The sequence below is a fragment of the Streptomyces sp. NPDC041814 genome, assembly GCF_055590565.1.
On sequence record NZ_JBVJAM010000012.1, the window covers coordinates 197057 to 254727 of the forward strand.

The window sequence follows — 57671 nt, forward strand, 5'->3', positions numbered from 1 at the left end:
GTGTGGCCGACCTGGAGGCGTTCGCAGCGGCGTGGCAGCGCGTCGTGGACTCGGTTCAGGCATTGCGTGTCGGGGTCGTGTGGGAGGGGGTTGCCGAGCCGGTGCGTGTGGTGCGCCGGTCGGTGACCCTGCCGACCGAGACGCTCGACTGGCGCGGTGCTCCGGATCCGGACGCCCGGTGGGACGCACTCGTGGCCACCGACCGGGAACGCGGCCTGGACCTGCACCAGGTGCCGCTGGCCCGGCTCACCCTCGCCCGCGTGGACGACGAGCGGGTGCGCGTCCTGTTCACCTTCCACCACGTCCTGCTCGACGGGTGGAGTCTGTCCCGGGTCCTCTCCCTCGTCCTGGACCACCACACCGCGCACCAGCACGGCACCCGGCCCCCCGCCCTCAACGGCGGCCGGCTGGCCGACCAGGCGCGCTGGCTCCGGCGCCAGGACGTCCGGGCCGCCGAGGAGTACTGGCGGGGGTCCCTGGCAGGCTTCGAGGAACCGGTGCGGCTGCCCGTGGACCGCCCCGTCGAGCACTCCCGCCACACCCGCTCGTCGGAGCGGGTCGATGTCACCCTCACCCCCGGACTCACCGCCGAGTTGCAGGCGTTCGCGCGCCGGAACCGGCTGACGGTCAACGCGGTGGTCCAGGGTGTCTGGGCGCTCATGCTCGCCGGGCGCAGCGGCCGCGAGGACGTGGTGTTCGGCGCGACCACGTCCGGGCGGCCCACCGACCTGCCCGGTGCCGAGGACATGATCGGCCTGTTCATCAACTCCCTGCCGGTACGCGTCCGCCTCGACCCGGACCGCCCGGTCATCGACTGGCTGCGTGCCCTCCAGGAGGACCAGGTCCGGGCCCGCCGCTACGACTACCTGCCCCTGACCCGCGTACAGGCCCTCAGCGACCTCGACCCCGAGCAGCGGCTCTTCGACAGCCTCGTCGTCTTCGCCAACTACCCCGTCGACACCGACGCGGCCGCCGCCCAAGGGCTGGCCGTCAGCGACATCAGCGCCGTCGAGGCCACCAACTACCCCCTCAACCTGGCCGCCTACACGGGCGACAGCCTCACCCTGTCCCTGCTCTACGACCCGGAGGTCTTCGACCGGGGCACCGTGCGGGCGCTCCGTGACGACCTGCTCCTCCACGCCACCGCCGTCGTCCACGCCGCCCCCGGGGACACCCTCGGCCACCTCGCCCTGGTCGCCCCCGACGAGCACCGCCGCCTCCTCGAAGAATGGGGCAGCGGCGCACCCGGCGACGGCGGCACCACCCTCACGGCCGTCTTCGCGGACCAGGTGGCCCGGGTGCCCGGGCGGACCGCGCTCAGCGTCGACGGCCGGGACATCAGCTACGCCGAACTCGACGCACGCGCCAACCGCCTCGCACACCGGCTGGTCGACGCCGGGGTCCGCCCCGACACCCGCGTGGGTGTCTGCCTCGGGCGGCGGGCCGAGCTGTTCGTGACCCTGCTGGCGGTCCTCAAGGCCGGCGGCGGCTATGTGCCGCTCGACCCCACCTACCCGGCCGACCGCCTCGCGTTCATGGTCACCGACTCCGGCGCGGACCTCGTCGTCACCGACCACGAGTGCGTCACCGCCCTGCCGGCCACCGACGCCCGGCTGCTGCTCCTGGACGACGCCGAGGAGGCCGCCGCCCTCGCCTCCCGGCCCGCGACCGCGCCCGAGGTGACGGTCCACCCGGACAACCTGGCCCACGTCATCTACACCTCCGGCTCCACCGGCCGCCCCAAGGGTGCCGTCCTCCCGCACCGGGGCGTGCTGCGCATGGCGCGCGACCCGAAGCTCGCCCTCACCGACCAGGACGTCGTCGGCCAGCTCGCCACCGTCTCCTTCGACGCCGGGACCCTGGAGATCTGGAGCGCCTGGCTCAACGGCGCGGCCCTCGCCGTCAGCCCCTCCCGCTCCATGTCCGCCGTCGAACTCGGCAAGTTCCTGCAGGGCGCCGGAGTCTCCGCGGTCTGGATCACGGCCGGCCTGTTCCACGAGATCGTGGACACCGACATCCAGGTCCTGGCCGGACTGCGGCTCCTCATGTCCGGCGGCGACACCCTCTCCCCGGCCCACTGCCGCAAGGTCGTCACCGAACTGCCCGGCGTCCGCATGATCAACGGCTACGGGCCCACCGAAGGCACCGTCTTCACCACCCTGTTCGTGGTCAACGGCAACTACGGCGGAAACGGTCCGATGCCCATCGGCACGCCCATCGCCGGCACCCGGCTCCGGGTCCTCGACCACGCGCTGCGCCCCGTGCCGGCCGGTGTGCCCGGGGAGCTGTACGTCTGCGGCGACGGCCTCGGACGCGGCTACGTGAACCGGCCCGGCATCACCGCGACACGGTTCGTCGCCGACCCGTTCGGTGCCCCCGGCGAGCGGATGTACCGCACCGGAGACCTCGTGCGCTGGCTGCCCGACGGCAACCTCGACTTCGTCTCGCGCACCGACTTCCAGGTCAAGATCCGCGGCCTGCGCGTCGAACTCGGTGAGATCGAGGCCGCCCTGACGGCCCATCCTGAGGTGGCCCAGGCCCTGGTGCTGGCCCGCGAGGACCAGCCCGGCAGCAAGCGGCTCGTCGCCTACGTCGTACCCGTCGCCGACGACCGCGCCCCGTCCCCGCGGGAGCTGAAGGAATCCGTCGGCGGCACCCTGCCCGCCTACATGGTGCCCTCGGCCGTGGTCGTCCTGCCCGTCTTCCCCCTCAACCCCAACGGCAAGGTCGACCGCCGTGCCCTGCCGTCGCCGGAGGAGGCCCAGGGCGACCGCCCGGAAGCCGTGGCCCCCCGCACCCCCGCCGAGGAACTGCTCGCCGGGATCTGGGGCGACGTGCTGGGCGTCGAGAAGTTCGGCGTCGAGGACAACTTCTTCGACCTCGGCGGCGACTCGATCCGCAGCATCCAGGTCATCTCCCGCATCCGGGAACTCTTCGTCATCGACCTGCCCGCCCGGGCCCTGTTCGACAACCCCACCGTCGCCGACCTGGCGACGGCCATCGAGGCACAGGTCATCGCCGAGGCCGAGGGCACCGCCACCGGACCGACCGGCTGACCCCCGCGTCCCACCCCGTTCCCCGCCCGCCGGGCGACACCCGGCAGGCCCCATCGCACTTCGCAAACCCCGTGGAGGAGAACCCATGGACGCGGCGGCATCCCGCGAGAGCTGGCTGGAGTCCCTGCCCGAGCACGTGCGGGACACCCTGCGCGCACGTCTCGCAGGCGGCACCGCGCACACACCCGGCGGCCGGATCGAACCCGGGGAGCGGACCGACAGGCCACCCCTGTCGTACGCGCAGCAGCGTCTCTGGTTCCTCGACGAGTTCGACCCCGGAAGCGCCGAGTACAACTCCTGCCTCTCGCTGCGCCTCACCGGCGGCCTCGACGTCGCCGCCCTCGCGGCGGCCCTGTCCGCCCTGGTCGCCCGGCACGAGTCGCTGCGCACGACCTTCGACGCCGTCGACGGTGAGGGCTACCAGGTCATCGGAGAGCCGTTCGCCGTACCGGTGCCCGTGGTGCCGATACCCGGGCCCGCCGACGACGAACGGGACGTCATCCTCGCCAACCTGCTGCGGGCCGAGGCCGCGCGCCCCTTCGACCTGCGCACCGGCCCCCTGCTGCGGGCCATGCTCGTCCGGCTGGCCGCCGAGGAACACGTCCTCGCGATCACGATGCACCACATCATCACGGACGGCTGGTCCATGGGCGTACTCGGCCGCGAGCTCGCCGCCCTCTACGACCGGGCCGCCACCACCGGCGCGTACGACCCCGGCCTGCTGCTCGCCGACAGCGCACTGCCGCCACTGCCCGTGCAGTACGCCGACTTCGCCGCCTGGCAGCGCACCACCCTCACCGGCCCCGCGCTGGAGCGCCGCCTCGCCCACTGGACGTCGAAGCTCGACGGCATCGTCCCGCTGGAGCTCCCCACCGACCGCCCCCGGCCCGCCGTCCGCACCTCCGCGGGCGCCCAGCACCTCTTCACGCTGCCCGCCGACACCACCCGCCGGCTCGCCGAGGTGGCCCGCGCCCACAACGCCACCCTGTTCATGGCGGTCACCGCGCTCAGCCAGCTCGCCCTGTCCCGCTGGACCGGGCAGACCGACATCGCCGTCGGCACCACCGTGTCCGGACGCGACCGGGCCGAGACCGAAGGGCTCATCGGCTTCTTCGTCAACACCCTCGTCCTCCGTACCGAGGTGGAGGAACCCCTCCCCTTCGGACGGTTCCTCGACGGGGTGCGCGAAACGGTGCTGGAGGCCTTCGCCCACGCCGACGTGCCGTTCGAACGGGTCGTGGACGCCGTGGTCACCGAACGGGACCTCAGCCGCCCGCCCCTCGCCCAGGCCATGGTCTCCCTCCAGAACACCCCCGCCGAACCGATGGCCCTGCATGGCCTGCTGTCGGAGGAATACATCTTCGAACGCGACCAGGCGCTGTGCGACATCGACATCGACTTCTGGGAACGGGACGACACCCTCCTCGGAGCCGTCCAGTACAACTCCGACCTGTTCGACGCCGCCACCGTCGAACGGCTCTGCCACCACATCGGCGTCCTCGCCGACCGCCTCACCCGGGACCCCGACCGCCCCATGGCCGAGGTGTCCATGCTCACCGACGAGGAGCACGAGCTGGCCGTACGCGGCTGGAGCGGCGCCGCCCACCCGCTGCCCGCCACGACCCTGCCCCAGGTCTTCGCCGAACAGGCCGCCCGCACCCCCGGCGAGGTGGCGCTCGTCTGCGGCACCACCGCCCTCACCTTCGCCCAGCTGGAGGAGCGCGCCAACCGGCTCGCCCACCACCTCGCCGCACGCTCCATCGGCGCCGAGGACCTCGTCGCGCTCGCCCTGCCTCGTACCGAGGACATGGTCATCGGCATCCTCGCGGTCCTCAAGGCGGGCGCCGCCTACCTGCCGATCGACCTCGACCTGCCCGCCGACCGCATCGCCTTCATGATCGAGGACGCGGCGCCCGCCCTCGCCCTGGTCCACCCGGACGCCACGGCCGACCGCGCCGAGGCGTTCACCCGGGTCCAGGTCCTCGACCTCGCCGCCCCGGAGACCCGCGACCTCCTCGCCGCCCGTCCGGCCCACGCCCCCACCGACGCCGACCGGGTGCGCCCGCTGCGCCCCGCCAACCCGGCGCACCTCATCTACACCTCCGGCTCCACCGGACTGCCCAAGGGCGTGCTCACCGACCACGCCGGACTGCTCAACCTCTACCGCAACCACCTGAAGCGGTTCATCGAGCCCGAGGCCGAGGCCGCCGGCGGACGCCGCTTCCGGGCCGCGCTCACCGCGGTCTTCTCCTTCGACACCTCGTGGGAGGGGTTGCTGTGGATGATCGCCGGGCACGAACTCCACGTCCTGGACGACGAGACACGCCGCGACCCCGAGGCGATCGTCGCCCACGTCCACAAGGAGCGCATCGACCTCCTCGACCTCACCCCCACGTACGCCGAGCAGGTCGTCGCCGCCGGGCTCCTCACCGGTGACCACCCCCCGGCCGTGCTGATGCTCGGCGGCGAAGGCGTCGGCGAGACCCTGTGGCGCACCCTCCGCGAGACCGGGGACACCACTACCGGCTACAACTTCTACGGCCCCACCGAGGCCGCCGTGGACACCCTGTGGTGCCGCCTCGACCTCAGCGAACGGCCCGTGATCGGCCGACCCGTGGACAACACCGGCGTGTACGTCCTGGACCGGCTGCTGCGGCCCGTGCCCGCCGGGGTCCCCGGCGAACTGCACCTCGCCGGACCCCAGCTGGCGCGCGGCTACCTCAACCGGGCCGCGCTGACCGCCGAACGCTTCGTCGCCGACCCCTTCGGACCGCCCGGCACCCGCATGTACCGCACCGGCGACCTCGTCCGCCGCACCGCCGACGGCACCGTCGAATACCTGGGCCGCACCGACGACCAGGTCAAGATCCGCGGATTCCGCATCGAGCTCGGCGAGGTCGAGTCCGCGCTCGCCGCCCACCCGGACGTCGCCCAGGCCGTCGCCGTCGCCCGCGAGGGCCGCACCGGCGGCAAGCAGCTCGTCGGCTACGTCGTGCCCAGGCCCGGCGCCACCGCCCCCGGCACCGCCGAACTCCGCGAACTGCTGGCCCGCAGCCTCCCGGACTTCATGGTGCCGACCGCCGTGGTGGCCCTGGACGCCCTGCCCACCACCAGCAGCCGCAAGGTCGACCGCAAGGCCCTCCCGGCACCGGACCCCGCCGCCTTCGCCGCCGCCGCCACCCGGGTGCTGCCCCGCACCGCGGTCGAAGAGGTGCTCGCCGGCATCTGGACCCAGGTCCTCGGACTCGACGCCGTCGGTGTCACCGACAACTTCTTCGAGCTGGGCGGCAACTCGATCCTGAGCATCCAGGTGATCTCCCGGGTCCGGAAGACCTTCGGCATCGAGCTCTCCGCGCGCGCCCTCTTCGACCGGCCCACCATCGCCGGCCTCGCCCACGCCGTCGCCGAGGGCCGGGCCGCCGCGCACACCGGCCGCATCGTCCCGGCCGGCCGCGACCGGCGGCTCCCGCTCTCCTTCGCCCAGGCCCGGCTCTGGTTCCTGGACGAGTTCGAACCCGGGAACGCCGCCTACAACGCCGGCGGCGTGCTGCGCCTGAGCGGCGAGCTGAACACCGGCGCCCTCTCCGCCGCCCTGTCCGCCCTCGTCCTGCGCCACGAGGTCCTGCGCACCACCTTCGACGTCATCGACGGCGAAGCCGTACAGGTCATCGGCGACCCGTACGAGGTACGGCTGCGCGTGGCCGTCGTCAGCGGCGACGACGAGGCGGAGCGCGACGCACGGCTCGACACGCTGCTCCGCGAGGAGATCGCGGTCCCCTTCGACCTCCGGCGCGGGCCCCTGCTGCGCACCCTCCTGGCCCGGCTCGGCCCCGACGAGCACGTACTCGCCGTGACCCTGCATCACATCGTCACCGACGGCTGGTCCATGGGCGTCGTCGCCCGGGAACTCGGCGCGCTGTACGGCGCGGCCCGCGACACCGGCGCCCGCGACGCCCGTGACGTGCTGGAACACGCCGGACTGGACCCGCTGCCCGTGCAGTACGCCGACTACGCGGTCTGGCAGCGCGAACAGCTCGCCGAGGCCGAGCTCGAACGCCAGCTCGCCCACTGGCGGGAACGCCTCGCCGGCGCACCCCCGCTGGAGCTGCCCACCGACCGGCCCCGCCCCGCCGTACGCGGCTACGCCGGTGCCCTGCACTCCTTCCGGCTGTCGCCCGGGGCCACCGCCGCCCTGACCGGCGCCGCCCGCACCCAGGGCGCGTCCTTGTTCATGGCGGTCACGGCGCTGACCCGGCTGGTGCTCGCCCGCTGGTCCGGGCAGCGCGACATCGTGCTGGGCGCCCTCGGCTCCGGACGCGACCGGGCCGAGACGGAAGGGCTGATCGGCTTCTTCGTCAACACGCTCGTCCTGCGCGGCGACGTCGACGAGTCCGCCACCTTCGGGCAGTCGCTCCGCGCGGTGCGCGAAACGGTGCTGGAGGCCTTCGCCCACGCCGACGTGCCGTTCGAACGGGTCGTGGACGCCGTGGTCACCGAACGGGACCTCAGCCGGCCCCCGCTCGTACAGGCGCTGATCGCCTTCCAGAACACCCCCGACGAACCGCTGGTCCTGCCCGGGCTGCGGCTCTCCGCCCAGCCCCTGACCCGGGACTACTCGCTCTTCGACCTCACCTTCAACTTCTGGGAGGAGGACGACGTTCTGTGCGGCTCGGTGGAATACAGCACCGAACTGTTCGAGGAGAGCACCGTACGACGGCTCGTCGGCCACCTGTCGACGCTGGCCGAAGCGCTCGGCGGCGCCGACGCCGACGGCCCGCTGTCCCGGCTGCCCATGCTCACCCCGGCCGAGCGCGAGCAGGCCGAACGCGACCTCACCGGCGGAGCGCACCCCGTACGCCCGGCCACCGCGGTGGAACGCTTCGAGCAGCAGGCGGCCCGCACCCCGGACGCGCTCGCCGTGGCCGGAGAAGGCGGCCGGCTCACGTACGCCGAGCTGAACGCGCGCGCCAACCGGCTCGCCCGCCACCTGGTGGCCCGGGGCGTCGGCCCCGAGGACGTGGTCGCCGTCTCCCTGCCCAGGTCGGCCGACCTCATCACCGCCCTGTACGCGGTGCACAAGGCCGGGGCCGCCTACCTGCCGATCGACCCGGCGTACCCCGCCGAACGCGTCGCCACCCTGCTCGCCGACGCCCGCCCCGTCCACCTGCTCACGCACAGCGAGCAGCCCGGCCGGGACGTCACCGCCACGGCGCTCGACGCCCCCGCCACCCACACCCGGCTGGCCGCGCTGCCCGGCACCGACCTCCGCGACGAGGACCGCAACGCACCCCCGCACAGCGGGAACGCCGCGTACGTCATCTACACCTCGGGCTCCACCGGCCGCCCCAAGGGTGTCGTCGTCTCCCAGCACAACCTCACCCACTACCTGGAATGGTGCGAGGGCAACTACCCCGGCCTCGCGGGCGGCGCCGTCCTGCACTCGTCCATCTCCTTCGACCTCACCGTCACCACCCTCTTCGCCCCCCTCGCCGTCGGCGGCACGGTCCACATCGGCGCCCTGGACGACACCGGCCCCGCTCCCTGGACCGGCCGCCCGGCCCCCACCTTCATCAAGGCCACCCCCAGCCACCTCCCGCTGCTGGAATCCCTCACCGACGACGTGCTCGCCACCGGAGACCTCGTCGTCGGCGGCGAGCAGCTGCGCGGCGAGACCCTGGCGGCCTGGCGCTCCCGCCACCCCGGGGCCCGCGTGGTCAACGAATACGGCCCCACCGAGGCGACCGTCGGCTGCGTGGTGCACACCGTGGAGCCCACGGACCCCGACACCCCGGGCCCCGTCCCCATCGGCACCCCGGCGTGGAACACCCGCGCCCATGTCCTCGACGGCCACCTGCGCCCCGTCCCGGCCGGGGTCCCCGGCGAGCTGTACCTCTCCGGCGAACAGCTCGCCCGCGGCTACCTGCGCCGCCCCGGGCTGACCGCCGACCGCTTCGTCGCCGACCCGTTCGGCGAGCCGGGCACCCGCATGTACCGCACCGGCGACCTGGTGCGCCGCCGGGCCGACGGGACGCTGGAATACCTCGGCCGTACCGACGACCAGGTCAAGATCCGGGCCCACCGCATCGAGCTCGGCGAGGTGGAGGCGGCGCTCGCCGGCTGCCCCGGCGTCGGCCAGGTCTGCGTGGTCGCCGCCGACGGCCCCTCCGGGAAGCGGCTGGTCGGCTACGCGGCCCCGCGCCCCGAGGGCCCCGCCTGCGACGAGGAGGCGCTGCGCGCCCACGCGGCCCGGATGCTCCCCGAATACATGAGGCCGTCCGCCTTCGTCGTCCTGGACGTGCTGCCGCTGACCGTCAACGGCAAGGTCGACCGGGCCGCGCTCCCGGACCCCGACGCCGCCCGGGCCCCGCAGCTGTCCTGGACGCCGCCCCGCACCGCGACCGAGCGGATCGTCGCCGACGCCTTCGCCGAACTCCTGGGCCTGGAACAGGTCTCCGTCGAGGACAACTTCTTCGAGCTGGGCGGCGACTCCATCCTCAGCATCCAGCTCATCGCCCGCTGCCGCCGCGCCGGAGTCACCTTCACCTCCAAGGACGTCTTCCGCAGCGGCTCGGTGCGGGCCCTGGCCGCCCTGGTCGACGGCGCCGCCCCGGCCGGGGAGACCCCGTCGGCCAGGGCGGACACGGCCGACGACACCGGTCCGGTGCCCCTCTCGCCCATCCAGCAGTGGTTCTTCGACTCCTACGGCGACGCCCCGCACTACAACATGTCCGTCCGCCTCACCCTCGCCCCCGGCACCGACCTCGACACCGCGGCCGACGCGGCTCAGGCCGTACTCGCCCACCACACCGCCCTGCGGCTGCGGTTCGGCACGCAGGACGGGCAGCGCCGGCAGCGCCTCGCGCCGGAGAGCGAGACGGTACGCGTACAGCGCGAGGACCTGCGCGCGGTGGACCCGGAGCGGTGGGAGGACACCGTCACCGGGCACCTGGCCCGGGCCCAGGAGTCCCTGGACCTGGAACGGGGCCCGGTCGCCCGCTGCCTCCTCCTCGACGGGGGCGAGCACAACGCCCCGACGCTGCTCCTGGTGATGCACCACCTCGTCGTGGACGCGGTCTCGCTGCGCATTCTCGTGGACGATTTCGTCACCGCCTGCGAACTGCGCGCGGAGGGCCGGGACATTCAACTCGATCCGGTCGTCACGTCGTTCCCGGAATGGATCTCGGAATTGTCCGAACGGGCCGCCGAAGGCGCCTGGGAAGAGGAAATTCCGTACTGGCGCGAGCTGGTGTCCCGTGAATTCCCCGCAATACCTCTGGATGGGTCCGGAGACAATCTGGTAGCGTCCGAGGCGGAATACGCGGTGGAACTCGAAGAGAGCGAAACCGAATCCGTTCTCCGTACCCTCCCGGGGCGACACCGGGTCAGGACCGAGGAAATCCTCCTCACCGCGCTGGGCGCGGCGGTCCGGTCCTGGGCCGGCCCCGGCGGCCTCACCCTCGACCTGGAGGGCCACGGCCGCGACGAGGCCGTCGGCACGACGGACCTGTCGCGCACCGTCGGCTGGTTCACCGTGCTCCACCCGCTCCACCTCGACGTCCCGGCCGAGGGCGACGCGCGGAGCAGGCTGCGCGCCGTGGCCCGCCAGGTGCGCGCGGTCCCCGGCAGCGGCGTCGGCTACGGCGTGCTGCGCCACCTGCGGGGCGTCGCGGACCTGGTCCCCGCCGCCCCGCCCCGGATCCTCTTCAACTACCTCGGCCGGTTCGACGCCGACGACCGCACCACGGGCCTCGTCCGGTCGGTCGCCGCGGCGGACCACCAGCACAGCGGCTCCCTGCCGCGCCCCCACCTGCTCGACGTCACGGCGGCCGTGACGGACGGCCGCCTCCGCATCGCCGTGCGGTACTCGCGCGACCTGCACGACGCGGACACCATCGCCCGCTTCGCCGCCGACCTGACGGCGGAACTGCGCGCACTGATCGCCGGCCGCTGACCCGCAAGACCCGCCGCCCACCCGTCGGACACCCCGTCGGACACCCCTGAGGAGAGGCCCCATGACGAACCCCTTCGAGAACGACGAAGCCACCTACCGCGTACTGGTCAACGCCGAGGGCCAGCACTCCCTGTGGCCCGACTTCGCCGACGTGCCGGCCGGCTGGGAAGCCGTCTTCGGCGCGGCCCCCCGGCAGGAGTGCCTGGACTACGTCAACGAGCACTGGACGGACATGCGGCCCAAGAGCCTCATCGCGGCCATGGGCGCCTGACCACCCCACCCCACCCCGACCCCGGAGACGAAAGGCAGGACGGCGATGAACGGGCCCGCGCCCGCGCCGCCCGCCGTGCTCGGCGACTGCCGAGGACGGCTGGACGGCACCTCACTGACCGCGCTCGCGGTCTACGAACCCGAGACCGGTGACCTGGACGCGCAGCGCTGGGCCACCGAACACCGCAACCGGCTGATGGAGGTCCTCGCCGTCCACGGCGCCGTTCTCGTCCGGCGCGCCGCGTACGACGCCGCGACGCTGAACGCCGTGGCCGAGGCCGTCGGCGGCGAACTGCTCACCTACACCGAGCGGTCCACCCCGCGCAGCAAGGTCAGCGGCAACGTGTACACCTCCACCGAATACCCGGCGAACCAGACGATCGTCCAGCACAACGAGAGCGCCTACTCCGCCGGTTACCCCAGGTGGCTGTTCTTCGCCTCCGTCGTGCCCGCCGAGACCGGCGGCGAGACACCGCTCGCGGACAGCAGGTCCGTGGTGGACGAACTCCCCGCCGGCCTGGTGGCCCGCTTCCGGGAGAAGGGCATCGTCTACACCCGAGCCTTCCGCGAGGGCATGGGCCTGACCTGGCAGGAGTCCTTCCAGACCGAGGACCGGCAGCAGGTCGAGGCGTACTGCCGCACGAACGGCATCGAGTACACCTGGACCGACGACGACGGGCTGCGCACCCGGCACCACAGGCCCGCCCTGGTCACCGACCCGGTCAGCGGCCGGGAGAGCTGGTTCAACCAGGCCCACCTCTTCCACACCTCGAACCTCCCGCCCGCCACCCGCGAAGCGCTCGGCGAGATGTTCGCCGAGGAGGACATGCCGCGGTCCGCCTACTACGGCGACGGAACACCCATCGCCGACGAGGACATGGACCTGGTCCGCGCCGCCCTCGACAAGTGCGTCCACGCCTTCCCGTGGGAACGCGGCGACCTGCTCATGGTCAACAACCTGCTCGTCTCGCACGGCCGCAGGCCCTACACCGGGCAGCGCCAGACCCTGGTCGCCATGGCAGGCAAGGGAGGCGACGCGCTGTGAGCACCGAGCACCCCGCCCCGGCGGGCGAGAACGAGGAAGTGGCCCGGGTCCGCGAGTACTACCGCCTGGTGGACGCCTCCGACGTGCCCGGACTGGTCGGCCTCTTCGCCGAGGAGGCCGTCTACCGCCGCCCCGGCTACCCGCCGATCGAGGGTCACGCCGGACTGGAGTCCTTCTACCTCGGCGAGCGCGTCATCGAGCGCGGCCGGCACACCCTGGACACCGTGGTCGCCGACGGCCGCAAGGTCGCCGTCACCGGCGCCTTCGAGGGCGACCTCAAGGACGGCCGCCACGTGACGCTGGAGTTCGCCGACGTGTTCGTCCTCGACATGGACCGGCGCTTCGTCCGCCGGGACACCTACTTCCACACCCCGCTGGTCTGAACCGCGCCGCGACCGCGGCCCCACGACCCGCCACTGAGGAGTCCGTTGTGAAACTCGTCAGGAAACCGGCAGCCCGGCCGCTGCCGGCCGACGAACGGGCACGGCGCACCGCAGCGCCCGCCTTCGGCACGGTGCTGACCGAGCACATGGTGTCCGCCCGCCACGACACCGCACGCGGCTGGCACGACGCCCAGCTGGAACCGTACGCACCTCTGTCGCTCGACCCCGCCACCGTGGGGCTGCACTACGCGCAGGTGGTGTTCGAAGGGCTCAAGGCGTTCCGGACGGAGGACGGCGGCCTCGCCGTCTTCCGCCCCGAGGACCACGCCCGCCGGCTGCGCGAGTCGTCCCGCCGGCTGATGGTGCCCGAACTGCCCGAGGACCTCTTCCTCGCCGGTGTGGACGCCCTCGTGGCCCAGGACCAGGCATGGCTGCCCGACGACCCCGACATGAGCCTGTACTTGCGCCCGGTGGTCTTCGCCAGCGAGGCGACCCTCGCGCTGCGCTCCGCCCGGGAGTTCCGCTATCTGCTGCTGGCCTGCGTCACCGAGGGCTACTTCGGGCGCGCGCAGCGGCCGGTACGGGTCTGGGTCACCGAGGAGTTCAGCCGCGCCGCCCCCGGCGGCACCGGAGCCGCCAAGTGCGCCGGCAACTACGCGGCCGGACTGCTCGCCCAGGAGGCCGCCCGCGCCCACGGCTGCGACCAGGTCGTCTGGCTGGACGCGGCCGAGCACCGCTGGGTCGAGGAGATGGGCGGCATGAACCTGTTCTTCGTGTACGGCACGGGGGACGACGCCCGCCTGGTCACCCCGCCGCTCGGCGGGACCATCCTGCCGGGCGTCACCCGCGACAGCGTCGTGCGGCTCGCCTCGGACCTCGGCCTGCCCGTCACCGAGGCGGCGGTGAGCCTGGAGGAGTGGCGCAAGGGCTGCGAGGCCGGCGAGATCACCGAGGTGTTCGCCTGCGGCACGGCCGCCCGCGTCAGCCCGGTCAACGAGGTGTGCACCGCGGACACGTCCTGGGTCGTCGGCGACGGCACCATGGGCACGGTGACGGCACGCCTCTCGCGCGAGCTGTTCGCCGTCCAGCGCGGAGCCGTACCCGACCACCGCGGCTGGCTGCGCCCGGTCCCCGGCACCGCCCCGGTGGGTGCGGCGTGACCGGCCCCGGACTCTCCACCGGCACCTCCCTGTACGAACGGCTGCTCGGGCTGCTCGACACCTCCGGGGTCCGTTACGAGGTGCTGGCGCACCCGGCCGAGGGCCGCACGGACCGGGCGAGCCGGCTGCGCGGCCACCCCCTGCCCGCCGCCGCGAAGTCCATGGTCGTCACGGTCTCCGGCAACAACCGCCCCGACAGCCACGTCATCGCCGTCGTCCCCGGCGACCGGCGGGTGGACCTCGCCCGGGTGGCCCGGCTGTGCGGCGGACGCAAGGCCCGCTTCACCGGCCGCGCCCAGGCCGAGGAACTGGCCGGCAGCGTCAGCGGCAGCATCATCCCCCTCTCCCTGAACGGGAACCTCGACGTGCTCGCCGACCCGGCCCTGCTGCGCGAACCCGTCCTCTACTTCAACGCCGCCCGCCTCGACCTCTCCGTCGCCCTGCGCGCCGAGGACTACCGCGCGCTGGCGGACCCCACCGTCGCGCCGATCACCGAATAGCGGCTCACCGGGCACCGCGCGGTCCCGTACCACCCCTGTCAGAAGCACCACCTCATGAACGGCTCTCAGCGGAGGAATTCCTGTGCTCTCCAAAGTTGTCATTGTCGGCGGCGGAACATCGGGCTGGATGACGGCCGCATATCTGCGCACCGCGCTCGGCGACGGCATCGATGTCACGGTGGTCGAATCCAAGCGCATCAAGACCATCGGGGTCGGCGAGGCGACATTCAGCACCGTGCGCCACTTCTTCGAATACCTCGGGCTGTCCGAGAACGAGTGGATGCCCAAGTGCAACGCCACCTACAAACTCGGCATCAGGTTCGAGAACTGGCGGGAGAAGGGCCACTACTTCTACCACCCCTTCGAGCGGCTCCGGGTGGTCGACGGCTTCCCGCTCACCGACTGGTGGCTCCAGCAGAAGCCCAGCGACCGCTTCGACCAGGACGTCTTCCTGATGTCCGCGATCTGCGACGCCCAGCGCTCCCCGCGCTACATGGACGGCAAGCTCTTCGAGCAGGACTTCGTGGAGCGGAGCGAGGGCGGCCCGGAGCGCAGCACACTCTCCGAGCAGGACACGCAGTTCCCGTACGCCTACCAGTTCGACGCCTCGCTGCTCGCCGACTTCCTCACCGAATTCTCCACCGAGCGCGGTGCCCAGCACATCGAGGACGACGTGCTCGACGTCGTACGCGACGAGCGCGGCTGGATCAGCCACCTCCGCACGCGCGAGCACGGCGACGTCCACGGCGACCTGTTCATCGACTGCACCGGCTTCCGCGGGCTGCTGCTCAACCAGGCGCTGGACGAGCCGTTCATCTCGTACCAGGACACGCTGCCCAACGACCGGGCCGTCGCCCTGCGCGTGCCGGCGGACATGGAGGCCAGGGGCCTGCGGCCGTGCACGACCGCCACCGCCCAGGACGCCGGCTGGATCTGGACGATCCCGCTCTTCGGGCGCATCGGGACCGGCTACGTGTACTCCGGCGACTACACCACGCCCGAGGAGGCCGAGCGCACCCTCCGCGAGTTCGTCGGCCCCGGCGCGGAGGACGTGGAGGCCAACCACATCCGGATGCGGATCGGCCGCAGCCGCAACTCCTGGGTGAACAACTGCGTCGCCATCGGCCTGTCCAGCGGCTTCGTCGAACCGCTGGAGTCCACCGGCATCTTCTTCATCCAGCACGGCATCGAGGAACTGGTCAAGCACTTCCCGGACGCCACCTGGGACCCGCGGCTGCGCGACACGTACAACCGCGCCGTCGCCGATGTGAAGGACGGCGTACGGGAGTTCCTCGTCCTGCACTACCGGTGCGCCGCGCGCAACGACAACGCCTACTGGCGCGATGCCAAGACCCGCGAGCTGCCCGACGGCCTGGCCGCCCGCTTGGAGGAGTGGCAGGCCAAGCTCCCCACCGAGAACACCATCTACCCGCGCTACCACGGATTCGAGTCGTACTCGTACCTGTCCATGCTGCTCGGCCTCGGCGGCGTCGACCTCAAGCCCTCGGGGGCCGTCGCCCTGATGGACGGCGCCCGCGCGGCCAAGGAGATGCAGCTCATCAAGGACCAGGCACGCGATCTCGTACGGCGCCTGCCCAGCCAGTACGAGTACCTCGCCCAGATGCACTGACCGGCCCGCGACGAGGACGCGGACGGGCCCCGGCGGCGGGCGCGTACCGCGGGCGCACCGCCGCGTCCTCACCGCGCGACCCGGCCGGACCACCCCACCCACCAGCCGAACGGGACCGCCCATGACCTCCCTGTCCTCCAGCGTCCGGCCCGGCACGCCCATGGCCTTCCGGTCCCTCATGGCCGGTTTCCCGACCGGCGTCAGCGTCATCACCGCGCTGGACGAGCACGACCGGCCCTGGGGCATGACGTGTTCCGCACTGTGCAGCGTGACCGTGGAGCCCCCCACCCTCGCCGTCGGGATGCGCGGCGAGAGCCCGACCCTGGCCGCCGCCCTCCAGCGCGGCCGGTTCACCGTCAACCTCCTGCACGCCGAGGCCCGCGACAGCGCCGAGCTGTTCGCCTCCGGCGACCCCGACCGCTTCGACGCCGTCGACTGGTCCCTTCCCGAGGGCGCCGGCGGCCCCCACCTGACCCGGGCCGCGCACGCCGTCGCGGACTGCCGCATCGTGCACTCCGTACGGATCGGGGGCCAGCACATGGTCTTCGGCGAGGTCTTCCGCATCACCGAACTCGCCGAACCGCGGCCCCTGCTGTACGGGCTGCGCACCTACGGCTCCTGGCCCGTCGACTGAAGCCCGCGCCCGCACCGCGACCCGGCGCCGCCCCGTACACCTACCACCGTCTGGAGCGACATGACCGCGGCCACCGCGCCCGCAAGCAGGACCGCCCGACCCCGGCGCTATCTGATGTGCCGGCCCAGCGCGTTCGACGTCACCTACGCCATCAACCCCTGGATGGACCCCGGCAAACCGGTCGACACCGCGCTCGCGGTGACCCAGTGGGAGCGGCTGCGCTCCCTCTACCTCGACCTCGGGCACACGGTCGAGCTCATCGACCCCGTCCCGGGCCTGCCCGACATGGTCTACGCGGCCAACGGCGCCACCGTCGTCGACGGCAAGGTGCTCGGCGCCCGCTTCCGCAACACCGAACGCGTGCCCGAGGGCCCCGCCTATCTCGACTGGTTCCGGGCGAACGGCTACCGCGACTGCCACGACCCCCGCTACGTCAACGAGGGCGAGGGCGACTTCCTGGTCACCGACAGCTTCGTCCTCGCCGGCCACGGCTTCCGCAGCTCCCGCGACGCCCACACCGAGGCGCAGGAGTTCTTCGGCCGTCCGGTCGTCGGGCTCCGGCTGGTGGACCCCGCGTACTACCACCTCGACACCGCGCTGGCCGTGCTCGACGGCGACGAGGTCATGTACAACCCGGCCGCGTTCTCGCCGGGCAGCCTGGAGGTGCTGCGGCGGCTGTTCCCCGACGCCGTCCTCGCCTCCCCGGCCGACGCGGCGGTCTTCGGGCTGAACGCGGTGAGCGACGGGCGCCATGTCGTACTCCCCGAATCCGCCACCGGGCTGATCCAGCAGCTCGGGGAGCGGGGCTTCGAGCCGATGGGCGTAGACCTGTCCGAACTCCTCAAGGGCGGCGGCAGCGTGAAGTGCTGCACCCTCGAACTCCGCGACTGACGGCCGGACCGGCCCCGATCCGGAAGCGCCGTGCGGGCCTCTCCTCCGCACGGCGCTTTCCGTTCCCCATGGAAGAACAAAGGAAAGGCACAGCGCTCATGGACACCAGCGAACCAGGAAGAACGGGAAGCGCGGGAAGAGAAGGAGAACAGGAACGCGAACGGGCGGACCGGGGAGTGCAGCGCCCCAGCCTGATGCCGGCCGCCAAGTACCTCCCCTACCGGCCCGTCGGCCTCGCCGACCGCACGTGGCCGGACCGGGTGGCCCGCACGGCGCCGCTGTGGTGCAGCGTCGACCTGCGCGACGGCAACCAGGCACTCATCGACCCCATGGACGTCGGCCGCAAGCGCAAGATGTTCGACCTCCTCGTGTCGATGGGCTTCAAGGAGATCGAGGTCGGCTACCCGACGGCCTCCCGCGACGACCACGACTTCGTCCGGCACCTCATCGAGGACGACGCCATACCGGACGACGTGGTCGTCCAGGTGATGGCGCCCATCCGCCAGGACTTCATCGACCGCACCGTGCACTGCCTGCGCGGCGCGCGCCGCGCGGTCCTCCAGGTGTTCAACCCCACCTCCGAGGTGCAGCGCCGGCTGGTGCTGCGGGCCGACCGCGACGAGGTGCGCGCCCTCGCCCTGAACGGCGCCGAACAGGCCCTGCGGCTCCAGGACTCCCTGCCCGGCACCGAGCTGTACCTCCAGTACGCCCCCGAGTCCTACACCCAGACCGAACCCGGCTACGCCCTGGACCTGTGCAACACCGTCCTCGACTTCTGGGCGCCCCGGGCCCGGTCCACGCTGCGGATCAACCTCCCCGCCACGGTCGAGGTCTTCCCGCCCCAGGAGTTCGCCGACCGCATCGAGTACATGCACCGCAACCTCGCCCACCGCGACCGCGTCCTGCTCTCCGTCCACCCGCACAACGACCGGGGGAGCGGGGTCGCGGCGGCGGAACTGGCGGTGCTCGCGGGCGCCGACCGGGTGGAGGGCACGCTCTTCGGCAACGGCGAACGCACCGGCAACGTCTGCCTGGTCACGCTTGCCATGAACCTGCTCACCCAGGGCGTCGATCCGATGCTCGACCTCCGCGAGATCGACCGGGTGCGCCGCATCGCCGAGGACTGCACCCACATGCCCGTCTCCCCGCGCCACCCCTGGGCCGGCGACTTCGTGTACACCTCCTTCGCGGGCACGCACCAGGACGCCATCAGCAAGGGCCTGCGGGCCAGGCAGGAGGCCGGCGACGACCACACCGCCGTCTGGGATGTGCCGTACCTGCCGGTCGACCCGAGGGACATCGGGCGCGACTACCAGGCCCTCATCCGCGTCAACACTCAGTCCGGCAAGGGCGGCATCGCCCACCTGCTGCGCCGCGAACGCGGCCTGGACCTGCCCAGGCGCCTGCAGATCGACTTCGCCGCCGTGATGCAGCGCGTGTGCGAGCGGGCCGGCGGCGAGGTCTCGGCCCACGGCCTGTGGCTGGTCTTCGAGGAGACGTACGCCCTGCCCGGGCTGGGCGTGGACCCGGACTGGGCCCCCGGGCCGGTGGAGGACGGGTCCGGCGACTGGGCCGAGTGGGCCCGTACCGCCGTCGCCACCGCACCGGTCGAGGCCGCCGTCGGGGACTTCGCGGTGGCCCGCGCCGGCCGGGGCGGCGAGCAGCACGCCGCGTACTGCGAGCTCACCACCGGCGACCGCGCCGTCTGGGGCGTCGGCATCGACGCGAGCCCTGCCGAAGCGGCCCGCCGGGCCCTGCGCGCCGCCGTCCAGCGGGCCCGCACCGGCCCGCGCGCGGCGCCCGCCCGCCCGGCGGCCCGCCAGGCCGCCGTGCCGGCCGCGGGCTGAACCCCGCGCGCCGACCCGCCGCGGGATTCCGGCCGAGTCGCAGTCGGCCGGAAGCCCGCGGCGGAGCCATGCCCCCATGAGGTGCCCGCTCGTCCGAGTCATCCGTACAGCGCGTACGCGGCGAAGCCGACGGCCAGGACGCCCATCACGGTGCGCGGGACGCGGGCCATGCCCGTCCAGGGGCGCTCGAACCGGCGGACCGCCAGCGTGACCAGGACCAGCACCGCCGCGAACACCGGCAGCCACAGCAGCCGGGCCGCGATCCACCCCACCGTGTCCGGCGCGCCGATCAGCCCCGGCACGGCCCCGGTCCGCGAGGCCGGCAGGGCCACCGCGAGCATCGCCGACTGGTGCCAGCACAGCACGGTCATCGCACACAGGTTCACCCCCACCGTCACCGCCCAGAGCCCGGGCCGGGCCAGCACCCGGGCCAGCCGCGCGCGGATCAGGACCGCCCCGCCGCACTGGGCGGCGGCCAGCGCCAGCACCAGCAGGGACGGCGGATGGGAGTTGGTGCGCCCCTGACCGGGGACACCGACCATGCTGGCCGGGTACCCGAACACGGTCAGCAGCGCCGCGAACACCACGCACCCGCCGACGAGCAGCCCCAGCGCCCGCCGCCGGTCCAGCCTCCCCCCGGCCCAGACGATGCCCAGCTGGTACGCGAAGAGCCAGCCCGGCACCACGGTGAGCAGCCCGATCCAGCCGGGCAGCGACCCCGACCAGGGCCCGTACCGCAGGAAGTCCACCACCGCCACCGCCGCGAACAGCGCACCCGCCGACCACAGCCCGAACCGCCGCGCCGCGCGCACGCACACCGGTGTGAGGGCGGTGAGCAGCACGTACACCCCGACGAACCACAGCGGCTGGATGACCAGCGTCACCGCACTGCGCAGCGTGCCCGCCGGGAACCCGGCCGCCCGCAGCACCAGCAGCAGCACCGCCCAGACCGCGGTGACCGCCACCACCGGCCGGCCCAGCCGCGCCACCCGGCGGCCCAGCCACACCCGGTCGCCCACCCCGCGCTCCCGGGCCCGGTTCCGGGACAGCACCGCGGCATGCCCGCCGACCAGGAAGAAGATGCCGAGCATCTGAAGGACCCAGCTGACCGGCGCCAGGCCGCCGAACGCCGCGAGCGGACTGGAGTTGCGCAGCGCGCCCGCCGCGTCCAGGGTGAACCCGCCGAGCAGCCAGTGGCCGAGCGGGACCGCGGTCAGCGCCAGCGCGCGCAGCCCGTCGAGGGCCCGGTCGCGGCGTTCCGGAGTGCGCTCCTCCACGGAACGCACCACACGGCGCACCCCGGTCAGCACGGCGTCGCGGAGCGGCCGAGCGCGATGGCGGAGAACGCCCCCAACGCGTCGCTGCCCGGGTCGAAGTAGCCGCCGTGGTCACGGACCCGGGCGGCGCAGAAACGACGGGCGCCGAAGTCCGGATCGACCGGGTCGGTGCCGTGGCCGAGGCCGAGGAAGTTCACCCCGGCCACCGTGCGCACCCAGTCCGAGGGCGCCCGGGCGGCCCACACCGCGGCATCGGTGCCCAGATCCGCCACCGAACCGGCCCGCACCCCGGGGGAGCCGAACAGGACCAGGTCCGCAATCGTGTCGCGGCCCGCCCGGGGCGCGGCCAGCCCGCACACCACGGAGCCGTAGCTGTGGCACAGCACCGCCGGCACGGGGGCGCCGATGGCGGCGAGCCCTGCCAGGAAGCGCTCCAGGCGCGGGGCCCCGGCCTCGGCGAGCCGGTCCGTCGCCGCGTCCACGCCGAGCCCGACGGGCGTGGTGTAACCCACCCAGACGACGACGGCCACCGGTGTGCCGGGCGCGTCGGAGCGCATCCGCTCGTACAGCGACCGGGCCCGCCCGGACCAGCCGACGTGCGGACCGGCCTCCTCACCGTCGTAGAACATCAGGTCCGCGTCCGAGCCGGGGACCACGACGGCCACGTGCCGGGCCCGGTCCAGGTCCCCGAAGACCTCGGCGACCTGGCCCCGGCCGCGCGGGTCGAAGGCGAGGATGCGGCGGCCCCCGGCCAGCAGGCGGCGGACCCGGCCGGCCCGCTCCGCCGCGTGGTCGCGCCCCCTGGCGGGCAGCGAGGCGTCGGCGGAGCGCGCGAGCTGAGCGGCGTACTCCGCCCGCAGCGCACGCTCGTTGGCCCGGTAGCGCACCTCGGCCGGTACCCCGTCCAGGTTGCCGACCGTCAGCGGGTGACGCCGCACCAGCAGCTCCCGCTCCCGCGCATCGAGCCGGGCGAAGAACCCCGCGACGCGGGACGGGGCAGCCGTGGCCGGGTCGGGTAACGACAGGCCCAGCACATGGTCCGCGCGCCATGCCGCCGCACCCGGTGCCGGGCCGGTGACCGCGATCTGCTCGACACCGGCGGTCCAGCTGCCCGCCCCGAGCACCGCGACGGCGCTCAGCACGAGAGAGATCCCGGTCCGCTTCCAGCGTGCCGTACGCGTCATTTTCGGCCCCCACCCCACGGCATTTCTCCCTCTTGCAGCACATCGTGCCGCCGGGCGTCGGGAAACACAGTGAGGGCAGAACCCCGACCGGGGTGACACAGAATGAACGCCGAGGCTACGGCGAGCTGTACCGGCCCTCTGTGGGACGCCATTTGAGCAGCGATTTTCATGCTCCGCTAAATGGTCTCGCCGTCCATTCGCGCCGATGTGAAGGTAAGGAAAATTTCGAGATCCGGTGCGGAGGCGGAATGATTCCGGCAACGAAGCCGAAAACGATGGCCGAAAAACTATGGGAAAGTCATGTCGTGCACCAGGGGGACGACGAACCCGATCTGCTGTACGTCGATTTGCACCTGACGCACGAGGCGACTTCGCCTCAGGCGTTCGACGGCCTCCGCCTCGCCGGGCGTGCCCTGCGCCGGCCCGACCTCACCCTGGCCCTGGAAGACCACAACGTACCGACCGACTCCTACCGGCTCGACGACCCGGTCAGCCGGACACAGCTGGAGACCCTGCGCGCCAACTGCGAACGCCACGACGTCGAGCTGTACCGCGCGGGCCACGACCGGCAGGGCATCGTGCACGTCGTCGGGCCCCAACTCGGCCTGGTCCAGCCGGGGATGACCGTCGTCTGCGGGGACAGCCACACCTCGACGCACGGCGCGCTCGGCGCCCTCGCCTTCGGCGTCGGCACCAGCGACGTCGAGCACGTCTTCGCTACCCAGTGCCTCGCCATCGACCGGCCCCGCACGATGGCCGCCGAATTCACCGGGCGGCTCCCGGCCGGCGTCGGGGCGAAGGACCTGGCCCTGGCGCTCATCGGCGCGATCGGCACCAACGGCGGCGAGGGCCACCTCGTGGAATACCGGGGCGACGTCGTACGCGCCCTGTCCATGGAAGCCCGCATGACGCTGTGCAACATGACCATCGAGGCGGGCGCCCGGGCCGGGATGATCGCCCCGGACGACACCACCCTCGCCTACCTCGCCGGCCGGCCCCACGCCCCGTCTGGCGCCCGGTGGGACCGGGCGGAGGCGCACTGGCGCTCCCTGCGCACCGACGACGGCGCGGTCTTCGACCGCACGGTGACCGTGGACGTGTCCGGCCTGACCCCCCTGGTGACCTGGGGCACGAACCCGAGCCAGGTCGCCCCGCTCGGCGGGGTGGTCCCCGACCCGGAGGCGATGGCCGACCCGGCGGAGCGTCAGGCGGCCCTGCGCGCGCTGGAGTACATGGACCTGAAGCCCGGAACACGGCTGCGGGACGTGCCCCTCGACGTGGTCTTCCTGGGCTCGTGCACCAACGGCCGGATCGAGGACCTGCGCGCCGCCGCCGACGTGCTCCAGGGCCGTTCCGTCGCCTCCGGGACCCGGCTGCTGGTGGTGCCGGGCTCGGTGCAGGTGCGCCGCCAGGCCGAATCGGAGGGGCTGCACGAGGTGTTCCTGGGCGCGGGCGCCGAGTGGCGGCTCCCCGGCTGCTCGATGTGCCTGGGCATGAACGCCGACCGGCTCCGCAACGGGGAGCGCTGCGCCTCCACGTCCAACCGCAACTACGAGGGCCGGCAGGGGGCGAACGCCCGCACCCACCTGGTGTCGCCCGAAGTGGCCGCGGCCTCCGCCGTCGCGGGCCGCCTCGCCGCACCGTCCGACCTCGGCTGACCCCGGCCGGCATCGCACAGGAGGATTCGTGGAACCGTTCATCGTGCACGTCGGCCGCGCCGTGGCGCTGCGCCGGGACAATATCGACACCGACCAGATCGTGCCGGGCGAGTTCTGTAAGCGGGTGACGAAGACCGGTTACGAGGACGCGCTCTTCGCCCGATGGCGCGAGCAACCCGGCTTCGTGCTCGACCGGCCGGAGCACCGGGGCAGCAGCATATTGCTGGCCGGTCGCGATTTCGGTATAGGCAGCTCACGGGAACATGCCGTCTGGGCGCTGCGGGACGGCGGTTTCAAGGTCGTCGTGGCGACCGGATTCGGAGATATTTTCCGGCGTAATGCAACCAATAACGGACTGCTTCTCGTAGATCTTCCGGAATCGGCCGTGCGGTCCCTCATGGAGCTGGCCGAAAAAGACACCGGGCTCGCCGTCACCGTGGACCTGGCGCGGTGCCGGATCGCGGCGGCCGGCCGGGACTGGCCATTCGCTATCGAACCGCGAGCGCGGCGGCGCATGCTGGCCGGTGAGGACCCGATCGCGGCGACCCTGCGGCACGTCGACCGCATCGCGTCCTACGAGCGCGGGCGGGCCGACTGGCTTCCGGCGCTCGGCGGGTACGGGGCGGTGCGGGAGTGACCGCGCGCGGACGATAGGACCGCTGAACCTGTCGGGGTACAGCAGGCTGTACCCCGACAGTGTCGTGGTCGGTACTGTGCTCGGCCGGAAGCGGGTGCAGGATTAAGGACAGTAATGACCGCAAATATCAAAGGTCCTTCGCGGGGGAGGGGTTAGTTGTGCGGCGCGTTCATCTCACAGCGGATGCTCTGTCGAGAGTCAGCGTGCTTCCGGAGGGGAGCCTCAGAAGAGAAACACTTTTCGCGCTGGAAATGCTGAGTTTAGGCGCGGGTGGTTCCGCGTTCAAGTTATGGCGGCGCCGCCTGGGTGGTTCGGAAGATGTCAAGGAACTCATCAGGCTGGCGCGGAGCGTACGACCTCTGACCGATATCGGGCAGCTCGTGATGCAGGACGAGGACCCGGAATCCGGCGCCGCCACCGACGTCCTGCGGAACCAGTCCCAGATCGCCCGCGACTTCGAACGGTTCTGCCGGGTCGCGGTGCTCCCGTACTGGGAGGGCATCAGCCGCCGGCTCAGCGCGGACCGGACCGCGCGGGGCCAGATCATGCTGAGCCACGGCATCGGACGCATGCTGGCCACCCTCCACCCGGCCGTCCACTGGAAGCCGCCGCTGCTGGAGGTCCCGGGGCGCGGCCACGACGTGGGATCCGCCACCACGCTCATCCTGGCCCCTTCGGTCTTCCTCGCCGGGCGCCCGCCCATCCTCACCGGACTGGGAGCGGAAAGCGGCCGGCTGATCCTCTCGTACCCCGTCCCGATCGACCCGAAGTGGGCGAACTCCCTCTGGCAGGCGTCCGAGGGCGTCGGCGGCGCGCTCAGCGCCCTCATGGGCCGCACCCGGGCCGCGGTCCTCCTCGCCCTGACCCGCAGCGGCAGCACCACCGAGATCAGCGAACGCGCGGGCGTCTCCTCGGCGACCGTCAGCCAGCACACCTCCGTCCTGCGCACCGCCGGGCTCATCACCACCGTCCGCACCGCGAACAGCGTCCAGCACGCGCTCACCCCGCTGGGAGACGCCCTGATCCACGAGCGCCTGGTCGGCCAGGAGCCGGACGACCAGCACCTCTCCCTCCTCCTGCTCGCCGACCGGGCCGGCTGACCCGGTCGAGCCGGCCGCCGCCGCGCACCGCCTCGCATGGTGTGCGTATTTCCGCTGGGGCTAAAAGGCATGGTCCACGCAGCCTCCACCGAGCAGGATGCTGCACGTCAGGGCCGGACGGGCACACCGGCCCGGCCGGCCGCCCGGCCCCGACCGGGTGCCCGGTCATGCCCTGCCAGGGGCACGACCGGGCCGCGCGTGCCGCCACCCCCGGTGCTCCCCGCGGCCCGCGCCGTCGAGCCGCCGATCGCGGAACGATCGCCACCGCCCCGCCCGCGCACGCCGCATCCGCACGCCCCGCACCGGCACAACGGTGCCGGGCGCGCGGGCGTGCGCGCCGCGGGGCGGCATCCCAGAGAGGAAGGCCCGTGGACGGCCTCTCGTACATCCCCGCCGTAGCGACGCTCGCGCTGATCGTCCCCGCGGCCCTGCTCGGCCGCCGGCTGGCACGGCTGCTGCGCCAGCCCGAGATCGTCGGCGAGATCATGGCCTCCCTGCTGCTCGGCTGGGTCCTGGCCGCCCAACTCGACTGGCGGCCACACGACTTCACCGGCTGGTCCCTGCTGGAGAAGGCCGGCCACCTCGCACTCGCCCTGTTCCTCGTGGGCGCCGTCCACGAGATCCGCTCCGGAACCGGGCAACTGCGCGGCCGCACCGTCGCGTTCACCGCGGCCGGCTCCGCGCTGCTCCCGCTGGGCTGCGGCGCGCTACTGGCCGTCTGGGTGCTCCGCCACGGCGGCCCGCAACTCCGCGGTGACGCCCCCACCAGCGCGTTGGTGCTCATGCTCGGCGTCTCCCTGGCCGTGACCGCCGTACCGGTCCTGGCCGGCATCCTGGCGGACCGGGAGCTCATGCACACCCCCGTCGGCCGGCTCTCCATGGCCGTCGCCGTCTCCATCGACGCGATCACCTGGATGCTGCTCGCCGTCGCCGTGAGCCTCGCCGCGGGCGGCGGCAAGGCCGACCCGTACACCGCCTTCGCCGTCGGCCTGCTCCTCGCCTGGGCCGTACGCCGGGCCGGCGGCACGGCATCCGCCCGCGCCTGGGCCGCCCGCGTGCCCCGCACCGTGCCCCTCGCGCTGACCGCGACGGCGGCGGTCGCCGCGGTCCTCGTCACCGAACGGCTCGGGCTGACCGATGTCCTCGGCGCCCTGCTGATCGCCCTCGCCCTGCCGTCCGACGACGGCCGGGGCGCCTGGACCGGCGCCGCCCGCACCGTCGGCGGCTGGGGCCGGGCCGTCCTGCCGCTGCTCTTCACGGTGACCGGGATGTCCCTCGGCGCGGCCCCGCTCGGCGACTTCTCCTGGCAGGCCGTCGTCCTCGCCCTGGCCCTCGCGGTCGGCGCCAAACTGACCGGCAGCTACCTCGGCGCCCGGGCCGCGGGCAGCCCTCCCGCGACCAGCATGCGGCTCGCCGCCCTGCTCAACGTACGCGGGCTCACCGAGATCGCGGCGCTCCAGACCGGCTACCAGGCCGGCATCCTCACCCCGCCGCTCTTCCTCGCCCTGTTCATCATGGCGCTCGCCACCACCGCGCTCAGCGCCCCGCTGCTGTGGCTCATCGACCGGTACGCCCCCGAGGACGACGCCCCCACCGCCGAGGCGCCCCCACTCCGGCCGGCCGGCATCGAACCCCGGCCACGCCACCTCAAAGCCCTCTGAACCCCACGGCAGGAGACGGACGTGAACGTACTCCAGGACATCGTGGCCGGCGCCCGCGAGGACGCCGCCCGCAGAGAACGCGAACGGGGCCTCGACCACCTGGTCGACCTCGCACACCGCGCGGCACCCCCGCTCGACGCGGCCCGCGCGCTGCGGCGCCCGACGGGCGTCCAGGTCATCGCCGAGGTCAAACGCGGCAGCCCCTCCAAGGGACCCCTCGCCGCCATCCCGGACCCGGCCGCCCTCGCCGCCGACTACGCCGCCGGAGGCGCGGCCGCCGTGAGCGTGCTGACCGAGGGCCGCCGCTTCGGCGGCTCCCAGGCGGACCTGGTGGCCGTACGGGACGCGGTCCGCACACCCGTACTGTGCAAGGACTTCCACGTCACCCCGTACCAGCTGTGGGAGGCCCGGGCCTGCGGCGCCGACCTGGTCCTGCTCATCGTCGCGGCGCTCCGCCAGCCCGAACTCACCGACCTCGTCGACCGGGCGGTCTCCCTCGGCATGACCCCGCTGGTGGAGGTGCACAGCCGCTGGGAGCTGGACCGGGCCCTGTCCGCGGGCGCCCGCGTCGTCGGCATCAACGCCCGCGACCTGCGCACCCTGGACATCGACCGCTCGCTGTTCGGGCAGCTGGCCCCCCGGGTCCCGGACGACGTCATCACGGTCGCCGAATCGGGGGTGCGCGGCCCGGACGACGTCGCACACCTGGGCGCCCTCGGCGCGGACGCCGTCCTCGTGGGCGAGAGCCTCGTCAGGTCCGGCCGGCCGTCCGCCGCCGTCACCGCCCTGCTCGAAGCGGGGCGCACGGTCCCGGCCGGCCGGTAACCACCCGGTGGGCGCCGCACCATCAGCCCGCGGCGCCCGCCAGCTTTCCGGAGACGGCGACCCAGCGGTCCAGCACACCGGCCGCCGCCCCCGTGTCCACGGCGCGCGCCGCCCGGTCCAGACCCGCCGCTATGCGCTCCGTGACGCTTCCGGTGACCGGCCGTCCGGCCACCGCCCCGTCCAGCGCGGCCAGCCCGGCGGCCGCCGACAACAGCACCGCGTCACGCACCGCGCCCCGCTCGCCGCCCAGCACCGCCCGTACGACCTCCGCGTTGAACCGCGCGTCACCGCCGCGCAGCGCACCGTCCGGCGAGAACGGGACCCCGGCGTCCCGCGGATCGAACGACTCGGCGCGCACCTCGCCGCCGTGCACCGACCACACCCGGGAGGTAGTGGTGACCGTCAGCTCGTCCATGCCGTCGTCACCCCGGAACACCAGCGCCGACACCCCGCGCAGGGCGAGCGTCCGCGCGACGACCGGAGCCAGCGCGGGGTCCGCGACCCCCACCGCCAGGGCCGTGGGCGACGCCGGATTGGTCAGCGGTCCCAGGCAGTTGAAGATCGTCCGCACACCCAGCTCCCGCCGGACCGGTGCCGCGTGACGGACCGCCGGATGGAAGACGGGCGCGAAGCAGAAGGTGATGCCGGCCTCCGCGGCGACCTGCGCCACCGCCCCGGGCGGCAGACGCAGCGGCACCCCCAGCTCCTCCAGCACGTCCGCGGAACCGCACGCCGAGGAGGCGGAACGGTTGCCGTGCTTGACGACCCGGGCGCCCGCGCCCGCCGCCACGATCGCCGCCATGGTCGAGATGTTGACACTGTCGGACCCGTCGCCACCGGTACCCACGATGTCCAGGGCCGGACCGGGCACATCGAGCCGCACCGCGTGCGCGTGCATCGACCGCACCAGCCCCAGCACCTCCTCGGCCGTCTCGCCCTTCGCCCGCAACGCCACCAGCAGACCCGCGAGCTGGGCGGGCGAGGCCAGCCCGCGCATGACCTGGTCCATCGCCCAGGCCGTGCTCTCCGAGGTGAGCGCCCGGCCGCCGAGCAGCGAGGCGAGAAGGCCGGGCCAGCCGGCCGGATCCGAATGCTCCGTCACGGGACGTCTCCTCCGTGTTCCCCGGCGTGTTTCCAGCGCCTGATTCCCCAACGTGACCGCGCCTCAGTCTCGTGCCGGAATCCGCCCGCCCGAAGACCAGTTGGCCGCGCCGTCGCCGGACCAGTTACCAGTACACGCGCGTGCCCGACCCGGAAGTGAGCCCCGAACCATGCCGTGGAACACCCTCATCGACGTGAGCCGGGAGCACGAGCTCCCGCTGACCGTCCAGATCCAGGAGAGCATCAAGCGGGAGATAACCGGCGGAGCCCTCCACCCCGGCACCCGGCTGCCGTCCAGCCGGCAGCTCGCCGAAGACCTCCGGCTCTCCCGCAGCGTGGTGGTCGAGGCATACGGGCAGCTCGTCGCCGAGGGCTACCTGGAAGCCGCCCACGGCTCCGGCACCCGCGTCGCCGCCCACCTCACGGCGGCGGCCCAGACGCCGACCCTGCTGGCCGACACCCGCCCCGAGCCGGTCGCCCGCTGGGACCTGCGCGCCCACACCACCGACCCGGCCGCCTTCCCGGAGCGCGAGTGGCTGACCGCGTACCAGAGAGCCGTACGCCGCATGGAGCCGCGCGATCTCGGCTACCCCCCGCTGTCCGGGCTCACCCCGCTGCGCGCCGAACTGGCCGGCTACCTCGGACGGGCGCGCGGGGTGCACACCGCACGCGAACACGTCATGGTTGTCGCCGGATTCGCCCAGGCCTTCGGCATGGTGTGCGAAGTGCTGCCCCGCCTCGGCATCGACACCCTGGCCGTCGAGGACCCCTGCCACCCCCGGCAGCGCCAGTTCATCGGCGAGTCCGGGCTGCGCTGCCTGCCCGTGCCCGTGGACGAGGACGGCATCGACGTGACGGCGCTCGCCCGCAGCGGCGCCCGCGCCGTGCTCGTCACCCCCGCCCACCAGTTCCCCACCGGCGTCGTCCTCTCCGCCGAACGCCGGGCCGCGCTCGTGCGCTGGGCCCAGGAGGCGGACGGCTGGATCATCGAGGACGACTACGACGGCGACCTCTGGCTGACGCATGGCCGCCGCCCCACCGCCCTGCAACGCCTCGACCCCTCCCGCGTCCTGTACGCCGGCACCGCGAGCAAGTCGCTCGCCCCCGGCATGCGGCTCGGCTGGCTGGCCGTCCCGCCCCGGCTCCACGGACCGCTGGAAGAAGCACGCGCCCGCCGCGACCTGGGCTGCGAAGCGCTCACCCAGCTCGCCTTCGCCGAGTTCCTCGCCACCGGCCTCTTCGACCGCCACCTGCGCCGTCGGCGCGCCCGGTTACGCACCCGGGCCGAAACACTCCACCAGGCCGTACGCCGGCACCTCCCCGGAGCGCGGATCGCCGGAGCCACGGCCGGACTGCACGCCTGCCTCCAGCTCCCGCACCGCGTGGACGAACCCTCGCTCGTCGCCGGGGCCAGGCGCCACTCCGTCCTGGTGCGCGGCGGCCGCGCGTACCACCACCGCCCCTGGCTGGCCCGCCCCACCCTCGTCGTCGGCTACGCCTCACCGACCCGCACCGCCCTCGCGGAGGCGGTGCGGGTACTCGGCGAGGTCTGCGCCGGCCTGACCGACGGACGACGGGCGCGCACGGCGTGACGCGACCCCGACGGTCACCCGGCGGGGACGCCCGCCGCCCGGGCGAGGAAGTTCTCGAAGAACCGCAGCCCCGCCTCCGTCGTAATGCTCTCCGGATGGAACTGCACACCCTCGACCGGAAGATCACGGTGAGCCAGCCCCATCACATAGCCGTCGTCCACCGAGGACGCCGTCTCCCGCAGCACCGGCGGCAGCGGCCGCTCCACGATCAGCGAGTGGTAGCGCGTCACGACGGTCCGCTCCGGCAGCCCCTCGAACACACCCGACCCGTCGTGCACCACCGTGCTGCTGCGCCCGTGCATGAGATGACCGGCGACCGCCACCCGCCCCCCGAAGGCCAGCGCGATCGCCTGATGCCCCAGACACACCCCGAGCAATGGCACCCGGCCCGCGAAGTGCCGCACCAGCTCCACATGGCCACTGGCCGCCGGATGCCCCGGCCCCGGACCGAGCACCACGGCATCCGGCGCCGACTCCGCCAGCTGCTCCGGCGTCCGCGTCCCGGACCGGACGACCTCCGTCCGCGCCCCCAGCGTCCGCAGATACTGATCGATGATGTGGACGAAACTGTCGTACGCGTCCACCAGCAGGACCTTCACCGCAACTCCTCCCCCGTCAGCGCCCAGTAGGCGGCGCCCATCTTGATGAGCGTCTCCTGCCACTCGGCCTCCGGCACCGACTGCGCCACCACACCCGCCGAACTCTGCGTCGCGTACGTACCGCCGGAGTGCACGACCGTACGGATGCACAGCGCGAGCTCGCACCACCCGCGCACATCGACCAGACCCACCGCGCCCGCGTAGATACCCCGCGGCTCCCGCTCCAGCCCGTCGATGATCTCCATCGCCCGCAGCTTCGGCGCGCCCGTCATCGTCCCCGCCGGGAACGTCGCGGCCAGCGCCTCCCACACGGTGACCCCCGGCTCCAGCCGCCCGCTGACGGTGGACACGAGATGGAAGACGTGGGAGAACTCCTCCACCGTCATCAGCGCGTCCTCCGACAACGTCCCCGGCCGGCACACCCGCCCGATGTCGTTGCGGCACAGGTCCACCAGCATCACGTGCTCGGCCTGCTCCTTCGAACTGGCCAGCAGCTCCTTCACCCGCCGCTCGTTCTCCAGCGGATCGTCACAGCGCCGCGCCGTCCCCGCGATGGGCCGCATCCGGATCCGGTCGCCCTCGATCAGGATGTGCAGCTCGGGACTGGCCCCGATCAGAGTGCTGTCCCCGCGCGGGCACAGATACATGTACGGGGAGGGGTTCCGGAACCGCAGGCGCGCGTACACCTCCTCCGGCCGCAGCCCGGTCGTCACGTCGACGCGGTGACCGATCTGGATCTGGTAGATGTCACCGACCCCGATGTGCTCCAGGCACCGCGCCGCCCACCCGAGGAACGTCTCCCGGTCCACGGAGTCCCGTACGCTCACCGGCGCCGGCGCCGCCGGACAGCCCGGCGCGGGCAGACCGGCCGCCCGCACCGCCAGCGCGTACACATCGGGCCCCGGCGGCGCGGGGAGGTCCGGACCGGTGGCGACGAGATGGATCACCCGGCCCGAGCGGTGGTCGTACCGGACGGTCTCGCGGAACAGGGTCAGCGTGAGATCCGGCCCGCCCCGCTGCGGATCCTCCCGCACCGGCAGCGACTCCATGTGCCAGGCGGCCGCGTAGCCGACCGTGGTGAGGAACCCGAACGCGAACTCCGAGGACGGCACATCCGTCTCGACGCCGAAGAGCGCCTGGGCCCGCGCCAGGAAGTCCCACATCGGCGCCGGCCCGTCGAACAGAAACCGGTCACCGCCGTCACCGCCGCCGAGGCCCCCCGGCTCACCGCGCAGGCCCGCCGCGACCGCCGCCCGCCCCAGCGCGGCGCGCACCACGTCGGCACCCTCCACCTGGACATACGCGGCGAAGACGCGGATCTCGGCGAGCCGGCCGTGACCGACCACGGCCGGGCGGCGGTCGTCCTCCGGCCCGGACAGGCTCTCCAACAGGAAGACCTCGCGCCGCCCGGACTCGGCGACGAGTGCGCTGTACAGGGCCAGCGGATCGTGCGGGGGCAGCGGGGCGGAGGTCAGGCGGACCCGGAGCAGCCTGCTCGCCGCCCGGGCCGGGGCGTCTGGCATCGCGTTCCTCTCGTTGTGCCGGGACGTGCTGGAAGATGCCGGGATGCTAGGCAACCCGCCCCGCCGGGCCCGGCCCCGCAGGCCACTCACGGCACGGGACAGCGGACCACTGCCCGCCTCCGTTGCCCCCGGACACGCCCTCCGGATTGCATGTCCCACGGCCCATATGCCTGGGCGTCAGATACCAGCGAAATAGCGGGAGTTGACATGACCGACGCTGCTGCGGAAGGCGCCGCCGACCGATGGCGGTCCCGGCCGGCCGCCCAACAGCCACCATGGCCCGACGAGAACCGGCTGCGCGAGGTGACCGCACACCTGGCCACCGCACCCCCACTGGTCTTCGCGGAGGAATGCGACCGGCTGCGCGAACGCCTCGGCGCCGTGGCCCGGGGCGAGGCGTTCCTGCTGCACGGCGGCGACTGCGCGGAAGCCTTCGACGGCCTCTCCGCCCAGGCCATCGAGGCGAAACTGCGCACCCTGCTCCAGATGGCGGTCGTACTCACGTACGCCACCGCCGTGCCGGTCGTCAAAATCGGCAGGATGGCCGGGCAGTTCGCCAAACCACGGTCCAGCCCCACCGAGACCCGCGACGGCGTCACCCTGCCCGCCTACCGGGGCGACGCCGTCAACGACGTCGCGTTCACCGAGACCGCCCGCCGCCCCGACCCCGGCCGGCTGCTGCGGATGTACGACGCCTCCGCCAACACCCTCAACCTCCTCAGAGCACTCACCACCGGCGGCTACGCCGACCTCCACCAGGTACACACCTGGAACCGCGGCTTCGTGGACTCCTCACTCGCGGGCCGCCGCTACGAAGCCCTCGCCGACGAGATCGAGCGCTCCCTGCTCTTCATGCGCGCCTGCGGGGCCGACCCCGCCGCCCTGCGCACCATGGAGTTCTACGCCGGCCACGAGGGCCTGCTCCTCGATTACGAATCGGCACTGGTGCGCACCGACCCGGGCACCGGCCGCCGGTACGCCACCAGCGGTCACCTGCTGTGGATCGGCGAACGCACCCGGGCCCTGGACGGCGCCCACGTCGAATTCTTCGCCGGCATCGACAACCCGGTCGCGGTCAAGATCGGCCCCGGCACTGAGCCCGACGAAGTCCTCGCCTACGCCCGCCGGCTCGACCCCCGCGGCGAACCGGGCCGCCTCACCTTCGTCGTACGGATGGGCGCGGACCGGGTGCGCGACCGCCTCCCCGCCCTCGTCGAGAAGGCCACCGCCGACGGAGTCCGCGCCGCCTGGGTCTGCGACCCGATGCACGGCAACACCTTCACCGCACCCGACGGCCGGAAGACGCGCCGCTTCGACGACATCCTCGACGAGGTGAGCGGATTCTTCGAGGTCCACCACGCACTCGGCACCCACCCCGGCGGCATCCACGTGGAACTCACCGGCACCGACGTCACCGAGTGCGTCGGCGGCAGCGGCGAGCTCGGCCTGCACGACCTCCCGCTCCGCTACGAGACGGTCTGCGACCCCCGCCTCAACCACGGCCAGTCCCTCGACCTCGCCTTCCGCACCGCCGAACTGCTCAGGACGAGCCGGGGTGCAGCTGGCTGAACCCCGGTCGTACGGCAGGGGTGCTGTCGCCGGGACCGTCCCGTCCCTAACGTGGAACAGGGGCGGCCGGCGGGGCGCCGGACGAAGGGGGGACAGGAATGGACCTGCTGTCCGGACCCGACCTCGCCGCCTGGTACTACCTGGTGGTGGCCGCCGCACTCGCCACCCCCCTCGTACCCAACGGCGCCCTGGTACTCGCCGGAGGAGCCCTCGCCGCCCAGGGCCAACTGCTGCTGCCCCTGGTCTGGGCGGCCGTCTTCGCCGGCGCCCTCAGCGGCGACCTGCTCCTGTACGCGGCGGCCCGCCGCCTCCCGCTGGGCCGGCGCTCCACAACGGTCCGCACGGTCGCGGCCCGGCTGAAGGGCCGCGGGGCGCTCCTGCTGGTGCTCCGCTACCTGCCGGCGGGCCGCTTCACCGGCACGGTCGGCGCGGCCACGAGCGGCATGCGCGTCGGTGGCTTCGTCCGCGCCATGATCCTCGCCGAGGCATCCTGGACCACGCTGTACGTGGCCCTGGGCTACGGCGGCACGACGGCGTACACCCGCTGGCCCCTCGGCGCACTCGCGGTGGCCGCCTGCGCAATTCTCGTAATGGCCTTCACCCTGCGACGAATCCGCCATCGGATGGCCGGAAAACAACTGGCTTCGCGGGGCGACCAGGAAAGGAGTGGGGGTCATCCGGCGATTCCACCGGCGAAAGAGCGGGTTCACATTCCTTCGACAGAGGGGGTAGGGGCCCCGGAAAGAATGATCCATGGCCCGGCCGGCCCGCCTTTAAAAAAACCGGACATCATTGTTGTTCCGGCGGGGCTTCCAGGTGCAGGCCCATCTCGTGGATGAGGAAGCCGGCCTGGAGGCGGCTGCGGGCACCGATCTTGTCCATGATGTCGGAGACATGGCGCTGGCAGGTGCGCAGCGAGATGCCCATGCGGCGGGCGATGGCACGGTCCTCAAGGCCCTGGATGAGCATGCGGACGATGGCCAGCTTCATGTCGTCGGAGATCGCGAGGACCCGTTCCTGGCTGTACCTCTCGGGAAACGGAGTGGCGCTGGTCCAGGCGCGTTCGAAGGCGCCGATGGCGAAGTCGAGCAGGCCCGGGTCGGTCAGCAGCAGGGCGCCGACCTCGCTGTCGCGCATGGCGATGACGGCGGCGGTCTGGTCGAAGGCGAGCATCCGCATGAAGCCGTCGCCGAGGGTGCGGATCTCGGCGCCTAGCTGCGAGACGTGTTCCACGTACTCGACCGTCACCGTGCTGAACTGGGCGGTGTGCTGGTAGAGCGTGCGCATCCGCACGCCCCGGCCCAGCACGCTCTCGGTCCTGGCCAGCGACTCCTTCAGCACCTCGTCCTTGCGGGCGCCGCCGGGCTGCGAGGTGAGGATCTCGTACTTGGCGTCGGCCGCCAGTTCGGTGATCACCGCCCGCACCTCGTCGAGGTCGTCCAGCGCCTTCACGCCGCCCGAACTCCCCGCCGCCGGCCGGGCCAGGTCGTAGACCCGCTGGAAGGCGGCCAGCCGTTCCCTGGCCGCCTCCACCTGGCTGCCCCACTCGTTGAGCCGCCGCACGACGGGGGCGAGCAGTTCACCGGACGCGGCCTCCGGGAGGCCGGCGACCAGCATCCCCGGTCTGGTGACCGACCGCTTCAGCAGCCGGAGTTCGATGAGCCGGTCGACGACGGCCCCGCCGTCCGGTCCTTCGGCCGGATCGAAGCGGTCGCGTAATTCGTCGCCGTCGACCTGCTGATGTTCCACCACGTGCTGGAATACCTCGAGCGCCTGGGAACCGAGCTTGTGGAGTATTGAGGTGACGCCGGACTCCGCTTGGCTGAATTTCATAACTCCCCACTCAACGTCGAGAATCGCTGCGGCGGCAGCAGCGACAAATGATATCGCTCAGGCTTTGGTTGTACAGGTTGACGAAGAATGGGCGATATATCCGTTTTGCCGTACTACGGGGCCCTCGCATCTGCGTCATGGCGTACTCACGAGCCTCTGCTCCCCTTCACAGGCATTCCGGCCGGGCGAAAAATCAAATGTGCCGGGAACAAGCCGAACGGCCACCGAGAAGCCGAGGGGAAACGATGAACCGCAGGATGCCCGTTGCCGTCGCCATATTCATTGTCGCCGCATTTGCCGTGCCGGGTTTCATCTTCTCCGCCGGTTTCTCCGGTCAGCACCCGGCCGGCGCCGACAGCACTCCCGGCCCCACCGCCACCGTTCAGCCCACGGCCACCCCCAGCCCCAACGGCGATCTGGGCTGGGGCTGACCGCCCCCGCACCACCATCACCGGGGAGCGCGGCTCATGCCGCCCCCGCACCACCCGGCCGGACGCCGCCGGACACCGCAGAAAACTGACGGACCGGAACAGGCGAAGGCGGAAACACGGATGACGACCTGAATTCCGTCCGGTTCTCCGCCACCTGGCACACGAGCACCGTTCTTCCGGCGTCGCGCCGGCAATACCACCAAGCCACCCGCGCCGGTGTGATCCGCCGGTCCGGCCTGCCCCGAAACCACGAGTGAGAGTCGATCATGGAGTTGGCGACCCCGCCCTGCCCACCCCCAGCCGAGGCTCCGCCCCGCCTCGATGTGCTGGTCACCAGCGTGGCGTCCGACGCGCACACCTGGAACCTGATCTACCTGCAGCTCCTGCTGGAGGAGTCGGGGCACCGGGTGACCAACCTCGGCGCCTGCGTACCGGACCAGCTGATGGTCGACGAGTGCCGCACCCGGCGCCCCGACCTGATCGTCGTCTCGACCGTCAACGGCCACGGCTTCAACGACGGCCGGCGCGTGGTGCGCCGACTGCGCGACTGCGTGGAGCTGCGCACCACGCCCATCGTGATCGGCGGCAAGCTCGGCATCACCGGAGGCGAACACGACGGACACGTGGACGAGCTCGTCAAGGCCGGGTTCGACGCGGTGTTCGAGGAGAGCGCCGGAATCGTCGGCTTCCGCGACTTCGTCCGCGCGCTGCCCGCCGGCGTGCCGCGGTGAGCGCCCCGAGCGGTGCTCCGACACGGAGCCGGACCCGCGACGGCTTCGGCGGTTTCGTCCGGGCCGCGCGGAGCTCGGGCCGGCTGGTGGTGCAGCCCCGGATGGGCATGAGCGATCCGCAGGCGATGCGGGAGGGCCTGCTCGCCACCCGGCAGGCCGCCGCGACCACCGTCGGCACCATCACGCTGGACAGCTACACCCGGGTCGGCGCCCACGAGACGGCCCGCCGGGCACTGGCCGACGGGGTCGCGCTGAACGGCTACCCGATCGTCGCCTACAACACCGCCACCACCGGCGCGGTCACCGAAGGGGTCGCCGGCGCCGGCTTCCCCGTGCAGGTCCGGCACGGTTCGGCCGCCCCGCAGGACATCTTCGAGGCCCTGGTCGCGGTCGGCCTGACCGCGACCGAGGGCGGCCCGGTCTCCTACTGCCTGCCCTACAGCCGCACCCCGCTGGCGCAGTCGGTCGCCAACTGGCGCCACTGCTGCGAGCTGCTGGCCGGGCTGCGCGGGGCCGGCGAGGAGCCGCACCTGGAGACCTTCGGCGGCTGCATGATGGGACAGCTCTGCCCGCCCTCGCTGCTGATCGCGATCAGCGTGCTGGAGGCACTCTTCTTCCGGCAGCACGGACTGCGCAGCGTGTCACTCAGCTACGCCCAGCAGACCCATCCCGGGCAGGACGAGGAGGCGGTGACCGCGCTCGGCCGGATCGCCGGGGAACTGCTGGCAGGGCTCGACTGGCACATCGTCATCTACACGTACATGGGCGTATACCCGCGCTCGCCCGGCGGCGCACGACTGCTGCTGGACGAGGCCGCCCGGCTGGCGGTGCGGACCGGAGCCGCCCGGCTCATCGTCAAGACCGCCGCCGAGGCGCACCGGATCCCGACCATCGCGGAGAACGTCGCCGCGCTGGAGTCGGCCTCCGCCGCGGCCGAAGCCGAGCGGCTCGCCCCGATCGGCACCCCCGTCCAGGACACGGGCGTCCACGCCGAGGCCCGGGCCCTGATCGACACCGTGCTCGACCTGGACCCGGACATCGGGCAGGCCCTGATCAGCGCCTTCGCGCTCGGCCTGCTGGACGTCCCGTACTGCCTGCACCCCGACAACGCCGGGCGCACCCGCAGCTACCTGGACTCCGCCGGGCGCCTGCACTGGTCCGACACCGGCGCGATGCCGGTCCGGGGCGCCGCCCGGAGCGCCGGCGGCCGCCGGATGACCTCCGCGGACCTGCTGACCTCGCTCTCCCACGTCGAGCGCACCTACGACCGCAGGGCCCTGGAGACCGCACCGCGCATGCGTCACCGCCCGGACGCACTGACCCACCGGCAGACCATCCACCCGTCAGAGGAGTACACCCGATGACCACCACCATGCCCCCGAACCCGGGCACGCAGGGCCTGCTGCCCCCGGCCGACCCGCGGCTGCACCTCACCTCCCCCACCACGACCGCGGTCCTGCGGATTCAGCAGCGGATGCTGGCCGCCGCCCGCGAGTACCTCACGGGGGCCGGGTTCGCCGAGATGCTGCCGCCGATCATCGGCCCGGTCACCGACCCCGGCATCCGCGGCTCCAAGCAGGTCGAAGTGGACTACTACGGCCACAAGTACAAGCTGATGACCAGCGCGATCCTCTACAAGCAGGCATCGCTGCTGGCCTTCGACAAGATCTTCTGCATCGCTCCCAACGTCCGCCTGGAGCCGCTGGAGACCGCCAGCACCAGCCGTCACCTGGCCGAGTTCCACCAGATCGACGTGGAGATGGCCGGCGCTTCCCGCGAGCAGATCACCCAGGTCCTGGAGGAGCTGGTCCGGCACATCGTGCGGCGGGTGGTGACCGAGTCGGCGGCCGATTTCGAACGACTCGGACGCGACACGAGCGTCTTCACCGCGCTGCTCACCCAGGCATTCGGCCACCGGACCCACGCCCAGGCGGTGGCCGAGCTGCGCGAGCTGGGACACCCGCAGAGCGAGGACGCCGAGATCGACTGGACCGGCGAAGCGCTGCTGTCCGGCCGCTCGCCGCAGCCGTTCTTCATCACCGACTACCCCAAGGGCTCCCGGGGCTTCTACGACCGGGAGAGCGCCACCGACCCCGGCGTGCTGCGCAACTTCGACCTGCTCGCCCCCGACGGCTACGGCGAACTGTGCAGCGGCAGCGAGCGGGAGTCCGACTACTCACGGATCGTCACCCGGATGCGGGAGACCGGAGAGAACCCGGCGAAGTACGGCTGGTACCTCCAGCTGGTGCGCGAGGGAATCCCGGCCAGCGCCGGCTTCGGCATCGGTGTGGAGCGCTTCACCCGCTACCTGGCCGGTCTGGACAGCGCCTGGCAGGCCAACGCCTTCCCGAAGCTGCCCGGGGTGGTGTCCCCGTGACCGGCCTGAGCACCACAGGCTTCCCCGAGGAACAGGTCCGCGAGCGGGCCCGGCTCGGTGCGGCGGCCGCCTTCCCACCCCGACAGGACTACGGCCACGTGCTGTTCGGCGCGGAGACCGGCACCGTCCGCCGCGACCCGCTGGACGAACTGCGGCTGACCCCGCCGGTCTTCATGCCGCAACGGCTGGAGAAGCTGATCGAGCTGGGCCGCGAGCCGCTCCACACCGACGTCGCCCTCGACACCGTGATCGGCGGCCTCCGCTCCACCCTCCCGGTCTACCTCTCCGCCTTCGGCTCCACCCGCGCCGCCGGGACCGAGCAGGTGCTCGCGGCCGCCCGGCAGGCCGGACGGCTGGGCATCCCCCTGGTGATCGGCGAGAACATCGTCCCGATGACCGGCTACCGCTCCGGTGCGACCACCCAGCGCTCGGTGCTCGGCCGGATCACCGCCTACCTGGACGAACTGCCGGACGACGTCGGCGGCGTGGCCGTGCAGCAGAGCACCGAGGACGCCGACGCCGAAGTCTGGAACCTGGTCTACAGCGACCCGTCCTCGCAGCCGCTGCTGGAGAGCGGCCGGCTCGCCTTCGAACTCAAAGTGGGCCAGGGAGCCAAGCCGGGACTGGGCGGCATGACGGTGCTGGACCGCGCCGCCGCCGCCCGGGTCGACGAACAGTTTGCCCTGGACCCGGTCTTCGGCGCCGACGCCGACCTGGTGCTGCGCAGCGGCAGTCCCGGCACCTTCACCCAGGAGATCCTGCGCCAGCAGATCCGGCTGATGCGCAACAACTTCCCCCGGGTCAGGGTATGGGTCAAGCTGCACCCCGGCCGGGACGTCGCCCACGCGGCGGCCACCGCCTGGGCGGCCGGAGCCGACGCGGTCACGGTGGACGGCGCGGAGGGCGGCACCGGCTGGGCGCCGACCGCCGCGATCGCCCAGCTCGGCCTGCCGCTGGGCGAGTGCCTGGCCAGGATCGGCAACCGAGGACAGTGCCTGCTCGCCTCCGGACGGATGTGGGAGGGCACCCGGGCGGTCAAGAGCCTGGCGCTCGGCGCCACCGCCGTCGGACTGGGCCGGGCGGCCCTGGTCGCCGTGGACGAGGACCCGGAAGCCGGCCTGATCCGGCTCGTGGAATGCCTCGCACTGGAACTGCGGCTGCTCACCAGCGCGCTCGGCAAGTACGCGCCCGCGGCACTCGGCACCGAGGACCTCTGGCCGACGCCCGGAGCCCCCGCCCGGACGGCCGAAGCCCCGTCCGCCGACGACCGCGAGCAGGTGCTCGCCCGTGGTTGACGCCCTGATTCCCGAGAAGACCGAAGCCCGGCGCGACCGGGGCCCCCTGAGCGTGCGCTACCTGTCCTTCACCGGGGCCATGGGCTTCTCCCAGCTCGGCGACGCCGCCTGGTTCGTGGCGCTCACCTGGACCCTGGTGCGGGAGGCCGGTCCGGCCACCTCGGGCGCGGTCCTGGCCCTGGCCAGCCTGTCCCGGCTGGTGGGGCTGCTCGGCGGCGGCGTGATCGCCGACCGGAACGGGCCGCGCCGCGTCATGGTGCTGACCGACCTGCTGCGCTGCGCCGTGATGCTGGTCGCCGCCCTGCTCACCCTGCTGGTCGACGCTCCGGTGCCGATCCTGCTCGTCGCCGCCACCCTGCTGTCCTTCCTCGGCGCCTTCTTCGTACCGGCGTCCGGCGTGGTCCGCCCGCTGCTGCTGGAGGACGAGCACCTGGTCCGCGGCAACGCGCTGTACGTGCTCGGGCTGCGCGGCGGCCAGGCGGCCGGCGGACCGCTCGGCGCCTGGCTGATCGCGGCCGGCGGAGTGCCCCTGGTGGCGCTGGCCAACGCGGTCAGCTACGTGGTCTCGGCGGCGGCCTCCTGGCGGGTCCGGTACCTGCGCGAGCCGACGGCCGGGCCCGGCACGGCGGACAAGCCGTCCACAGCCGGTGACACGGCCGAACGTCCGAACTTCCGGCGGCAGTTGTTCGAGGGATTCGGCTACGTGCTCCGCGAGTCCCGGATCCGGACGCTCATCCTGGTGATCGGGCTGACCGAGCTGGCCTGCGCACCGCCCGTCAACATCGGACTGGTGCTGCTCGCCAAGCAGCTCGGCGCCGGAGCCGACGGCGCGGGCCTGCTGCTCACCGCGTACACGGTCGGAGCGGTGGCCAGCTCGCTGATCAACATGGCCTGGCCGCCCAAACGGCGCGCCGGACTCTCGCTGATCCTCGGCACCCTGGCCGCCGGGATCTGTCTGGCCTGCTTCGGCCTCATCGGCTCGTTGTCGGGCGCCCTGCTGCTCTACGCCGTACTCGGCGCGGTGACCGGTCAGTTCAGCGTGGTGCTGATCTCGATGATCCAGCGCTGGACCGACCCGGAGATGCGCGGGCGGGTGATGTCGGTGATGTCGCTGATGATCTTCGCCGCCGTGCCGCTGTCGAACCTGGTGGTCGGCCTGCTGATCCAGATGCTCGGCTTCGCCGCCGCGATGTACGTCTTCGCGGCCGTGGCGCTCGCGGCGACCGCTGTCGTCGCCTCCACCACATCGCTCAGGAGCGCCCGCCTTGACTGACACCACACACCACAGGACCTCCCCCGCCACCCACCCCAGGGCCTTCCCCGCCATCCCCGAACTGCACGCCGGACTCAGGGCCGGGCGGCTCACCAGCGTGGCGCTGACCCGGCGCTGCCTCGACCGGATCACCGAGGTCAACCCGCTGGTGCGGGCCGTCCTCGCGGTGGACGACACCGCACTGGACCAAGCCGCCGCCTCGGACCGCCGGCACGCGGCCGGAGCCGGACTCGGCCCGCTGGACGGCATCCCGGTCCTGGTCAAGGACAACATCGACACCGCCGGGCTGGCCAGCACCGCCGGTTCCCGGCTGCTGGCCGGACGCCCGCCGCGGCGCGACGCAGAGGTGGTGAGCAGACTCCGGGCGGCGGGTGCCGTCATCCTCGGCAAGACCAACCTCTCCGAGTGGGCCAACTTCCGCTCCACCCGGGCCACCGAGGGCTGGTCGGGAGTCGGCGGCCAGACCTGCAACCCGTACGGCGCCAACCGCAGCCCCGGCGGCTCCTCCTCGGGATCCGCGGTGGCGGTCGCCACCGGGATGGCGCCGCTCGCCCTCGGCACCGAGACCGACGGCTCGGTCGTCGCACCAGCCGGTCTCTGCGGAGTGGTCGGCGTGAAGACCGAGACCGGTCTGCTGCCGCTGGACGGCATCGTGCCGATCTCGCAGGTGCAGGACACCGTCGGACTGCTCGCCGCCCGGCTGGCCGACGCCGCTCTGACCCTCGCCGTCCTCACCGGCCGGCCCCCGCCGGAGGACGACGTGCCGGAGGGACTGAGGCTCGGCCTGTGGCGAGTGCCCCGGATGCCGGGCGAGACCGAGACCGTGCTCAAGTCGGCGACCGACGAACTGCGTGCCGCCGGAGTGGCGGTACTGCCCGTCGACTTCGCCGTGGAGCGGCGGACCCTGGAGGACGGACTGCTCGCGATGTACGCCGAGTTCCGTCCCAGTCTGGAGGCGTACCTGCGCGACCGGGAAGGAGCCCCCCAGACCCTGGCGGCGCTGATCGAGGGAAACCGGGCCGATCCGGTGGAGCTCTCGCTGTTCGGCCAGGACCTGTTCGAGCAGGCCCAGCTGCTCGGCGAGGAGGAGCGCGAACGCGCGGTACACGCCCGTGACCGCTCGAAGCAGCAGGCCAGGGCGCTGATCGACGGCACCCTGCGCGAGCACCGCATCGACGCCCTGCTCGCGGCCACCAACGAGCCCGCTCCCCGGATCGACTACGAGCTCGGCGACCCGGGCGCCCCCGGCAGCTCCACCCCGGCGGCCCTGGCCGGCTACCCCAACCTCACGCTGCCGCTCGACCGCCGCGGCGGACTGCCGGTCGGCGTGTCGGTGTTCGGCCCACCCGAGACATCCCGGCTGCTGCCGGTGGCGCTGCGGATCGAGCAGGCATGGGCGGACTGACGCCCGTCCACAAGGAAACCCACCCCACGGAGGTCACCATGAGCAACCCCTTCGACAACGAGGACGGCACCTTCCTGGTGCTCACCAACCACGAGAACCAGCACTCGCTCTGGCCCGCCGCGATCGACGTGCCGGCCGGCTGGAACGTGGTGAAGGAGAGCGACACCCGGCCGGCCTGCCTCTCCTACATCGAGCGGCACTGGACCGATCTGCGCCCGGCCGGCCTGATCTCCCAGACCGCCCAGCACTGACCCGGCACCACCGACTGTCCATCCGATGGGGGCGACCGGGCACGGTCGAACGCCCTTGCTCCGGGAGGCCCGATGATTCCCCTGTCCTTCGCACAGGCCCGGCTCTGGTTCCTCAACCAGGTCGAGGGCCCGAGCCCGACATACAACGTTCCGCTGACCGTCCGACTGCGCGGCCCGCTCGACCCCGACGCCCTGCGCGCCGCGCTCGGAGACGTACTGGCCCGGCATGAGGCCCTGCGCACCGTCTACCCGGAGCTGGACGACAGCCCCCGGCAGCAGGTGCTGGACCCTTCCGACGCCGTGGTGCCCTGGGCGGTCACCGAGGTCACCGAGCCGCGGCTGCCGGGCGCACTGGCCGCCGCCGCGACCCACGGCTTCGACCTGGCGACCGAACTGCCCCTGCGGGCCGAGCTGTTCCGGGTCGGTCCGGAGCACCACGCGCTGCTGCTGGTGCTGCACCACATCGCCGCCGACGGCTGGTCGCTGCGCCCGCTGCTGCACGACCTGGCCGCCGCCTACACGGCACGGTGCGGGGGAGCGGAACCGGCGTGGCAGCCGCTGCCGGTGCAGTACGCCGACTACGCCGCCTGGCAGCAGGAACTGCTCGGCTCGGCGGACCAGCCGCAGAGCCTGCTGTCCCGGCAACTGGACTTCTGGCGCGAGGCACTGGCCGGCCTGCCGGAGGAACTCGAACTGCCGCTGGACCGGCCGCGCCCGGCCGCGCCGTCCTACCGCGGTGAGGTGCTGACCCACCGGATCGAGCCGGAGCTGCACCGCCGGCTCGCCGAGTTCGCCCGGAACCACGATGCGACCCTCTTCATGGTCGTGCAGGCCGCACTGGCCGGGCTGCTCAGCCGCCTCGGCGCCGGCACCGACATCCCGCTCGGCACTCCGGTGGCCGGCCGTACCGACGAGGCGCTGGAGGACCTGGTCGGCTTCTTCGTCAACACCCTGGTGCTGCGCACCGACGTCTCCGGCGACCCGGGCTTCCGCGAACTCGTCGACCGGGTCCGGGCCTTCGACCTGGACGCCTACGCACACCAGGACCTGCCGTTCGAGCGCTTGGTGGAGGAGCTCAACCCGGACCGCTCACTCTCCCGCCACCCGCTCTTCCAGGTCCTCCTGCTGCTGCAGAACAACGCGGCGAGCCGTCCGGACTTCCCCGGTCTGCGCGCCGAGGTCGAGGTGATCGACCTGGACGTCGCCAAGTTCGACCTGATCGTGGAGCTTGCCGAGCGCCACGGAGCGGACGGCGCGCCGGACGGCATCGGCGTCACCATGAAGTACGCCACCGACGTGCTGGACCGGGAGACCGTGGCGGCACTGACAGAACGCCTGTTCGCCTTCATGTCCGCTGCTCTGGACCGGCCCGAGGTACCGCTGGGGCGCCTGGAGGTCCTTTCGGCGGACGAGCGCCGGGCCCTGCTCGGCAGCTGGAACGGCCGGCCCGCGGAGTACCCGGCCGACTCGGCGCTGCACGAGTTGTTCGAGCGTCAGGCGCGGCGGACCCCGGCGTCGACCGCGCTCGTCTTCGGCGAACAACGCGTCGAATACGCGGAGTTGGAGGACCGCGCGAACCGGCTCGGCCACCACCTGGTGCGGTCCGGCGTGCGCCGCGGCGACGTGGTCGGCGTCCACCTGGAGCGCGGCATCGACATGGTGGTGGCCCTGCTCGCCGTGCTCAAGGCCGGCGGCGCCTACACCGTACTCGACCCGGACTTCCCGGCGGAGCGCGTCGCGCAACTGGTCGACCGGGTCGGCGCGAAACTGGTGCTGAGCCGCGCGACGGCGGACGGACGGCCTGCCTGGCCCGGCCGCACGGTGGTCTGCGTGGACGCCGACGCCGAGACGATCGCGGCGCGGCCCGCGCACGGTCTCGGTCCCGTCGCCGGTCCCGACGACGCGGCGTGCGTGATGTTCACCTCCGGCTCCACCGGACTTCCGAAGGGCGTCGTCGCCCCGCACCGGGCGATCGTCGGGACGCTGCTGGGGCAGGACTTCGCCGAGTTCGGCCCCGACCACGTGTGGTTGCAGTGCGCCCCCGTCTCCTGGGACGCCTTCGCGATGGAGCTCTACGGCCCGCTGCTCTCCGGCGGCACCTGCGTGCTGCAACCCGGCCAGCGCCCCGAACCCGCCACCATCGCCGCCCTGATCGCCGCGCAGGGCGTCACCTCCGTCTTCTTCTCGGCCAGCCTGCTCAACTTCATGCTCGACGAGTACCCGGCGGTCTTCAGCACGCTCACCCAGGTCACCACCGGCGGCGAGGCGGCCTCCCCGGCCCACGTGCTGCGGCTCGTACGGGAGTTCCCGAGGCTGCGGGTGGTGAACGGCTACGGCCCGGCGGAAGCGATGATCTTCGCCGTCACGCACCCGATCACCGCAGCGGACCGGGGCCGCCCCGCCATCCCGATCGGCCGGCCGCTGAACAACGAACAGTCCTGGGTGCTGGACGAGGCGCTGCGGCTGGTGCCCCCCGGAGTGGCCGGCGAGCTGTACCTGTCCGGTACCGGGCTGGCACACGGCTACACCGGTCAGCCCGGGCTGACCGCCGAGCGGTTCCTCGCCTGCCCATTCGGCGGACCGGGCACCCGCATGTACCGCACCGGCGACCTGGCCCGGCGGCGCGCAGACGGCACCCTGGAGTACCTGGGCCGGGCCGACGACCAGGTGAAGATCCGCGGCTTCCGCATCGAGCCCGGCGAGGTGCGGGCCGCGCTGGACGCCTACCCGGGCCTGGTCCGCTCGGCGGTGGTGGTGCGCGAGGACCGGCCCGGCGACAAACGACTGGTCGCCTACGCCGTCGGCGGTACGGGAACCGACCCCAGGGCCGTACGCGCCTTCCTGGCCGAACGGCTGCCCGACCACCTGGTGCCCGCCGCCGTGGTGGTTCTGGACGCGCTGCCGATGACCCCGACCGGCAAGCTCGACCGCCGTGCCCTGCCCGCGCCCGAGCTCGATTCCGGCGCGGCCTACCGCGCGCCCGGCGACCCGGAGGAGGAACTGCTCTGCGGCCTGTTCGCCGAGATCCTCGGCCTGGACCGGGTCGGCGTGGACGACAGCTTCTTCGACCTCGGCGGGCACTCACTGCTGGCCGCCCGCCTGAGCGCCCGCACCCGCTCCGCCGCCGGCGTCGAGCTCTCCGTACGCGACCTGTTCGAAGCACCCACCGCGGGAGGCCTCGCTCCCCGCATCCGCAACGCCCAACGAGCCAGGAAGGCATCGTCCGTGATGGAGCGGCCGGAGGAGATCCCGCTGTCGTACGCCCAGCGGCGACTGTGGTTCCTCAACAAGATGGAGGGCCCGAACAGCACCTACAACGTGGCGCACACGATCCGGCTGCACGGCCGGCTCGACGTGGGCGCGCTGCACAGCGCCGTCTCCGACGTCGTCGGGCGGCACGAGGCGCTGCGCACGGTGATCCTGGAGATCGACGGCGAGCCGTACCAGCGGGTACTGCCGCCCGGGGTGGCGAGGCCGATGGTCACCACGCTGGAGACCGACGTCGCCGAACTGCCGCTGGAGCTGGACACCGCGTCCCGGCACGCCTTCGACCTGAAGGTGGAACTGCCGGTCCGGGCGCACATCTTCTCGATCGGCGCCGAGGAGCACGTACTGCTCCTGGTGATGCACCACATCGCGAGCGACGGCTGGTCACTGGGCCCGGTGATGCGCGACCTGGCGACCGCCTACACCGCGCGCTGCGACGGCGCCGAACCGCAGTGGGAGCCGCTGCCGGTCCAGTACGTGGACTACACCCTGTGGCAGCAGGACCTGTTGGGCTCGGCGGACGATCCGCAGAGCCTGCTCTACCAGCAGCTCTCCTACTGGCGCGAAGCGCTGGCCGACCTCCCGGAGGAGCTGCGGCTGCCGTCGGACCGCAGCCGTCCCGCCGTCCCGTCCTACCGCGGCCAGGTCACCACCGTCGGGCTCGGCCAGAACCTGCACCGGCGGCTGCTGGCCTTCGCCCGTGACAACCAGGCCACCCTGTTCATGGTCATGCAGGCGGCGCTCGCCGGCCTGCTGCACCGGCTCGGCGCCGGCACCGACATCCCCGTCGGCACGCCGACCGCCGGTCGCACCGACGACGCGCTGGAGGACCTGGTCGGGTTCTTCGTCAACACCCTGGTGCTGCGCTCGGACGTGTCCGGCGACCCGACCTTCCGCGAACTGGTGGCCCGGGTCAGGAACACCGACCTCGACGCCTACGCACACCAGGAGGTGCCGTTCGAGCGCCTGGTCGAAGAGCTCAACCCGGTCCGCACGCTCTCCCGCCATCCCCTGTTCCAGATCATGCTGGTGGTGCAGAACAACGCCGAGGCGAAGCTGCACCTGCCCGGCCTGGACGCGGAGATCAGCCCGGTCACCACCGGCACCGCGAAGTTCGACCTGACCCTCGGCTTCACCGAGACCTTCGGCTCCGACGGCGCCCCGGCGGGCCTGACCGCCATGGTCGAGTTCGCCACCGACCTGTTCGACCGCAGCTCGGTCGAGGTCATCCTGGACCGCCTGGTCCGCCTGCTGGAGGGGCAGCTCGACGAGCCGGACGTCCCGGTGAGCCGGCTGGAGGTGCTCTCCGCGGCCGAACGCCAGGCCCTGCTCGTGGACTGGAACGACACCGCCGTCGACTTCCCCGCCGACCTCTGCATCCACCAGCTGTTCGAGCAGCAGGCGGCCCGTACACCGGAGGCCACGGCGCTGGCGTTCCAGGACACCGAACTGACCTACGCCGAGGCCAACGCACGGTCCAACCGGCTGGCCCGGCATCTCGCGGAGGCGGGTCTCGGTCGTGGTGACGTGGTCGGGGTCTATCTGGAGCGCGGTATCGACCTGGTCGTCGCCGTGCTCGCCGTGCTCAAGGCGGGCGGCGCCTACACCATGCTCGATCCGGACTTCCCGGCCGAGCGGATCACGAGCGTACTGGCACACACCTCCGCCCGGCTGGTGGTCACCGCCGGGGAACACGCCGGGCGGTTGCCGGGCGGCCACCGGGAAGTGGACATCGCGGCGGACGCGGCACTGATCGAGGCGCGCTCCGCAGCCGACCTCGACCCGGTCGCCGGTCCGCACGACGCGGCGTGCGTCATGTTCACCTCCGGCTCCACCGGACTGCCGAAGGGGGTGCTGTCCCCGCACCGGGCGATCGTCGGGACACTGCTGGGGCAGGACTTCGCCGACTTCGACGAGGCGCAGGTGTGGTTGCAGTGCGCCCCCGTCTCCTGGGACGCCTTCGCACTGGAGCTCTTCGGCCCGCTGCTCTCCGGCGGCACCTGCGTGCTGCAACCCGGCCAGCGCCCCGAACCGGCGGCCATCGCCGCCCTGGTCGCCGAACGGGACGTTACCTCGCTTCACGTCTCGGCCAGCCTCCTGAACTTCCTGCTGGACGAATATCCGGCCGTCTTCACCGGTCTGCGTCAGGTGATGACCGGCGGCGAGGCCGCCTCGGTGGCCCACGTGATGCGACTGGTCGAGCGGTTCCCCGGACTGAAACTGATCAACGGCTATTCCCCCGCCGAGTCGATGATCTTCACCGTCTCGCACGAGATCACTCCGGCCGACGGCTCGCACCCCTCCATCCCGGTCGGCCGCCCGCTCGGCAACAAGCGCCTCTGGGTACTGGACGACGGCCTCGGGCTGGTCGCCCCCGGAGTCGCCGGTGAGCTCTACATGTCAGGTGTCGGCCTGGCGCACGGTTACGTCTCGCAGCCCGGCCTGACCGCTGAGCGGTTTGTCGCCTGCCCGTTCGGTGGTCCGGGTGAGCGGATGTACCGCACCGGCGATCTGGTGCGCTGGCGGGCCGATGGCACGCTGGAGTTTCTCGGCCGGGCCGATGACCAGGTGAAGATCCGTGGCTTCCGGGTCGAGCCCGCCGAGGTGCGGTCGGTCGTCGGTGGATTCCCCGGTGTGGTGCAGTCGGCTGTGGTGGTACGTGAGGACCGGCCGGGCGACAAACGACTGGTCGCCTACGTGGTGGCCGAGGCCGGGGCGCCGATCGACGCCTCCGCGGTGCGTGCCCACGTGGCCGGGCGGCTGCCGGAGTACATGGTGCCCTCCGCCGTCGTGGTCCTGGACGCACTCCCGCTCACACCGACCGGCAAGCTCGACCGCCGCGCCCTGCCCGCACCGGACTTCGCACCGCGCGAAGGCGGCCGACCGCCGCGCAACGCCAAGGAGGAACTGCTCTGCGGCCTGTTCGCCGAAATCCTCGGACTGGAATCGGTCGGCATCGACGACGACTTCTTCGACCTCGGCGGCCACTCACTGCTGGTCACCCGGCTCATCAGCCGGATCCGCCCGGTGCTCGGCGTGGAGATGGGCATCCGCGACCTGTTCCAGGCCCCGACCGTGGCCCGGCTCGGCGCGCTGGTCGAGCACGCCAACGGCGCCCGCCCGCCACTGCGCCCGGCCGCACGGCCGGAACGCCTGCCGCTCTCCTTCGCCCAGCGGCGCCTCTGGTTCCTCGGGCAGATGGAGGAGCAGACCGCCGCCTACAACGTGCCCGTCACCATGCGGCTGCGCGGAGCACTGGACACCGCGGCACTGCGGTCGGCGGTCACCGACGTCACTGCCCGGCACGAGGTCCTGCGCACGGTGTTCCAGGAGTGGGCCGGCGAACCGTACCAGCGGATCCTGGCACCCTCGGAGGTCGACCTGCCCTGGCTGGAAGCCGCCTGCACCGAGAAGGAACTGGCCGGCGTGCTGGCCCTTGCGGCGAACCAGAGCTTCGACCTCTCGGCCCGGCCGCCGCTGCGGGCGCACCTGTTCAGCCTCGGCGAGCAGGACCACGTGCTCTCCCTGGTGATGCACCACATCGCGAGCGACGGCTGGTCGCTGGACCCCCTGGTCCGCGACCTGGCCACCGCCTACGCCGCCCGCACCGGCACCGGCGAGGCCCCCGACTGGCAGCCGCTGCCGGTGCAGTACGCCGACTACACCCTGTGGCAGCAGGACCTGCTGGGCACGGCCGACGACCCGCAGAGCCTGCTCTCCCAGCAGCTCGCCCACTGGCGCGAAGCGCTGGCCGGCCTCCCGGAGGAGCTCGCGATCCCCACGGACCGGCCGCGCCCGGCCGCGCCGACCCAGCGCGGCGGCTCCGTCGCCGTACCGGTCGACCCCGAGCTGCACGACCGGCTGCTGGCCTTCGCCCGGTCGAACCAGAGCACGCTGTTCATGGTGCTCCAGGCCGGTCTGGCGGCGCTGCTCTCCCGGCTCGGCGGCGGCACCGACATCCCGCTCGGCACTCCGGTGGCCGGGCGCACCGACGAGGCGACCGACGACCTGGTGGGCTTCTTCGTCAACACCCTGGTCCTGCGCTCGGACGTGTCCGGCGACCCGACCTTCCGCGAACTCCTCGGCCGGGTCCGGGAAGCGGATCTGGACGCGTACGCCAACCAGGACGTGCCGTTCGAACGCCTGGTGGAGGAGCTCAACCCGGTCCGCACGCTCTCCCGCCACCCGCTGTTCCAGATCATGCTGGTGGTGCAGAACAACAGCGCCGCCCGGCTCGGAATGGCCGGCCTGGAGGCCGAACTGCTCGGCGCGGCCGTCGACAGCGTCAAGTTCGACCTGACCATCGCCGCCACCGAACAGCCCGCCACCGGCGCGCTCCAGTTCACCGTCGACTACGCCGCCGACCTCTTCGAGCAGTCCACCGTCCTCGACCTGACCAACCGTCTGATCCGCCTCCTGGACCGCGCGACAGCGGCACCCGGGACGCCGATGAGCCGACTCGACCTGCTGACCGGAGCCGAGCGCCGCACCCTGCTGGAACAGTGGAGCGGCGCACCGGCGCGGCACCCGGCCGACCGACCCGTGCACCAACTGGTCGAGGAGCAGGCGCAGGCACGGCCCCACGCGACCGCCCTCGTCTTCGGCGAGCAGCGCGTCGACTACGCGGAACTGGAGGAGCGCGCCAACCGGCTGGCCCGGCATCTCGCGGAGGCGGGTCTCGGTCGTGGTGACGTGGTCGGGGTCTATCTGGAGCGCGGTATCGACCTGGTCGTCGCCGTGCTCGCCGTGCTCAAGGCGGGCGGCGCCTACACCATGCTCGATCCGGACTTTCCGGCCGAGCGGATCACGAGCGTACTGGCACACACCGGAACACGCCTGGTGATCACCCGCGACGGCCTGTCCGGCCGCCTGCCCGGCGTCGCCGAGGTGGTCCTGGACCGCGACGCCGAGGCGATCGCGGCGCGGCCCGCGCACGGTCTCGGTCCGGTCGCCGGTCCGGACGACGCGGCGTGCGTGATGTTCACCTCCGGCTCCACCGGACTGCCGAAGGGAGTGGTCTCCCCGCACCGGGCGATCGTCGGGACGCTGCTGGGGCAGGACTTCGCGGAGCTCGGCCCCGGCCACGTGTGGTTGCAGTGTGCGCCGGTCTCCTGGGACGCCTTCGCACTGGAGCTCTTCGGCCCGCTGCTCTCCGGCGGCACCTGCGTGCTGCAACCCGGCCAGCGCCCCGAACCGGCAGTGATCGCGACCCTGGTCCGCGAACACGCGGTGACCACCATGCACGTCTCGGCCAGCCTGCTGAACTTCCTGCTGGACGAGTACCCGGCCGTCTTCACCGGTCTGCGTCAGGTGATGACCGGCGGCGAGGCCGCCTCGGTGGCCCACGTGATGCGACTGCTCCGGGACTTCCCCAGGATCCGGCTGGTCAACGGCTACTCACCGGCCGAGTCGATGATCTTCACGGTCGCGCACGAGATCACTCCGGCCGACGGCTCGCACCCCTCCATCCCGGTCGGCCGCGCGCTGAACGGCAAGCGGCTCTGGGTGCTGGACGACGGCCTCGGGCTGGTCGCGCCCGGCGTGGTGGGTGAGCTCTACATGTCGGGCGTCGGTCTGGCACATGGTTACGTTGCGCAGCCGGGTCTGACGGCTGAGCGGTTTGTGGCCTGTCCGTTCGGTGGTCCGGGTGAGCGGATGTACCGCACCGGTGATCTGGTGCGGTGGCGGGCCGATGGCACGCTGGAGTTCCTGGGCCGGGCCGATGACCAGGTGAAGATCCGTGGCTTCCGGGTCGAGCCCGCCGAGGTGCGGTCGGTCGTCGGTGGATTCCCCGGTGTGGTGCAGTCGGCTGTGGTGGTACGTGAGGACCGGCCGGGTGACAAACGACTGGTCGCCTACGTGGTGGCCGAGGCCGGAGGTCGGATCGATACGTCCGCGGTGCGTGCCCACGTGGCCGGGCGGCTGCCGGAGTACATGGTGCCCTCCGCCGTCGTGGTCCTGGACGCGCTGCCGATGACCCCGACCGGCAAGCTCGACCGCCGCGCCCTGCCCGCACCCGGCCCGACACCGCGCGAGACCGGCCGGGCACCCCGCGACGAGCGCGAGGAAAAGCTCTGCGGCCTGTTCGCCGAAATCCTCGGACTGGAATCGGTCGGCATCGACGACGACTTCTTCGACCTCGGCGGCCACTCACTGCTGGTCACCCGGCTCATCAGCCGAGTGCGCTCGGTGATGAGCGCCGAACTGACCATCAAGACCGTCTTCGAGTCTCCCACCGTCGCCACCCTGGTCACCCGCCTCGGCACCGCCGGCCGCGCCAGGCCCGCGCTGCGCGCCCGGTCGAAGGAGAAGAGCTCGTGATCCCGTTGTCCTACGCCCAGGCCCGGCTGTGGTTCCACGAGCAGGTCGAAGGGCGGAGCTCGGCCTACAACCTGCCCTACGCGCTGCGGCTGCGCGGCGACCTGGACGCCGCCGCGCTGCGGCACGCGCTCACGGACGTGATCGACCGGCACGAGGCGCTGCGCACCACGTACCAGGAGGTGGACGGCGAGCCACTGCAACACGTGCTCGCCGTCGGCGAGGCCCAGCCCGTCTGGACCACGTACGAGTGCGCCGAGGCGGAGCTGACCGCCGAGATCGCCGGCGCCTGCAACCTCGCCTTCGACCTGGCCGGCGAACTGCCGTTGCGCCCCCACCTCTTCCGGGTCGGCCCACAGGATCAGGTGCTGCTGCTGGTCATGCACCACATCGCCACCGACGGCTGGTCCCTGGGCCTGCTGGTCCGCGACCTGGCCACCGCCTACGCCGCCCGCACCGGCACCGGCGAGGCCCCCGACTGGGAACCGCTGCCGGTCCAGTACACCGACTACACCCTCTGGCAGCACGAGCTGCTCGGCGAGGCGGACGATCCGCAGAGCCCACTCGCCCAGCAACTCGCGTTCTGGCGCACGACCTTGGCCGGCCTGCCCGAGGAGATCCCGCTCCCGCTGGACCGGCCCCGCCCGGCCGCCCCCTCCTACAAGGGCACGGCCGTCGCCCAAACCAGCAGCCCCGAGCTGCACGCCCGGCTGCTCACCTTCGCCCGCGAGCGGCAAGCCACCGTCTTCATGGTGGTCCAGGCCGCCTTCGCGGCCCTGCTCAGCAGGCTCGGCGCGGGCACCGACATCGCGATCGGTACCGCCACCGCCGGCCGGACCGAGGAGGCGCTGGAGGACCTGGTCGGCTTCTTCGTCAACACCCTCGTGCTGCGCACCGACGTCTCCGGCGACCCGACCTTCCGCGCCCTGGTCGACCGGGTGAGGGAAGCGGACCTGGACGCCTACGCCAACCAGGATGTGCCGTTCGAGCGGCTGGTCGAAGAGCTCAACCCGAGCCGCAGCCTCTCCCGTCACCCACTGTTCCAAATCATGCTGCTGACCCAGCAGTCCACCGAAGGCTCCGGCCCGGAGTTCCCCGGACTGGCCGCCGTGCCGGTGCCGGTGGGCACCGACGCGGCGAAGTTCGACCTGACGCTGGCCATCAGCGAGAACCGGGCCGACGGCGCACCGGCCGGGCTCCGGCTGAACGCCGACTTCGCCACCGACCTGCTGGACCCCGGCTCGGTGCGACGGCTGCTGGACCAGCTGTTGCGGCTGCTGGACTCGGCACTGGCCGAACCCGGCCACCCCGTCAGCCGACTGGCGCTGCTCACCGACACCGAACACGAGGACCTGCTCAACCGCTGGCACGGTGTCAGCACCGACTCCGCCGACGGAGAGCTGGTGCACCAGGCCGTCGCCGCCCAGGCCCGCGCCACCCCGGACGCCCCCGCGGTGGAGTCCGGCGGCACCATCCTCGGCTACGCCGAACTCGACGCCCGCGCCAACCGGCTGGCCCACCACCTCATCGGCCTCGGCGCACGCCGGGGCACACGGGTGGGCGTCTGCCTGGACCGCGGTCCCGACCAGATCACCACCCTGCTCGCCGTGCTCAAGACCGGCGCCGCCTATCTGCCGCTCGACGCCACGCATCCGACCGAGCGGATCGCCTTCATGACCGAGGACGCCGGGCTCGCCGTCCTGGTGACGGACAGCCGGCTGGCAGTCCGGCTACCGAAGACCAACGCCACCGTACTGCGGCTGGACACCGCCCGCGCCGCCGTCGCGGCCCGGCCGGCCACAGCGCCCGCGGTCACCCTGACCGAGCGCGACGCGGCCTACGTGATCTACACCTCCGGCTCCACCGGCCGGCCGAAGGGCGTGGTCTGCGAGCACGGCGGCCTGCGCAACCTCACCGGCTGGCTGCGCCGCGACTACCGGCTCTCCCCGGCCGACCGCGCCAGCCAGCTCGCCACGGCGGGCTTCGACGGCTCGGTGCAGGAACTCTGGTCCGTGCTCTCGACCGGTGGCACCATCTGCCTGCCCGACCCGGGACTACTGGACGACGCCGAGGCCCTGGCCGCCTGGATCGCCGAGGCCCGGATCAGCGTCTGCTACATGCCGACGCCACGGCTGGAGGCCGTACTCGACGACCTGATGGCCGACCCCGGCACACTGCGGCTGGTGCAATGCGGCGGCGACACACTGCGCCGCCGGCCGCGCCGTGACACCCCGTTCCGGATGTCCAACCAGTACGGGCCCACTGAATTCACCGTCACCGCGACATCCGCCGACGTGGCGCCGGATCCGGCCCCCGGCGCGCCGCTGCCGGAGATCGGCCGGCCCACCGACAACAACCGGGCCTATGTACTGGACGAGCACCTGACACCGGTGCCCGTCGGCGCCACCGGCGAGCTCTACCTGGCAGGCCCCGGCCTGGCCCGCGGCTACCTGCACCGGCCGGACCTGACCGCCGAACGCTTCGTCGCCTGCCCCTTCGGCGAACCCGGCGAACGCATGTACCGCACCGGCGACCTGGTACGACGGCGGCCCGACGGCGCACTGGTCTACGGCGGCCGGGCCGACCACCAGGTCAAGATCCGCGGCCTGCGGATCGAGCTGGGCGAGATCGAAGCGGTGCTCACCCGCCACCCCGGCGTGGGCCAGGCCGCCGTGCGGGTGCACCAGGGACCGGGCGAACGCACGGACCTGATCGGCTACGTCGTCCCCTCGGCGGGCCCCGTCGATCCGGCGGACCTGCGCCGCCACGCGGCCGAGTGGCTCCCCGACTACATGGTCCCGGCAGCCTTCGTCCCCCTGGACGCGCTGCCGCTGACGCCCAACGGCAAGCTCGACCGCCCGGCGCTGCCCGCGCCCGAGCGGACCGGCGCCGAGACGGCGGCCCGGGAACCGCGCACCCACCGCGAACGGATCCTCTGCGAGATCTTCGCCCAGGTGCTGGCGGTGCCTTCGGTCGGCATCGACCACGACTTCTTCGCACTGGGCGGCCACTCACTGCTGGCCACCAGACTGGTCAGCCGGGTCCGCTCCGCGCTCGGCGTGCGGCTGGGTCTGCGGACCCTGTTCGAGACACCCACGGTCGCCGAGCTCGCCCGACGCCTGGACACGCCCGAGGAATCCGACGCGCTCGCCGTGCTGCTGCCGCTGCGCGCCGCCAAGAACCGCAGCCGGCCCCCTCTGTTCTGCGTGCACCCGGCGGCCGGGATCAGCTGGGTGTATACGGGCCTGCTGGCCCACCTCGGCCCGGAGCAGCCGCTGTACGGCCTGCAGTCCCGCGGCTTCACCGAACCGGGATCCGGACCGGCGAGCGTCGAGGAAATGGCGAAGGACTACCTGGCCGAGATCCGCCGTGTGCAGACGCACGGTCCGTACCGGTTGCTCGGCTGGTCCTACGGCGGAGCCGTGGCGCACACCATGGCCGCACAGTTGCAGGCCGCCGGCGAACAGGTGTCGCTACTGGCAGTACTGGACGGCTACCCGCCGGTCGCCGGGCGCGCCCGGCACTGGGATGCGGAGGACGGTGAAACCCTGGCCGCACTGCTCGACACCCTCGGCTACGGCCTGCCCGGCCACCGGGCGGGCCCGGCGACCCCGGCGCAGTACCGCGCGGCGGCCGCCGCCGCCGACGGCCCACTCGCCGGCCTGGACCCCGAACTGCTCACCGCCCTGCCCCGGGTCTTCGCCGCCAACCTCAACCTGCTGGCCGGCTTCGAACCGGGCCGCTTCGACGGTGACCTGCTGTTCTTCCGGGCCACCCGCGACCGGACGCCGGACACCCCCGCCCCACAGGCATGGCTGCCGCACCTCGGCGGCCGGCTCGACCTGCACGAGATCGACTGTGCCCATGCCGCGATGACCCGGCCCGAGCCGCTGGCTCGGATCGCGCGGGTGCTCGGCGACGCGCTCACCCCACACCACACCCCCAGGAGGTCCCCATGACGACGAACCCCGAACTCCTCCCGGTCGACGCAGGATCAGCAGTCCGCCTGGTGCGCCGCTTCTACGACCTGGTGGACAGCGGCGACGCCGACGGCGTGGCCGCGCTCTTCGCCCCCGACGCGCTCTACCGCCGCCCCGGCTATCCGCCGATGGTCGGCCCGGCCGGACTGCTCGGCTTCTACGGCCGCGACCGCACCATCCGGGCCGGCAACCACACGCTGACCAACGTCCTGGTGGACGGCGACTTCGTCGGCGTCTTCGGCGAGTTCCACGGAGTGCTGCACAGCGGCGACCCGGTGGACCTCCGGTTCGCCGACAGTTTCACCGTCCGCCCGGACGACCTGTTCGCCGACCGTGACACCTACTTCTTCGCGCCCCTCGTCTGATCCGGCCCACCCGCCCACCGAAACCCCGTCCCAAGGAGCCCACCATGACGAT

The 57671-nt window shown here is 72.8% G+C and carries 37 protein-coding genes (2 of these 37 running past the window's edge); 31 read left to right on the forward strand and 6 right to left on the reverse strand.

The window, feature by feature from the left end; translation table 11 throughout:
* The 11 genes from ACZ6C6_RS27935 to ACZ6C6_RS27985 all read left to right on the forward strand — a co-directional run.
* On the forward strand, positions 1-3056 hold the 3' portion of the coding sequence (locus tag ACZ6C6_RS27935) for an amino acid adenylation domain-containing protein (protein ID WP_469206467.1). The gene continues 11077 nt to the left of window position 1, outside the view; 3056 of the gene's 14133 nt are visible here — the last part of the coding sequence; its start codon lies beyond the left edge, outside the window; the stop codon is at positions 3054-3056.
* Between the two features lie 85 nt (positions 3057-3141).
* Complete coding sequence (locus ACZ6C6_RS27940) at positions 3142-11007, forward strand: amino acid adenylation domain-containing protein (protein ID WP_469206469.1); 7866 nt, start codon at positions 3142-3144, stop codon at positions 11005-11007.
* 61 nt (positions 11008-11068) lie between these two features.
* Positions 11069-11278, forward strand: coding sequence for an MbtH family protein (locus ACZ6C6_RS27945; protein WP_451341304.1), 210 nt, complete (start codon positions 11069-11071; stop codon positions 11276-11278).
* 45 nt (positions 11279-11323) lie between these two features.
* Positions 11324-12322: a TauD/TfdA family dioxygenase gene (locus tag ACZ6C6_RS27950; RefSeq protein ID WP_469206471.1), complete on the forward strand. Its 999-nt coding sequence runs from the start codon at positions 11324-11326 to the stop codon at positions 12320-12322.
* A complete protein-coding gene (locus tag ACZ6C6_RS27955; RefSeq protein ID WP_469206473.1) occupies positions 12319-12705 on the forward strand; it encodes a nuclear transport factor 2 family protein in 387 nt (128 codons plus the stop codon). The genes ACZ6C6_RS27950 and ACZ6C6_RS27955 overlap by 4 nt, the downstream gene beginning before the upstream one ends.
* A 47-nt stretch (positions 12706-12752) precedes the next feature.
* Complete coding sequence (locus tag ACZ6C6_RS27960) at positions 12753-13865, forward strand: branched-chain amino acid aminotransferase (protein WP_469206475.1); 1113 nt, start codon at positions 12753-12755, stop codon at positions 13863-13865.
* Positions 13862-14365: a YbaK/EbsC family protein gene (locus ACZ6C6_RS27965; protein ID WP_469206477.1), complete on the forward strand. Its 504-nt coding sequence runs from the start codon at positions 13862-13864 to the stop codon at positions 14363-14365. Before ACZ6C6_RS27960 ends, ACZ6C6_RS27965 begins: the two co-directional genes overlap by 4 nt.
* A gap of 82 nt (positions 14366-14447) precedes the next feature.
* Positions 14448-15995, forward strand: a complete 1548-nt coding sequence (locus ACZ6C6_RS27970) for a tryptophan halogenase family protein (RefSeq protein ID WP_469206479.1) — start codon at positions 14448-14450, stop codon at positions 15993-15995.
* 121 nt (positions 15996-16116) lie between these two features.
* Entirely contained in the window at positions 16117-16629 is a 513-nt protein-coding gene (locus ACZ6C6_RS27975) for a flavin reductase family protein (RefSeq protein WP_469206481.1), read from the forward strand.
* A 60-nt stretch (positions 16630-16689) separates the two neighbouring features.
* Positions 16690-17520: a dimethylargininase gene (gene ddaH / locus ACZ6C6_RS27980; RefSeq protein ID WP_469206483.1), complete on the forward strand. Its 831-nt coding sequence runs from the start codon at positions 16690-16692 to the stop codon at positions 17518-17520.
* A gap of 176 nt (positions 17521-17696) precedes the next feature.
* Complete coding sequence (locus ACZ6C6_RS27985; protein ID WP_469206485.1) at positions 17697-19367, forward strand: 2-isopropylmalate synthase; 1671 nt, start codon at positions 17697-17699, stop codon at positions 19365-19367.
* Between the two features lie 98 nt (positions 19368-19465).
* Here ACZ6C6_RS27985 and ACZ6C6_RS27990 read toward each other — a convergent pair whose 3' ends face one another.
* The gene (locus ACZ6C6_RS27990) at positions 19466-20665 is read right to left on the reverse strand and encodes an acyltransferase family protein (RefSeq protein WP_469206487.1); all 1200 of its coding nucleotides are present in this window, start codon (positions 20663-20665) and stop codon (positions 19466-19468) included.
* A 5-nt stretch (positions 20666-20670) separates the two neighbouring features.
* Positions 20671-21828: an alpha/beta hydrolase gene (locus ACZ6C6_RS27995; RefSeq protein WP_469206489.1), complete on the reverse strand. Its 1158-nt coding sequence runs from the start codon at positions 21826-21828 to the stop codon at positions 20671-20673.
* A gap of 248 nt (positions 21829-22076) precedes the next feature.
* On the opposite strand from ACZ6C6_RS27995, the gene leuC reads away from it, so the two are divergent.
* The 5 genes from leuC to trpC all read left to right on the forward strand — a co-directional run bounded on the left by leuC (position 22077) and on the right by trpC (position 27709).
* Positions 22077-23486 (forward strand): 3-isopropylmalate dehydratase large subunit, encoded by a 1410-nt coding sequence (leuC, locus tag ACZ6C6_RS28000; protein WP_469206491.1) that lies wholly within the window; start codon positions 22077-22079, stop codon positions 23484-23486.
* 28 nt (positions 23487-23514) lie between these two features.
* Positions 23515-24123, forward strand: coding sequence for a 3-isopropylmalate dehydratase small subunit (gene leuD, locus ACZ6C6_RS28005; RefSeq protein ID WP_469206492.1), 609 nt, complete (start codon positions 23515-23517; stop codon positions 24121-24123).
* Positions 24124-24506: 383 nt separating this feature from the next.
* Complete coding sequence (locus ACZ6C6_RS28010) at positions 24507-25223, forward strand: ArsR/SmtB family transcription factor (protein WP_469206556.1); 717 nt, start codon at positions 24507-24509, stop codon at positions 25221-25223.
* Positions 25224-25591: 368 nt separating this feature from the next.
* Positions 25592-26884: a cation:proton antiporter gene (locus tag ACZ6C6_RS28015; RefSeq protein WP_469206494.1), complete on the forward strand. Its 1293-nt coding sequence runs from the start codon at positions 25592-25594 to the stop codon at positions 26882-26884.
* Positions 26885-26905: 21 nt separating this feature from the next.
* A complete protein-coding gene (trpC, locus tag ACZ6C6_RS28020) occupies positions 26906-27709 on the forward strand; it encodes an indole-3-glycerol phosphate synthase TrpC (RefSeq protein WP_469206496.1) in 804 nt (267 codons plus the stop codon).
* A gap of 22 nt (positions 27710-27731) precedes the next feature.
* Here trpC and trpD read toward each other — a convergent pair whose 3' ends face one another.
* Positions 27732-28811 (reverse strand): anthranilate phosphoribosyltransferase, encoded by a 1080-nt coding sequence (gene trpD, locus ACZ6C6_RS28025; protein ID WP_469206498.1) that lies wholly within the window; start codon positions 28809-28811, stop codon positions 27732-27734.
* A 169-nt stretch (positions 28812-28980) separates the two neighbouring features.
* Here trpD and pdxR point away from each other — a divergent pair, with 169 nt between their 5' ends.
* Positions 28981-30402: a MocR-like pyridoxine biosynthesis transcription factor PdxR gene (pdxR, locus tag ACZ6C6_RS28030; protein WP_469206500.1), complete on the forward strand. Its 1422-nt coding sequence runs from the start codon at positions 28981-28983 to the stop codon at positions 30400-30402.
* A gap of 14 nt (positions 30403-30416) precedes the next feature.
* On the opposite strand, the gene ACZ6C6_RS28035 is transcribed toward pdxR, so the two are convergent.
* Both ACZ6C6_RS28035 and ACZ6C6_RS28040 read right to left on the reverse strand, forming a co-directional pair.
* The gene (locus ACZ6C6_RS28035) at positions 30417-31001 is read right to left on the reverse strand and encodes an anthranilate synthase component II (protein ID WP_469206502.1); all 585 of its coding nucleotides are present in this window, start codon (positions 30999-31001) and stop codon (positions 30417-30419) included.
* Complete coding sequence (locus tag ACZ6C6_RS28040) at positions 30998-32524, reverse strand: anthranilate synthase component I family protein (RefSeq protein WP_469206504.1); 1527 nt, start codon at positions 32522-32524, stop codon at positions 30998-31000. Before ACZ6C6_RS28040 ends, ACZ6C6_RS28035 begins: the two co-directional genes overlap by 4 nt.
* 207 nt (positions 32525-32731) lie before the next feature.
* Between ACZ6C6_RS28040 and ACZ6C6_RS28045 the strand changes: the two genes are divergently transcribed.
* Together ACZ6C6_RS28045 and ACZ6C6_RS28050 are read left to right on the forward strand one after the other, a co-directional pair.
* Positions 32732-34093 carry a class II 3-deoxy-7-phosphoheptulonate synthase gene (locus ACZ6C6_RS28045; protein WP_469206506.1) on the forward strand — a complete coding sequence of 454 codons (1362 nt, stop codon included), beginning with the start codon at positions 32732-32734 and terminating at the stop codon, positions 34091-34093.
* A gap of 98 nt (positions 34094-34191) precedes the next feature.
* Entirely contained in the window at positions 34192-34932 is a 741-nt protein-coding gene (locus ACZ6C6_RS28050) for a DedA family protein (RefSeq protein WP_469206508.1), read from the forward strand.
* On the opposite strand, the gene ACZ6C6_RS28055 is transcribed toward ACZ6C6_RS28050, so the two are convergent.
* Entirely contained in the window at positions 34883-35845 is a 963-nt protein-coding gene (locus tag ACZ6C6_RS28055) for a helix-turn-helix transcriptional regulator (RefSeq protein ID WP_469206510.1), read from the reverse strand. The genes ACZ6C6_RS28050 and ACZ6C6_RS28055 overlap by 50 nt on opposite strands.
* A gap of 326 nt (positions 35846-36171) precedes the next feature.
* On the opposite strand from ACZ6C6_RS28055, the gene ACZ6C6_RS28060 reads away from it, so the two are divergent.
* The 12 genes from ACZ6C6_RS28060 to ACZ6C6_RS28115 form a co-directional block, all read left to right on the forward strand.
* Positions 36172-36357, forward strand: coding sequence for a hypothetical protein (locus ACZ6C6_RS28060; RefSeq protein WP_469206512.1), 186 nt, complete (start codon positions 36172-36174; stop codon positions 36355-36357).
* A 266-nt stretch (positions 36358-36623) separates the two neighbouring features.
* Entirely contained in the window at positions 36624-37088 is a 465-nt protein-coding gene (locus ACZ6C6_RS28065; protein WP_469206514.1) for a cobalamin B12-binding domain-containing protein, read from the forward strand.
* The gene (locus ACZ6C6_RS28070) at positions 37085-38452 is read left to right on the forward strand and encodes a methylaspartate mutase (protein ID WP_469206515.1); all 1368 of its coding nucleotides are present in this window, start codon (positions 37085-37087) and stop codon (positions 38450-38452) included. Before ACZ6C6_RS28065 ends, ACZ6C6_RS28070 begins: the two co-directional genes overlap by 4 nt.
* On the forward strand, positions 38449-39465 hold the full coding sequence (locus ACZ6C6_RS28075) for an asparagine synthetase A (protein WP_469206517.1): 1017 nt from the start codon (positions 38449-38451) through the stop codon (positions 39463-39465). The genes ACZ6C6_RS28070 and ACZ6C6_RS28075 overlap by 4 nt, the downstream gene beginning before the upstream one ends.
* Positions 39462-40760, forward strand: a complete 1299-nt coding sequence (locus tag ACZ6C6_RS28080) for a glutamate synthase-related protein (protein ID WP_469206519.1) — start codon at positions 39462-39464, stop codon at positions 40758-40760. Before ACZ6C6_RS28075 ends, ACZ6C6_RS28080 begins: the two co-directional genes overlap by 4 nt.
* Positions 40753-42033 (forward strand): MFS transporter, encoded by a 1281-nt coding sequence (locus ACZ6C6_RS28085; RefSeq protein WP_469206521.1) that lies wholly within the window; start codon positions 40753-40755, stop codon positions 42031-42033. The genes ACZ6C6_RS28080 and ACZ6C6_RS28085 overlap by 8 nt, the downstream gene beginning before the upstream one ends.
* Positions 42026-43438: an amidase family protein gene (locus ACZ6C6_RS28090; RefSeq protein ID WP_469206523.1), complete on the forward strand. Its 1413-nt coding sequence runs from the start codon at positions 42026-42028 to the stop codon at positions 43436-43438. Before ACZ6C6_RS28085 ends, ACZ6C6_RS28090 begins: the two co-directional genes overlap by 8 nt.
* Before the next feature lie 38 nt (positions 43439-43476).
* Complete coding sequence (locus ACZ6C6_RS28095) at positions 43477-43689, forward strand: MbtH family protein (protein ID WP_469206524.1); 213 nt, start codon at positions 43477-43479, stop codon at positions 43687-43689.
* Positions 43690-43761: 72 nt separating this feature from the next.
* A complete protein-coding gene (locus ACZ6C6_RS28100) occupies positions 43762-53277 on the forward strand; it encodes a non-ribosomal peptide synthetase (RefSeq protein WP_469206526.1) in 9516 nt (3171 codons plus the stop codon).
* Positions 53274-57233, forward strand: a complete 3960-nt coding sequence (locus ACZ6C6_RS28105) for a non-ribosomal peptide synthetase (protein ID WP_469206529.1) — start codon at positions 53274-53276, stop codon at positions 57231-57233. The genes ACZ6C6_RS28100 and ACZ6C6_RS28105 overlap by 4 nt, the downstream gene beginning before the upstream one ends.
* Positions 57230-57619 carry a nuclear transport factor 2 family protein gene (locus ACZ6C6_RS28110; protein ID WP_469206530.1) on the forward strand — a complete coding sequence of 130 codons (390 nt, stop codon included), beginning with the start codon at positions 57230-57232 and terminating at the stop codon, positions 57617-57619. Before ACZ6C6_RS28105 ends, ACZ6C6_RS28110 begins: the two co-directional genes overlap by 4 nt.
* 44 nt (positions 57620-57663) lie before the next feature.
* Positions 57664-57671, forward strand: partial view of a branched-chain amino acid aminotransferase gene (locus tag ACZ6C6_RS28115; RefSeq protein WP_469206532.1) — the 5' end (the start) only. The gene runs 1084 nt beyond the window's last position; the window shows 8 of its 1092 coding nt (coding positions 1-8); it begins with the start codon at positions 57664-57666; its stop codon lies off the right edge, out of view.

Coding starts and splice junctions, on each gene's coding strand:
- ACZ6C6_RS28060 (WP_469206512.1), top strand. CDS start 36,172: ATGAACCGCAGGATGCCCGTTGCCGTCGCCATATTCATTGTCGCCGCA.
- ACZ6C6_RS28075 (WP_469206517.1), top strand. CDS start 38,449: ATGACCACCACCATGCCCCCGAACCCGGGCACGCAGGGCCTGCTGCCC.
- ACZ6C6_RS28050 (WP_469206508.1), top strand. CDS start 34,192: ATGGACCTGCTGTCCGGACCCGACCTCGCCGCCTGGTACTACCTGGTG.
- ACZ6C6_RS28100 (WP_469206526.1), top strand. CDS start 43,762: ATGATTCCCCTGTCCTTCGCACAGGCCCGGCTCTGGTTCCTCAACCAG.
- ACZ6C6_RS28095 (WP_469206524.1), top strand. CDS start 43,477: ATGAGCAACCCCTTCGACAACGAGGACGGCACCTTCCTGGTGCTCACC.
- leuC (WP_469206491.1), top strand. CDS start 22,077: ATGATTCCGGCAACGAAGCCGAAAACGATGGCCGAAAAACTATGGGAA.
- ACZ6C6_RS28010 (WP_469206556.1), top strand. CDS start 24,507: ATGCAGGACGAGGACCCGGAATCCGGCGCCGCCACCGACGTCCTGCGG.
- ACZ6C6_RS28110 (WP_469206530.1), top strand. CDS start 57,230: ATGACGACGAACCCCGAACTCCTCCCGGTCGACGCAGGATCAGCAGTC.
- ACZ6C6_RS27950 (WP_469206471.1), top strand. CDS start 11,324: ATGAACGGGCCCGCGCCCGCGCCGCCCGCCGTGCTCGGCGACTGCCGA.
- ACZ6C6_RS27940 (WP_469206469.1), top strand. CDS start 3,142: ATGGACGCGGCGGCATCCCGCGAGAGCTGGCTGGAGTCCCTGCCCGAG.
- ACZ6C6_RS28065 (WP_469206514.1), top strand. CDS start 36,624: ATGGAGTTGGCGACCCCGCCCTGCCCACCCCCAGCCGAGGCTCCGCCC.
- ACZ6C6_RS27995 (WP_469206489.1), bottom strand. CDS start 21,828: ATGACGCGTACGGCACGCTGGAAGCGGACCGGGATCTCTCTCGTGCTG.
- ACZ6C6_RS27975 (WP_469206481.1), top strand. CDS start 16,117: ATGACCTCCCTGTCCTCCAGCGTCCGGCCCGGCACGCCCATGGCCTTC.
- ACZ6C6_RS28040 (WP_469206504.1), bottom strand. CDS start 32,524: ATGCCAGACGCCCCGGCCCGGGCGGCGAGCAGGCTGCTCCGGGTCCGC.
- ACZ6C6_RS28045 (WP_469206506.1), top strand. CDS start 32,732: ATGACCGACGCTGCTGCGGAAGGCGCCGCCGACCGATGGCGGTCCCGG.
- pdxR (WP_469206500.1), top strand. CDS start 28,981: ATGCCGTGGAACACCCTCATCGACGTGAGCCGGGAGCACGAGCTCCCG.
- ddaH (WP_469206483.1), top strand. CDS start 16,690: ATGACCGCGGCCACCGCGCCCGCAAGCAGGACCGCCCGACCCCGGCGC.
- ACZ6C6_RS27945 (WP_451341304.1), top strand. CDS start 11,069: ATGACGAACCCCTTCGAGAACGACGAAGCCACCTACCGCGTACTGGTC.